The 55,426-nt window shown below is 73.0% G+C and carries 52 protein-coding genes and 1 pseudogene (1 of these 53 cut by a window edge); 26 read left to right on the forward strand and 27 right to left on the reverse strand.

Features of this window, described 5'->3' with window-relative positions; all coding sequences use genetic code 11:
* Positions 1-104 precede the first annotated feature (104 nt).
* On the reverse strand, positions 105-725 hold the full coding sequence (locus ABZ340_RS19925; RefSeq protein ID WP_358783102.1) for a nucleoside triphosphate pyrophosphatase: 621 nt from the start codon (positions 723-725) through the stop codon (positions 105-107).
* Between the two features lie 31 nt (positions 726-756).
* Positions 757-885: a hypothetical protein gene (locus tag ABZ340_RS19930; RefSeq protein WP_358783103.1), complete on the reverse strand. Its 129-nt coding sequence runs from the start codon at positions 883-885 to the stop codon at positions 757-759.
* A gap of 134 nt (positions 886-1,019) precedes the next feature.
* Between ABZ340_RS19930 and ABZ340_RS19935 the strand changes: the two genes are divergently transcribed.
* Positions 1,020-2,150, forward strand: coding sequence for an SGNH/GDSL hydrolase family protein (locus ABZ340_RS19935; protein WP_358783104.1), 1,131 nt, complete (start codon positions 1,020-1,022; stop codon positions 2,148-2,150).
* Between the two features lie 4 nt (positions 2,151-2,154).
* On the opposite strand, the gene ABZ340_RS19940 is transcribed toward ABZ340_RS19935, so the two are convergent.
* Entirely contained in the window at positions 2,155-2,376 is a 222-nt protein-coding gene (locus tag ABZ340_RS19940; protein ID WP_358783105.1) for an acyl-CoA carboxylase epsilon subunit, read from the reverse strand.
* A 24-nt stretch (positions 2,377-2,400) separates the two neighbouring features.
* Entirely contained in the window at positions 2,401-4,005 is a 1,605-nt protein-coding gene (locus ABZ340_RS19945) for an acyl-CoA carboxylase subunit beta (RefSeq protein ID WP_358783106.1), read from the reverse strand.
* 110 nt (positions 4,006-4,115) lie between these two features.
* Here ABZ340_RS19945 and ABZ340_RS19950 point away from each other — a divergent pair, with 110 nt between their 5' ends.
* Together ABZ340_RS19950 and ABZ340_RS19955 are read left to right on the forward strand one after the other, a co-directional pair.
* Positions 4,116-4,982 (forward strand): biotin--[acetyl-CoA-carboxylase] ligase, encoded by an 867-nt coding sequence (locus ABZ340_RS19950; protein ID WP_358783107.1) that lies wholly within the window; start codon positions 4,116-4,118, stop codon positions 4,980-4,982.
* 129 nt (positions 4,983-5,111) lie between these two features.
* Positions 5,112-6,236, forward strand: coding sequence for an adenylate/guanylate cyclase domain-containing protein (locus ABZ340_RS19955; protein WP_358783108.1), 1,125 nt, complete (start codon positions 5,112-5,114; stop codon positions 6,234-6,236).
* Between the two features lie 170 nt (positions 6,237-6,406).
* On the opposite strand, the gene ABZ340_RS19960 is transcribed toward ABZ340_RS19955, so the two are convergent.
* Positions 6,407-7,135, reverse strand: coding sequence for a hypothetical protein (locus ABZ340_RS19960; protein ID WP_358783109.1), 729 nt, complete (start codon positions 7,133-7,135; stop codon positions 6,407-6,409).
* Positions 7,136-7,348: 213 nt separating this feature from the next.
* On the opposite strand from ABZ340_RS19960, the gene ABZ340_RS19965 reads away from it, so the two are divergent.
* Positions 7,349-8,149 (forward strand): enoyl-CoA hydratase-related protein, encoded by an 801-nt coding sequence (locus ABZ340_RS19965; protein ID WP_358783110.1) that lies wholly within the window; start codon positions 7,349-7,351, stop codon positions 8,147-8,149.
* A 232-nt stretch (positions 8,150-8,381) separates the two neighbouring features.
* Positions 8,382-9,485 carry a diguanylate cyclase gene (locus ABZ340_RS19970; RefSeq protein WP_358783197.1) on the forward strand — a complete coding sequence of 368 codons (1,104 nt, stop codon included), beginning with the start codon at positions 8,382-8,384 and terminating at the stop codon, positions 9,483-9,485.
* 116 nt (positions 9,486-9,601) lie between these two features.
* On the opposite strand, the gene ABZ340_RS19975 is transcribed toward ABZ340_RS19970, so the two are convergent.
* A complete protein-coding gene (locus ABZ340_RS19975; RefSeq protein WP_358783111.1) occupies positions 9,602-9,919 on the reverse strand; it encodes a hypothetical protein in 318 nt (105 codons plus the stop codon).
* 109 nt (positions 9,920-10,028) lie between these two features.
* Here ABZ340_RS19975 and ABZ340_RS19980 point away from each other — a divergent pair, with 109 nt between their 5' ends.
* From ABZ340_RS19980 to ABZ340_RS19990, 3 genes are all read left to right on the forward strand, one after another.
* Complete coding sequence (locus ABZ340_RS19980) at positions 10,029-10,424, forward strand: hypothetical protein (RefSeq protein ID WP_358783112.1); 396 nt, start codon at positions 10,029-10,031, stop codon at positions 10,422-10,424.
* Positions 10,425-10,662: 238 nt separating this feature from the next.
* Positions 10,663-11,910 (forward strand): Ig-like domain-containing protein, encoded by a 1,248-nt coding sequence (locus ABZ340_RS19985; RefSeq protein WP_358783113.1) that lies wholly within the window; start codon positions 10,663-10,665, stop codon positions 11,908-11,910.
* Positions 11,911-12,231: 321 nt separating this feature from the next.
* Positions 12,232-15,531 carry a S8 family peptidase gene (locus ABZ340_RS19990; protein ID WP_358783114.1) on the forward strand — a complete coding sequence of 1,100 codons (3,300 nt, stop codon included), beginning with the start codon at positions 12,232-12,234 and terminating at the stop codon, positions 15,529-15,531.
* Between the two features lie 155 nt (positions 15,532-15,686).
* Here the strand turns inward: ABZ340_RS19990 and ABZ340_RS19995 are convergent, their stop codons facing one another.
* On the reverse strand, positions 15,687-16,583 hold the full coding sequence (locus ABZ340_RS19995; protein ID WP_358783115.1) for a helix-turn-helix transcriptional regulator: 897 nt from the start codon (positions 16,581-16,583) through the stop codon (positions 15,687-15,689).
* 354 nt (positions 16,584-16,937) lie between these two features.
* On the opposite strand from ABZ340_RS19995, the gene ABZ340_RS20000 reads away from it, so the two are divergent.
* The gene (locus ABZ340_RS20000; RefSeq protein WP_358783116.1) at positions 16,938-17,981 is read left to right on the forward strand and encodes an NAD(P)-dependent alcohol dehydrogenase; all 1,044 of its coding nucleotides are present in this window, start codon (positions 16,938-16,940) and stop codon (positions 17,979-17,981) included.
* Positions 17,982-18,173: 192 nt separating this feature from the next.
* Positions 18,174-18,557: a VOC family protein gene (locus tag ABZ340_RS20005; RefSeq protein ID WP_358783117.1), complete on the forward strand. Its 384-nt coding sequence runs from the start codon at positions 18,174-18,176 to the stop codon at positions 18,555-18,557.
* Positions 18,558-18,626: 69 nt separating this feature from the next.
* On the opposite strand, the gene ABZ340_RS20010 is transcribed toward ABZ340_RS20005, so the two are convergent.
* Positions 18,627-19,256, reverse strand: a complete 630-nt coding sequence (locus ABZ340_RS20010) for a flavin reductase family protein (protein ID WP_358783118.1) — start codon at positions 19,254-19,256, stop codon at positions 18,627-18,629.
* 74 nt (positions 19,257-19,330) lie between these two features.
* On the opposite strand from ABZ340_RS20010, the gene ABZ340_RS20015 reads away from it, so the two are divergent.
* Complete coding sequence (locus ABZ340_RS20015) at positions 19,331-20,053, forward strand: helix-turn-helix domain-containing protein (RefSeq protein ID WP_358783119.1); 723 nt, start codon at positions 19,331-19,333, stop codon at positions 20,051-20,053.
* An 89-nt stretch (positions 20,054-20,142) separates the two neighbouring features.
* Here ABZ340_RS20015 and msrA read toward each other — a convergent pair whose 3' ends face one another.
* Positions 20,143-20,811: a peptide-methionine (S)-S-oxide reductase MsrA gene (gene msrA / locus ABZ340_RS20020; RefSeq protein ID WP_358783120.1), complete on the reverse strand. Its 669-nt coding sequence runs from the start codon at positions 20,809-20,811 to the stop codon at positions 20,143-20,145.
* Between the two features lie 90 nt (positions 20,812-20,901).
* Complete coding sequence (locus ABZ340_RS20025; RefSeq protein WP_358783121.1) at positions 20,902-22,020, reverse strand: hypothetical protein; 1,119 nt, start codon at positions 22,018-22,020, stop codon at positions 20,902-20,904.
* 138 nt (positions 22,021-22,158) lie between these two features.
* Between ABZ340_RS20025 and ABZ340_RS20030 the strand changes: the two genes are divergently transcribed.
* Complete coding sequence (locus ABZ340_RS20030) at positions 22,159-23,313, forward strand: cystathionine gamma-synthase (RefSeq protein WP_358783122.1); 1,155 nt, start codon at positions 22,159-22,161, stop codon at positions 23,311-23,313.
* Between the two features lie 27 nt (positions 23,314-23,340).
* Here the strand turns inward: ABZ340_RS20030 and ABZ340_RS20035 are convergent, their stop codons facing one another.
* From ABZ340_RS20035 to ABZ340_RS20045, 3 genes are all read right to left on the reverse strand, one after another.
* Complete coding sequence (locus tag ABZ340_RS20035) at positions 23,341-23,589, reverse strand: hypothetical protein (RefSeq protein ID WP_358783123.1); 249 nt, start codon at positions 23,587-23,589, stop codon at positions 23,341-23,343.
* A gap of 145 nt (positions 23,590-23,734) precedes the next feature.
* On the reverse strand, positions 23,735-24,247 hold the full coding sequence (locus tag ABZ340_RS20040; RefSeq protein ID WP_358783124.1) for a sigma factor-like helix-turn-helix DNA-binding protein: 513 nt from the start codon (positions 24,245-24,247) through the stop codon (positions 23,735-23,737).
* Between the two features lie 172 nt (positions 24,248-24,419).
* Positions 24,420-24,944: a MarR family transcriptional regulator gene (locus ABZ340_RS20045; RefSeq protein ID WP_358783125.1), complete on the reverse strand. Its 525-nt coding sequence runs from the start codon at positions 24,942-24,944 to the stop codon at positions 24,420-24,422.
* A 144-nt stretch (positions 24,945-25,088) separates the two neighbouring features.
* Between ABZ340_RS20045 and ilvA the strand changes: the two genes are divergently transcribed.
* Positions 25,089-26,318, forward strand: coding sequence for a threonine ammonia-lyase (gene ilvA / locus ABZ340_RS20050; protein ID WP_358783126.1), 1,230 nt, complete (start codon positions 25,089-25,091; stop codon positions 26,316-26,318).
* 79 nt (positions 26,319-26,397) lie between these two features.
* Here the strand turns inward: ilvA and greA are convergent, their stop codons facing one another.
* Together greA and ABZ340_RS20060 are read right to left on the reverse strand one after the other, a co-directional pair.
* Positions 26,398-26,895 carry a transcription elongation factor GreA gene (gene greA / locus ABZ340_RS20055; protein WP_358783127.1) on the reverse strand — a complete coding sequence of 166 codons (498 nt, stop codon included), beginning with the start codon at positions 26,893-26,895 and terminating at the stop codon, positions 26,398-26,400.
* A 168-nt stretch (positions 26,896-27,063) separates the two neighbouring features.
* Positions 27,064-27,462: a DUF4307 domain-containing protein gene (locus ABZ340_RS20060; RefSeq protein WP_358783128.1), complete on the reverse strand. Its 399-nt coding sequence runs from the start codon at positions 27,460-27,462 to the stop codon at positions 27,064-27,066.
* Positions 27,463-27,684: 222 nt separating this feature from the next.
* On the opposite strand from ABZ340_RS20060, the gene mca reads away from it, so the two are divergent.
* Together mca and ABZ340_RS20070 are read left to right on the forward strand one after the other, a co-directional pair.
* A complete protein-coding gene (mca, locus tag ABZ340_RS20065) occupies positions 27,685-28,545 on the forward strand; it encodes a mycothiol conjugate amidase Mca (RefSeq protein WP_358783198.1) in 861 nt (286 codons plus the stop codon).
* Positions 28,538-28,780, forward strand: a complete 243-nt coding sequence (locus tag ABZ340_RS20070; protein WP_358783129.1) for a hypothetical protein — start codon at positions 28,538-28,540, stop codon at positions 28,778-28,780. The genes mca and ABZ340_RS20070 overlap by 8 nt, the downstream gene beginning before the upstream one ends.
* A gap of 88 nt (positions 28,781-28,868) precedes the next feature.
* On the opposite strand, the gene ABZ340_RS20075 is transcribed toward ABZ340_RS20070, so the two are convergent.
* Entirely contained in the window at positions 28,869-32,138 is a 3,270-nt protein-coding gene (locus tag ABZ340_RS20075) for a tetratricopeptide repeat protein (protein WP_358783130.1), read from the reverse strand.
* A 191-nt stretch (positions 32,139-32,329) separates the two neighbouring features.
* On the opposite strand from ABZ340_RS20075, the pseudogene ABZ340_RS20080 reads away from it, so the two are divergent.
* Positions 32,330-32,488, forward strand: a pseudogene (locus ABZ340_RS20080) (DUF255 domain-containing protein); the annotation flags it as partial.
* Positions 32,489-32,644: 156 nt separating this feature from the next.
* Here ABZ340_RS20080 and ABZ340_RS20085 read toward each other — a convergent pair.
* Entirely contained in the window at positions 32,645-33,211 is a 567-nt protein-coding gene (locus ABZ340_RS20085) for a Uma2 family endonuclease (RefSeq protein ID WP_358783131.1), read from the reverse strand.
* 231 nt (positions 33,212-33,442) lie between these two features.
* Between ABZ340_RS20085 and ABZ340_RS20090 the strand changes: the two genes are divergently transcribed.
* Positions 33,443-35,524: a thioredoxin domain-containing protein gene (locus tag ABZ340_RS20090; RefSeq protein WP_358783132.1), complete on the forward strand. Its 2,082-nt coding sequence runs from the start codon at positions 33,443-33,445 to the stop codon at positions 35,522-35,524.
* Positions 35,525-35,562: 38 nt separating this feature from the next.
* Here ABZ340_RS20090 and ABZ340_RS20095 read toward each other — a convergent pair whose 3' ends face one another.
* The 4 genes from ABZ340_RS20095 to ABZ340_RS20110 form a co-directional block, all read right to left on the reverse strand.
* Complete coding sequence (locus tag ABZ340_RS20095) at positions 35,563-35,883, reverse strand: hypothetical protein (RefSeq protein ID WP_358783133.1); 321 nt, start codon at positions 35,881-35,883, stop codon at positions 35,563-35,565.
* A 71-nt stretch (positions 35,884-35,954) separates the two neighbouring features.
* On the reverse strand, positions 35,955-36,686 hold the full coding sequence (locus ABZ340_RS20100) for a Mut7-C RNAse domain-containing protein (RefSeq protein WP_358783134.1): 732 nt from the start codon (positions 36,684-36,686) through the stop codon (positions 35,955-35,957).
* 33 nt (positions 36,687-36,719) lie between these two features.
* Entirely contained in the window at positions 36,720-37,358 is a 639-nt protein-coding gene (locus ABZ340_RS20105; RefSeq protein ID WP_358783135.1) for a TetR family transcriptional regulator, read from the reverse strand.
* A 142-nt stretch (positions 37,359-37,500) separates the two neighbouring features.
* On the reverse strand, positions 37,501-38,214 hold the full coding sequence (locus tag ABZ340_RS20110; protein ID WP_358783136.1) for a hemolysin III family protein: 714 nt from the start codon (positions 38,212-38,214) through the stop codon (positions 37,501-37,503).
* 383 nt (positions 38,215-38,597) lie between these two features.
* Between ABZ340_RS20110 and ABZ340_RS20115 the strand changes: the two genes are divergently transcribed.
* Positions 38,598-40,430, forward strand: coding sequence for a phosphoenolpyruvate carboxykinase (GTP) (locus ABZ340_RS20115; RefSeq protein WP_358783137.1), 1,833 nt, complete (start codon positions 38,598-38,600; stop codon positions 40,428-40,430).
* A 211-nt stretch (positions 40,431-40,641) separates the two neighbouring features.
* Here ABZ340_RS20115 and ABZ340_RS20120 read toward each other — a convergent pair whose 3' ends face one another.
* Positions 40,642-41,883 (reverse strand): MFS transporter, encoded by a 1,242-nt coding sequence (locus ABZ340_RS20120; protein ID WP_358783138.1) that lies wholly within the window; start codon positions 41,881-41,883, stop codon positions 40,642-40,644.
* 116 nt (positions 41,884-41,999) lie between these two features.
* On the opposite strand from ABZ340_RS20120, the gene ABZ340_RS20125 reads away from it, so the two are divergent.
* Positions 42,000-42,374: an ArsR family transcriptional regulator gene (locus ABZ340_RS20125; protein ID WP_358783139.1), complete on the forward strand. Its 375-nt coding sequence runs from the start codon at positions 42,000-42,002 to the stop codon at positions 42,372-42,374.
* Between the two features lie 180 nt (positions 42,375-42,554).
* Here the strand turns inward: ABZ340_RS20125 and ABZ340_RS20130 are convergent, their stop codons facing one another.
* Positions 42,555-42,977 carry a hypothetical protein gene (locus ABZ340_RS20130; protein ID WP_358783140.1) on the reverse strand — a complete coding sequence of 141 codons (423 nt, stop codon included), beginning with the start codon at positions 42,975-42,977 and terminating at the stop codon, positions 42,555-42,557.
* Between the two features lie 119 nt (positions 42,978-43,096).
* The gene (locus ABZ340_RS20135; protein ID WP_358783141.1) at positions 43,097-44,308 is read right to left on the reverse strand and encodes a pyridoxal phosphate-dependent aminotransferase; all 1,212 of its coding nucleotides are present in this window, start codon (positions 44,306-44,308) and stop codon (positions 43,097-43,099) included.
* 255 nt (positions 44,309-44,563) lie between these two features.
* On the opposite strand from ABZ340_RS20135, the gene ABZ340_RS20140 reads away from it, so the two are divergent.
* Positions 44,564-45,409 carry a serine protease gene (locus ABZ340_RS20140; protein ID WP_358783142.1) on the forward strand — a complete coding sequence of 282 codons (846 nt, stop codon included), beginning with the start codon at positions 44,564-44,566 and terminating at the stop codon, positions 45,407-45,409.
* Positions 45,410-45,445: 36 nt separating this feature from the next.
* On the opposite strand, the gene ABZ340_RS20145 is transcribed toward ABZ340_RS20140, so the two are convergent.
* Entirely contained in the window at positions 45,446-47,059 is a 1,614-nt protein-coding gene (locus tag ABZ340_RS20145; protein WP_358783143.1) for a D-aminoacylase, read from the reverse strand.
* A gap of 16 nt (positions 47,060-47,075) precedes the next feature.
* A complete protein-coding gene (locus tag ABZ340_RS20150) occupies positions 47,076-48,416 on the reverse strand; it encodes an amino acid deaminase (protein ID WP_358783144.1) in 1,341 nt (446 codons plus the stop codon).
* Positions 48,417-48,624: 208 nt separating this feature from the next.
* Here ABZ340_RS20150 and ABZ340_RS20155 point away from each other — a divergent pair, with 208 nt between their 5' ends.
* The 6 genes from ABZ340_RS20155 to ABZ340_RS20180 all read left to right on the forward strand — a co-directional run bounded on the left by ABZ340_RS20155 (position 48,625) and on the right by ABZ340_RS20180 (position 54,777).
* Positions 48,625-49,839: a sugar kinase gene (locus ABZ340_RS20155; protein ID WP_358783199.1), complete on the forward strand. Its 1,215-nt coding sequence runs from the start codon at positions 48,625-48,627 to the stop codon at positions 49,837-49,839.
* The gene (locus tag ABZ340_RS20160; RefSeq protein ID WP_358783145.1) at positions 49,836-50,600 is read left to right on the forward strand and encodes an IclR family transcriptional regulator; all 765 of its coding nucleotides are present in this window, start codon (positions 49,836-49,838) and stop codon (positions 50,598-50,600) included. Before ABZ340_RS20155 ends, ABZ340_RS20160 begins: the two co-directional genes overlap by 4 nt.
* Positions 50,597-51,007, forward strand: a complete 411-nt coding sequence (locus tag ABZ340_RS20165) for a RidA family protein (RefSeq protein WP_358783146.1) — start codon at positions 50,597-50,599, stop codon at positions 51,005-51,007. The genes ABZ340_RS20160 and ABZ340_RS20165 overlap by 4 nt, the downstream gene beginning before the upstream one ends.
* A gap of 115 nt (positions 51,008-51,122) precedes the next feature.
* The gene (locus tag ABZ340_RS20170) at positions 51,123-52,631 is read left to right on the forward strand and encodes a gluconate:H+ symporter (RefSeq protein WP_358783147.1); all 1,509 of its coding nucleotides are present in this window, start codon (positions 51,123-51,125) and stop codon (positions 52,629-52,631) included.
* A 93-nt stretch (positions 52,632-52,724) separates the two neighbouring features.
* On the forward strand, positions 52,725-53,312 hold the full coding sequence (locus ABZ340_RS20175) for a hypothetical protein (protein ID WP_358783148.1): 588 nt from the start codon (positions 52,725-52,727) through the stop codon (positions 53,310-53,312).
* Positions 53,313-53,454: 142 nt separating this feature from the next.
* Positions 53,455-54,777 (forward strand): Nramp family divalent metal transporter, encoded by a 1,323-nt coding sequence (locus ABZ340_RS20180; protein WP_358783149.1) that lies wholly within the window; start codon positions 53,455-53,457, stop codon positions 54,775-54,777.
* Between the two features lie 18 nt (positions 54,778-54,795).
* On the opposite strand, the gene ABZ340_RS20185 is transcribed toward ABZ340_RS20180, so the two are convergent.
* Positions 54,796-55,426: the 3' portion of a hypothetical protein gene (locus ABZ340_RS20185; protein WP_358783150.1), read on the reverse strand. Its footprint extends 620 nt past the window's final position; only the last 631 of its 1,251 coding nucleotides appear in the window; its start codon lies off the right edge, out of view — the gene reads right to left on this strand; the stop codon is at positions 54,796-54,798.

Raw genomic sequence — 55,426 nt, forward strand, 5'->3', positions numbered from 1 at the left:
CCCGACCGAATCAGCCGAAACAGCCTACTCAGCCGAATCAGCCCAACCGGCCGGGCCGGCCGCCGCCGGGCCCGGCGGCGGCGGGGGCGACGGCGGCGCGTCCCTCAGTTCCCCGCCGGCGCCCACAGGTCCGTGATCGGCACGCCGAGCTCCGCGAGCAGCCGCCGGACCAGCGGCAGGCTGATGCCGATGACGTTGCCGTGGTCGCCGTCGATGCCGTCGATGAAGGGGGCCGAGCGGCCGTCGAGCGTGAACGCCCCGGCGACGTGGAGGGGTTCGCCCGAGGCGACGTAGGCGGCGATCTCCTCGTCGCTGGGCTCGCCGAAGCGGACGACGGTGGAGGCGGTGGCCGAGGCGTAGCGGCCGCTGGCGGTGTCGTGGATGCAGTGGCCGGTCTGCAGGGTGCCGACCCGGCCGCGCATCGCCTTCCAGCGGGCGGTGGCCTCCTCGGCGTCGGCGGGCTTGCCGAGCGCCCGGCCGTCCAGGTCGAGCACGGAGTCGCAGCCGATCACCAGCGCGCCCTGCACCTCGGGTCTGGCGGCCACGACGGACGCCTTGGCCTCGGCGAGGGCGAGGGCGAGCTCGGCGGGGGTGGGGGCGGTGACGGCGTCCTCGTCGACGCCGCTCACGATCACCTCGGGGGCGAGTCCGGCCTGGCGGAGCAGGCCGAGCCGGGCGGGTGACTGGGAGGCGAGAACGAGTCGGCGGCGCGGCTGATCTGTCATGCGGTCAGCGTATCGGCGTCGCCCGGACGCCTCACCTCACTCCGATCACGATCATCGCGAGCACCATGGCCAGCGCCAGGAGAACGCCCATCCGCCGCACCATCCCCTGCGCCTCGCGCAGTTCTTCGGGCGGTTCGTTCTCGGGGTCGGACCACAGCATGCCTGCCATCGTCCGGCGGCCGTCCGGGGCGGCGCCTGAGTACGCGTACTCAACTTGCGGACACGGGAGTAAAAGGGTCTTCGGTTCCGTTAAGCTAAAGGAACTCCAATCCCGTTTGGAAAGGGTGGGTCGTCATGTTCACCACTGCCTGGACCGCGTCACCCCAGCTCCCCAGCGAAGGCTTCACCCCCAACCGGTCCCGCGAGGGCTTCTGGCGCCAGTCGCTGCGCCAGGTCGTCCGCCTGACGGCCGGCGGCGGACGGGTCCGCGTCCGGCTCTCGAACGCGTACGGCACCTCCCCGGTGCGGATCGCGGGCGCCACCGTCGGCCGCACCGCCACCGGGGCCGCGGTGGCGGCCGGCTCGCTCACGCCCCTCACCTTCGGTGGCGAGCGCGGCGCGGAACTGCCCGCGCGCGGCGACCTGGTCAGCGATCCGGCCGCACTCGCCGTCGCCGCCGGGGACCCGGTCACCGTCACCCTGTTCTTCGACGCGGCGACCGGACCCGCCACCTTCCACGCCCAGGCCTTCACCACCGCCTACCGGGGCGCCGGGGACCTGCTGGCGGACGAGCACGGCACGGGCTTCGTCGAGACCACCGAGTCCTGGTACTTCCTCACCGCCGTCGAGACCGACGCCGGGCGCACCGACGGCATCGCCCTGTTCGGCGACTCCCTCACCGACGGCTTCGGCTCCACCCCGAACGCCGGCCGCCGCTGGTCCGACGCGCTCGCCGACCGCACCGGACGGCCCGTCCTCAACGCCGGGATCGGCGGCAACCTGCTGCTCCACGACTCCGCCTGGTACGGGGAGAAGGCGCTCCACCGCCTCCACCGGGACGTCCTCGCCCACCCCGGCGTGGACACCCTGGCCGTCCTGATCGGCGTCAACGACATCGGCTTCGGCGAGACGGACGAGCAGCCGACGTACAAGCCGGCACCCGTCGTGGAGGCGGACGAACTGATCGCCGGTCATCAGGGATTGATACGGCAGGCCGGGGAGCGGGGCCTGCGGGTGATCGGCGCGACGCTGGTGCCCTTCGGCGGCTCCGACCACTGGGGCGAGCACGCCGCCAAGGTGAGCCACGAGGTGAACGAGTGGATCCGCACCGCGGGCGCCTACGACGCGGTCGTGGACTTCGCCCGCTTGCTGGCCGACCCGGCGGACACGGACCGGCTGCGGCCGGCGTACGACTTCGGCGACCACCTGCACCCCAACGACGCCGGGTACGCGGTGATGGCCGAAGCCGTCGCGGCCGTGCTCTAGCGGATCACGCCCCCGGCCAGTAGGTGCGCGCCCACGCGGCCGGCCCCGGCTGCGGCAGGCGGCGGGCGGCCAGGCGGGCCGGGTCGGACCAGGAGGCGCGGGGGGCGCGGGGGGCGGGCGCGCCGGGCGGCGTGGCGTCCGCCGCCGCGGCGCGGGCCCGGACCACCGCCAGGGCGGCGGCCAGCTCCTCCGGGGTCGGGTTGCCCCGTACGACTTTGATGTTCATGACGGCTCCCAGGGGTCCGCGGGCCTACAGGGGGATGTTGCCGTGCTTCTTCGGAGGGAGGGATTCCCGCTTGGTGCGCAGCTGACGCAGGCCGCGCACGATGTGGCGGCGGGTGTCCGAGGGCATGATCACCGCGTCGACGTAGCCGCGTTCGGCGGCGACGTAGGGGCTGAGGAGGGTGTCCTCGTACTCCCGCACCAGCCGGGCGCGGACCGCCTCGACGTCCTCGCCGGCCGCCTCGGCCTCGGCGAGGGTGCGGCGGTGCAGGATGTTGACCGCGCCCTGCGCGCCCATGACCGCGATCTGCGCGGTGGGCCAGGCCAGGTTCAGGTCGGCCCCCAGGTGCTTGGAGCCCATGACGTCGTAGGCGCCGCCGAACGCCTTGCGGGTGATGACCGTGATGAGGGGGACGGTCGCCTCGGCGTAGGCGTAGATCAGCTTGGCGCCGCGGCGGATGATGCCGTCGTGCTCCTGGCCGACGCCCGGCAGGAAGCCGGGGACGTCCACGAAGGTCAGCACCGGGATGTTGAAGGCGTCGCAGGTGCGCACGAAGCGGGCCGCCTTCTCGCTGGCCTTGATGTCCAGGCACCCGGCGAACTGCATCGGCTGGTTGGCGACGATCCCGACCGGGTGGCCCTCCACCCGCCCGAAGCCGGTGACGATGTTCGGCGCGTACAGCGGCTGCGTCTCGAAGAACTCGGCGTCGTCCAGGACGTGCTCGATCACCGCGTGCATGTCGTACGGCTGGTTGGCGCTGTCCGGGACGATCACGTCCAGCTCGCGGTCCTCGTCGGTGACGGAGAGGTCCGCCTCCTCCGGGAACGCCGGGGGCTCGGAGAGGTTGTTGGACGGCAGGTACGACAGCAGCTGCTTGACGTACTCGATCGCGTCCTTCTCGTCGCCGGCCATGTGGTGGGCCACGCCCGAGGCCGTGTTGTGGGTGCGGGCGCCGCCCAGCTCCTCGAAGCCGACGTCCTCGCCGGTGACGGTCTTGATGACGTCGGGGCCGGTGATGAACATGTGCGAGGTCTGGTCGACCATGACCGTGAAGTCGGTGATCGCGGGCGAGTACACCGCGCCGCCCGCGCACGGGCCGACCACCAGGCTGATCTGCGGGATCACCCCGGAGGCGTGCGTGTTGCGGCGGAAGATCTCCCCGTACGCGCCGAGGGAGGCCACGCCCTCCTGGATGCGGGCGCCGCCGGAGTCGTTGATGCCGATGACCGGGCAGCCGGTCTTCAGCGCGAAGTCCATCACCTTGACGATCTTCTGGCCGTAGACCTCGCCCAGCGCCCCGCCGAAGACGGTGAAGTCCTGCGAGAACACGGCGACCGGGCGCCCGTCGACCGTCCCGTAGCCGGTGACGACCCCGTCGCCGTACGGGCGGTTCTTCTCCAGGCCGAAGTGGGTGGAGCGGTGCCGGGCGAACTCGTCCAGTTCGACGAAGGACCCCTCGTCGAGCAGCAGGCCGATCCGCTCACGGGCCGTCAGCTTGCCCTTGGCGTGCTGCTTTTCGACGGCGCGTTCCGAACCGGCGTGCGTGGCTTCCTCGATACGGCGCTGGAGGTCCGCGAGCTTGCCCGCGGTCGTGTGGGTGTCAGGCTGCTGCAGCTCTTCCGGCTCGGACATCGGGACGCGGCTCCCTGCCTGCTCAAAAGTGGGTTCGGTTACTCATCCGCAGCGTAGTGGGGTGCCTACCGATCGGCAGTGCGGCGTTTACCACACCTAGGGTGGCTTGCATGACGCCGCGAGATGCATCAGACGGAAACAGCAGCCGGTGGTCCGACCTGGACCGCCCGCCCCTCAACGCCGCCGCGCTGCGGCGCGGGCTGCTACGGGAGGGCGGGCTGTGGACGGAGGTGGAGGTGGTGCAGCGCACCGGCTCCACCAACTCCGACCTGACCGCCCGCGCCGCCGCCGGGAAGGCCGCCGAGGGCGCCGTCCTCGTCGCCGAGGAGCAGACCGCCGCCCGGGGCCGCCTGGACCGGCAGTGGACGGCACCGCCCCGCTCCGGCCTCTTCTTCTCCGTCCTGCTCGCCCCCGCCGAGATCCCGCCGGCCCGCTGGGGCTGGCTGCCGCTGCTCACCGGCGTCGCCGTGGCGACCGGCCTGTCCCGGGCGGCGGGCGTCGACACCGCGCTCAAGTGGCCCAACGACCTGCTGGTCACCGTCGGCGGCGAGGAGCGCAAGGCCGGCGGCATCCTCGCCGAGCGGGCCGGCGCCGACGGCGTCGTCATCGGCGTCGGCCTCAACGTCACCCTGCGCGCCCACGAGCTGCCGGTGCCGCACGCCGGGTCGCTGGCGCTGGCCGGGGCGGTGAACACCGACCGGGACCCGCTGCTGCGGGGCGTGCTGCGGTCGCTGGAGGACTGGTACGGGCGGTGGCGGGCCGCGGACGGCGACCCCGCCGCGTGCGGCCTCCAGGAGACGTACGCCGCCGGCTGCGCGACGCTGGGCCGCAGGGTGCGGGCCGAGCTGCCCGGCGACCGGGCGGTCGTCGGGGAGGCCGTCGCCGTCGACGGGGACGGCAGGCTGGTGCTGGCCACGGAGGACGGCGTCCAGGAGCCGGTGGGCGCGGGGGACATCGTCCATCTGCGGCCCGCCTGAGATCCCCTTCCGTCCGGGGCTCCGAGGGGTGCGCGGGCCGCCCGGGCTGCGGGAGTGAGCTGGCGCACACCTGACGTAAAGTTGGGGCCGGTCGGTACCTGACCGCGGCAGATCGGAAGGGCAGCAGGCGTGACCGTCGACGACACGGGCTCCGGCACGGCCGGGGACGGCCGGGGGGAACCCCGCCCCGCCGACCCCGGAGAGGACCCGCTCGCGCTCCGCCTCGAACAGCTCATCCTGGGCGCGGAGCGCCGCTACACCCCCTTCCAGGCGGCCCGCAGCGCGGGCGTCTCCATGGAGCTGGCCTCCCGCTTCTGGCGGGCCATGGGCTTCGCCGACATCGGGCAGGCCAAGGCGCTCACCGAGGCCGACGTGCTGGCCCTGCGGCGCCTGGCCGGTCTGGTGGAGGCGGGCCTGCTCAGCGAGGCGATGGCCGTGCAGGTGGCCCGCTCCACCGGGCAGACCACCGCCCGGTTGGCCGAATGGCAGATCGACTCCTTCCTGGAGGGCCTGACCGAGCCGCCCGAGCCCGGCATGACCCGCACCGAGGTCACGTATCCCCTGATCGAGCTGCTCCTGCCGGAGCTGGAGGAGTTCCTCGTCTACGTCTGGCGGCGCCAGCTCGCCGCCGCCACCGGCCGCGTCGTGCAGGCCGCCGACGACGAGGAGATGGTCGACCGGCGCCTGGCCGTCGCCTTCGCCGACCTGGTCGGCTTCACCCGGCTGACCCGCCGCATGGAGGAGGAGGAACTCGGCGAGCTCGTCGAGGCCTTCGAGACCACCGCCGCCGACCTGGTGGCGGCACGCGGCGGCCGGCTCATCAAGACCCTCGGCGACGAGGTGCTGTACGCCGCCGACGACGCGGGCACGGCCGCCGAGATCGCCCTGCGCCTCATCGAGACCCTGGCGAACGACGAGACGATGCCGGAGCTGCGCGTCGGCATGGCCTTCGGCACGGTCACCACCCGCATGGGCGACGTCTTCGGCACCACCGTGAACCTGGCCTCCCGGCTCACCTCCATAGCCCCCCGCGACGCCGTCCTCGTCGACAGCGCCTTCGCCCAGGAGCTCATCCGCACCGGGGACGCCCCGGCCTCCGAGGCGCAGGCGGCCGAGGAAGCCGCCGCCGCGGAGAAGGAGGGCACGGAGCCGCCGGCGTACCGCTTCGCCCTCCAGCCGATGTGGCAGCGGCCGGTGCGCGGGCTCGGCGTGGTCGAGCCGTGGCTGCTGAACCGGCGCGGCGGGGAGTCCTAGCGCCGTCCCTGCCGTTCCTGCCGTCCCTTCCCTGGCCGTCGCACGCTCCGGGGGCTGCGGAGGCTACGGGTCCGGGGCTGCGGAGGCTACGGGTCCGGGGGCTATGGGCGCTATGGATCCGGGGGCTATGGGGGCTATGAGGCCGGGGGCCATGGGGGCCACGGGGCCCGTCAGTCGTCGCCGCCCCGGAAGTCCAGGCACAGGTCGATGACCGGTACGCACAGACCGGGCCGGTCCGGCTCCGGGGACGGCGTGGGGCGGGGCGGGGCCGGTGCCGGAGCGGACGGGGGACGCGGCGAGGGGAGCTCCGAGTGCGGCGGGCGAGGGGCCGGGGGCCGCGCGCCGTCCGGTTCACCCGGTGCCGCGGAGGGGCCCCGGGCGCTCGGCCCGTCCGGTCCGTCCGGTCCGTCCGGTCCGTTCGGGGTGTTCGGAAGGTGGGGGATGGTCGTCCCCTTCCCGGTGTCCCCGGTGTCCCCGGTGTTCCCGGCGTCCGGCGTGGTGCCGTCTGGGGCGGGGGCCGGTGTGCGGCCGGGGGCCGTGGACGCCCGCAAGCCGCCCATGGCGGAGGTCGCCGAGGGGCTCGGCCGGCCCGCGCCCGGCGCGGTTCCCCCGCCCGGCACCGGGGCCGTGACCGGAGCCGGGTCCGTGACCGGGTGCGAGGGCGCGGCCTGCGCGGTATCGGAGCCGCCCGTGCCCGGGTCCGGGACGATGCGTACGAGGCTCAGGGCGCCGGCCGCCAGCGCGAGGCCGCCCGCGCCGAGCAGCAGCCTGCGGGGGCGGGGCGGCCGGCGGTGACGGCCGCGTGGCCCCCACGGGCGGGGCACCGCGGCGTCCGGCGGGGGCGGTGCCGTCCCGGAACCGGGGCAGTGGTGCGGTGTGGCCGGTGTGTCCGTCGTCATCGTGTTCCCTCCCCGGAGCGCACACCCCCCGGTGCGCCGTGGCGAGCGCACGCTATGCGCTCCCCGGGCGCGGGCGAGCGGAAGTCGGCGGACTGTCACTCGAACGGGTACGCGGGCGGTGGGGCGGGAACCGGGCGTCCCGCCTTCCCCCGCGCGGCCGGCCCTGCGATGATCGGAAGCGGTCTTGTTAACTGGCGTTAACCGGAGGGTGTCATGAGCGAGGAGCGGTTCGGGGAGTTCGTCCTGGTGCGGCGGCATGCGGACGGGCATGTCGCGGAGCTCGCGCTCGACCGGCCGAAGGCCATGAACGCCGTCTCGACCGAGATGGCCCGGTCCCTCACCGCCGCCTGCGCGGCGCTGGGCGGCGACCGGAACGTACGGGCCGTGGTGCTGACCTCGACGCACGAGCGGGCGTTCTGCGTCGGGGCCGACCTGAAGGAGCGGAACTCCTTCAGCGACGCCGACCTGCTGCGGCAGCGGCCCGTGGCGCGGGCGGCGTACACCGGTGTGCTGGAGCTGCCGGTGCCGGCGATCGCGGCCGTGCACGGGTTCGCGCTGGGCGGCGGGTTCGAGCTGGCGCTGTCGTGCGACCTGATCGTCGCCGACCGTACGGCCGTGGTGGGGCTGCCCGAGGTGTCCGTCGGGGTGATCCCCGGCGGTGGCGGGACGCAGCTGCTGCCGCGGCGGGTGGGGGCGGCCCGGGCGGCCGAGCTGGTCTTCACGGCACGCCGGGTCCAGGCCGCGGAGGCGGCGGAGCTGGGGCTCGTCGACCAGCTGGTGGACGAGGGACGGGACCGGGAGGAGGCGCTGGCGCTGGCGTCCCGGATCGCCGCGAACTCGCCCGTCGGGCTGCGGGCGGCCAAGAAGGCGCTGCGGCTCGGACACGGGCTGGACCTGCGGGCCGGGCTGGAGATCGAGGACGCGGCGTGGCGGACGGTGGCGTTCTCGGGGGACCGGGCGGAGGGGGTCGCGGCGTTCAACGAGAAGCGCGCGCCGCGGTGGCCGGGGGAGTGACGGAAAGGGCAGGAGGGACAGGAGGGACAGGAGGGGGAGGAGGAACCGGAGGAACGGGAGGAACCGGAGGAACGGGAGGAGAGGGGCGTAGTGAGTGGCCGGGGAGGGGGAAAGGGGGCGGGTGATCCCCGTTCGCCGCATCAATGTCCCGGTTTGTCTCGATCCTCCCTAGCCTGGAGTGATGGGTGGTGAGGACAGCCGACTCGCGGCCGTGGTGGCGCTGGCACAGGGCATGGCGGCGGCGCGCAGCTCCCGTGAGACGTGGCGCGCGGCGGCCACCGGGGCGTGCCGGGCGCTGGGCGGGAGCTTCGCCGCGCTGTCGGTGTGGGAGCGGGAGCTGGGCCGGCTGCGCGTCCTGGTGAACGTCGGGGAGCGGGTGGACGGCGAGGAGGAGTTCCCGGACGACGAGTCCTACCCGGTGCACCAGTTCGCGGAGATCACCGAGTTTCTGCACGAACGCTGGGCCGGGGGCGGCGAGCCCGGCGCCTGGGTGGAGACCGCCGAAGGCCCGGCCGCCGGACGCCCCGGCTACGTCCACCAGCGCGTCGCCGCCCTGCGCCGCCGCGGACGCGGCTGCTGCGTGGTCGCGCCGATCGTGCTGCACGGGCGGGCCTGGGGCGAGCTGTACGTCGCCCGCCCGGCCGGCGCCCCCCTCTTCGCCCGGGCCGACGCCGACTTCGCCACCGTCCTGGCCTCCGTCGCCGCCGCCGGCATCGCCCAGACCGAGCGGCTGGAGGAGGTGAAGCGGCTGGCGTTCACCGACGCGCTCACCGGGCTCGCCAACCGCCGCGCCGTCGACGCCCGCCTGGACGAGGCGATCGAGCGGCACCGCCGGGAGGGGGTCGTCGTCAGCCTCGTCGTCTGCGACCTCAACGGGCTCAAGCGGGTCAACGACACCTGCGGGCACGCGACCGGCGACCGGCTCCTGGAGCGTTTCGGGACGGTGCTGTCGCTGTGCGGCGCCATGGTGCCGGGCGCGCTCGCGGCCCGCCTCGGCGGCGACGAGTTCTGCCTGCTCGCGGTCGGGCCGCCCGCCGACGCGGTGGTCAAGGCGGCCGACGAACTGTGCCGCCGTGCCGCCGAGATGGAGCTCGGTGACGGTGTGGCCTGCGGGGTCGCCTCCACCGAGGACCCGATCGGGCCCGTGGTCTCCGCCCGCCGGCTGTTCCGGCTCGCCGACGCCGCCCAGTACCGCGCCAAGGCCGAGCGGGCGACCCGGCCGGTCGTCGCCGGCCGCGAGGGGCCCGAGGACCCCGTCGTACGGCTCGCGGACGAGCCGTCCCGGGGGGCGGACGGGGAGCGCCGCCGGTTCCGGGGGCGGCACTCGCCGGAGTGACACCGGGCGGTGACTCCGGACGGTGACTCCGGAGGGACGACTCCGGAGGGACGACTCCGGAGAAAAGGGCCGCCGGTTCCGGGCCGGCGGGGTGAGTCAAAGGTCCGTCAAGTCGCTCACGTGCCCAGGCGTTCGCGGCGCACCGAGTAGACGACGAACCCGGCGCCGAGTGTGAGGAAGAGCGTGCCGCCGACGACGTACGGCGTGCTGTCGAAGCTGCCGGTGTCGGCCAGCCGGGCCTCCTCGCCGGTGGTCGTCGCATGTGCCACGGTGGTGACCCGAGCCTGCTCTGTGACCTGCGAAGACGGGGTCGCCGAGGACGCCTGCAGCGCCGGGTCGTCCGGTGTCGCGTTCGCGGACGGGACGAACCACAGGGCGCACAGCAGGCTGCCCGCGGCGGTGGCGGTCAGCAACGAACGGCGAGCGGATGACACGGAATATCGATCCCCTTGTGGCGCTGGCGAATTGGCCGTGTGGGGCGATGTTAGTGAAAGGCGCGGGTCACGGGAAAGTCACGGGAGCCGACGGCCGTACGCTCCGCACATGAGCACTCCAGAGACATCACGTTTTCTGCGCCTTCGCGTGGAACTCGTCCTCGCGGTGGACGACGAGGAGGCGGTCACCGGCGCCGCGCTGCAGCGGATCGCCGGCGACCCCGACATGCCCGGCGAGGAGCAGACGCATGCGCAGAACGCAGTGACGGAAGACACCGCGGAGGCCCTGGCCTATCTCGTGGACCCGTTCGACCTGGTCAGCGAGGTGCCGGGGATCGAACTCCAGCAGGCCTCGTGGAGCAGTGAGCGAATCGACTACGACCCCGACTCGCCCGAGTGGGACCTCGACGAGGATGATGGCGGGCAGGACGACGCGGAAGACGCGGAAGACGCGGACGTAGAGGACGCGGAAGACGCGGACGGCGTGCGGAGGACGGCCGGCTGACGCGGCGGGGGGAGGACGCGGCCCCCGGGCGGCAACCGCCGTCCGGGGGCCCGTCGTCTCCGGGGATGTACGGGCCGCGCCCGCACCGTCCCGGGGGGTGCGGCGGACGCGACAGGGGACGTGGTGTGTCCCACACATACCAGGGATGTGGAACCGGGCGAACCGGTCGTAACGTTGGACGTTTGTGACGGGGTATCCCGGGGTTTTCCGGGAATCGGCAACGATGGAGAAGCGTGTGATGACCAACAGTAGGCGGCGCAAGGGCCTGGCGGCCGCGTCCGCACTGCTCGGCGGTGTGCTGGTGCTCTCGGCCTGTTCCGGCGGCGACGACGGCGCCTCCGGTGGGAGCGACGGCTCCTCGCAGGCCACGGTCGACAAGGCGGCGGCCGAGAAGACGTCCGAGGCCCAGATCGAGATCACCCCCAAGGACGGCTCGTCCAACGCCTCCATCAACAACTCCGCCACGGTGACCGTGCGCAAGGGCACGCTCACGCAGGTCAAGATGGTCACGACCGACGGCACCGAGGTCAGCGGCCAGATATCCGCCGACAAGAAGAGCTGGAAGCCCACCGGCCAGCTGGAGCGGGCCACCACCTACAAGGTGAGCGCCACCGCGACGGACTCCGAGGGCCGCGCCGCGCACGAGAACGCGTCCTTCACCACGGTCTCCCCGGCCAACAGCTTCATCGGCACCTTCACCCCGGACGACGGCACCACGGTCGGCGTCGGCATGCCCGTGTCGATCAACTTCGACAAGGCGATCACCAACAAGGCCGCCGTCCAGAAGGGCATCACGGTCAGCACGACCAGCGGCCAGGAGGTCGCCTGCCACTGGTTCAACGCCAACCGCATGGACTGCCGCCCCGAGAACTACTGGCAGGAGGGCTCGACCGTCACCCTGAAGCTGGCGCTCGACGGAGTCGAGGGCGCCGACGGCGTCTACGGCGTCCAGCAGAAGACGGTCACCTTCAAGATCGGCCGCAACCAGGTCTCCTACGTCGACGCGCAGACCAAGCAGATGAAGGTCACGCAGGACGGCAAGGTCGTCCGGACCATCCCCATCTCCGCCGGCTCGCCCGAGAACAAGACGTACGAGGGCCAGATGGTGATCTCCGAGAAGTTCAAGGAGACCCGGATGAACGGCGCGACGGTCGGCTTCACCGACGACGACGGCGAGGGCGAGTACGACATCAAGGACGTGCCGCACGCCATGCGTCTGAGCACCTCCGGCACCTTCATCCACGGCAACTACTGGGGTGCCAAGTCCATCTTCGGCAGCGCCAACACCAGCCACGGCTGCGTGGGCCTGTCCGACACCAAGGGCGCCAACGACCCGAACACGCCGGGTGCCTGGTTCTACAACAACTCCCTCATCGGTGACGTGGTCGTCGTCCAGAACACCGGCGACAAGACCATCGCCCCGGACAACGGCCTCAACGGCTGGAACATGAGCTGGGAGCAGTGGAAGGCGGGCTCGGCGATCTGACGCCCTCGCACCGCCCGGCCCCATCGCGTGGTGGGCCGCACGTCCTGATCATGTGGTGGGCCGCACGGCCCGATCGCGTGGTGGGCCGTGCGGCCCAATCCGGCGGCGATGTAACGAAGTTCGCGGTGATGTAACGCCGCCCGTCGATTGCGTAACAGTTGGCAGGCGATTGCCCTGCCGCGCCTCGTATCGGCCCCTTTTCCCTTGAGTGCCTGATCACCCCTCGGCATACTGCCCCTTCCGGGGGGTGCACGTGTGTGCGAGACCACCCCCGGCCGGGTGAACGGGGATATCCGCCCGGTACTTCTGCAAGGGGGAAACTTGCGCAGACAAGTGAAGAGAGCATGCGGGGCGACCGTCGCCACGGCGGTGGCCGTGGCCCTCGCGGCGGGCATGACCGGCCCGGCCGCGGCACAGGGGGAGGGGACGACGGCCGGTGCCGCCGCCCGGGCCTCGGTCACCGGACAGCAGCGCGTCACGCTGATCACCGGCGACCGGGTCGTCGTGGACGCCAAGGGCCGGGTCACCGGCCTGGAGCGGGCGAAGGGCCGTGAGCACATACCCGTCCAGATACGCAGGACCGACGGGCACACGCTCGTCGTCCCGGCCGACGCCGCCCGCCTGGTCGCCGACGGCAAGCTGGACCAGCGTCTGTTCGACGTCACCGAACTCACCGAGTCCGCCACCCGCAAGGCCCAGAAGAAGGGCCTGAAGGTCATCGTCGGCTACCGGGGGGCCGCCGCCGGCGCCAAGGCCGACGTCCGCGACGCGGGCACCGTGCGCCGCACCCTGAAGTCCCTCAACGCGGACGCGGTGCAGACCCCGCACGAGGACGCCCCCGAGCTGTGGGACGCGGTCACCGACGGCGACAGCACCGCCTCCGGCATCGCGCACGTCTGGCTCGACGGCGTCCGCAAGGCCAGCCTCGACACGTCGGTGCCGCAGATCGGCGCGCCCAAGGCGTGGGCCGCCGGCTACGACGGCAAGGGCATCAAGATCGCCGTCCTGGACACCGGCGTCGACACCACCCACGCCGACCTGAAGAACCAGGTCGTCGCCTCGAAGAACTTCTCCGTCTCGCCCGACGCGACCGACAAGTACGGCCACGGCACGCACGTCGCCTCCATCGCGGCCGGCGCCGGCCCGAAGTACAAGGGTGTCGCCCCCGGCGCCAAGCTGCTCAACGCCAAGGTGCTCAGCGACGACGGCTTCGGCGACGACTCCGGCATCCTCGCCGGCATGGAGTGGGCGGCCGAGCAGGGCGCCGACATCGTCAACCTCAGCCTGGGCGGCATGGACACCCCCGAGATCGACCCGCTGGAAGCGCAGGTGAACAAGCTCTCCGAGCAGAAGGGCATCCTGTTCGCCATCGCCGCCGGCAACGAGGGCGAGTTCGGCGACCAGACCGTCGGCTCGCCGGGCAGCGCCGCCTCCGCCCTGACCGTCGGCGCGGTCGACGACAAGGACCGGCTCGCGGACTTCTCCAGCCGCGGCCCCGGCATGGACGGCGCCCTCAAGCCGGACGTGACCGCGCCCGGCGTCGACATCACCGCCGCCTCCGCGAAGAACAGCGTCATCGCCCAGGAGGTCGGCGAGAAGCCGGCCGGGTACGTCACCATCTCCGGTACGTCGATGGCGACCCCGCACGTCGCGGGCGCCGCCGCGCTCCTCAAGCAGCAGCATCCGGACTGGACGTACGCCGAGCTGAAGGGCGCGCTGACGGGCTCGGCCAAGAGCGGGAAGTACACCCCGTTCGAGCAGGGCTCCGGCCGCATCCAGGTCGACAAGGCAGCCGCGCAGACCGTGGTCGCCGACCCGGTGTCGGTCGGCTTCGGCGTGCAGCAGTGGCCGCACACCGACGACAAGCCGGTCACCAAGCAGCTGACGTACCGCAACCTCGGCACCGAGGACGTCACGCTCACCCTCTCCATGACCGCCCTCGACCCCAAGGGACGCCCGGCGCCCGCCGGCTTCTTCAAGGCGGACGCGGACAAGGTCACCGTCCCCGCGGGCGGCACGGCCTCCGTCGGCCTCACCGCCGACACCCGGCTGGGCGGCACGCTCGACGGCGCCTACTCGGCGTACGTCACGGCGACCGGCGGCGGGCAGACCGTCCGCACGGCGGCGGCGGTGCAGCGCGAGGTGGAGTCCTACGACGTCACCGTCAAGCACATCGGCCGGGACGGCCGGCCCACGGACCGGCACAACACCATGCTCGGCGGCTACGGCGGCCTGGGCGACGGCCGCTTCTACCAGGTCCCGGCCGCCGGCACCGCCACGGTGCGGGTGGTCAAGGGCACGTACCTGCTGGACGCCTGGATCACCAAGGACGTCGAGTCGTTCGCGGGCGGCGTCGACTGGCTGGTGCAGCCCAAGCTGAACGTCACCAGGAACACCACGGTGACGCTCGACGCGCGCACCGCCAAGCCGGCCCGCATCACGATCCCGGACGCCAAGGCCAAGCAGTTGTCCGCGATGGTCAGCTACTACTACGACCCGGCGGGCGGCGCCGGCCTGGGCCTCGGCTCCTTCGCCGACCTGCGCATCGCCCACGTCGGCCCCGAGGTCGCCGACGGTCTCCAGCAGACCTGGTACGGCCAGTGGACCAAGGGCGAGGACACCGAGTACGACGTGGCCACCACGGCCACGGTCAGGAAGCTCCAGGGCGACAAGGTCCGGCACTTCAAGGCGAGCGAGCTCGCCCGGGTGAAGAACAACCTCGGCGCCACCGCCCCCGGCAAGACCGGCGGCCTCACCCCCCTGGGCGAGTTCCCCGAGGACATCGTCTTCGGCAACGCCGTCGAGCAGAAGCTGCCCGGCGCGCGCACGCTGTACCTGTCGACGTCCGACAAGATCAAGTGGTCGTTCGACTTCGAGCAGTACAACGGCCGGGACGCCGAGGGCTGGCCGGTCGTCGAGGCCGTCTACACGCTGGGCGCCCCGCAGACCTTCCGGGCGGGCCGGTCGTACACGAAGACCTTCAACACGGCGGTCTTCGGCCCGCACCTGAGCGCGGACTACGGCATCTTCCGCGAGGAGAACCACCTCTACGGCGAGCTGCCGCTGTTCGCCGACGGCCAGACCCACGCCGGCTCGTCGGACTTCACCTCGGCCGTCACCACCCTCTACCGCAACGGCACCAAGATCGGCTCGAACGAGGACCCGCTCTTCGGCGAGGAGGCCTTCGAGGTCCCGGCGGGCGACGCCGAGTACCGGCTGACGACGTCCGTCCAGCGCAGCGCCCGCGTCGCGGCGGCCTCCACCCGCATCGACGCGAGCTGGACCTTCCGCTCCAAGCGCACCGCCGACACCACCCAGCTGCCCGCCTCCACGGTCCGCTTCGACGCGGCCACCGGCCTGGACGGCAAGGCCCCGGCCGGCAAGACGGCCGTCGTCCCGGTCACCGTCGAGGGCGCGGCCAAGGGCGGCAACCTCAAGTCGCTGCTGGTGTACGTGTCGTACGACCACGGCAAGAACTGGAAGAGGGTCACCGTCAAGGGCGGCAAGATCACCGTCAAGAACCCGGCGAAGGGGAAGGCGATCTCCTTCCACGCCAAGATCGCCGACAAGAAGGGCAACAAGTCGACCCTGTCGATCTACAACGCGTACTACGGCAAGTAGGCACGCACCCAGGCCCGTACGTCCGTAAGCCCGTAGGTCCGTAGGTACGCGGGCCGCGGCGGACGGACCGTGAGCGCACGGCCTGTCCGGGCCCCGGGACTCCCGGGGTTCCGGACAGGCCGTCCGCGTGTCATCGACGTCCCGGGACGGCACACCTAGGGCGCCGGCGCCGCGGTCCCCGCCCCCGAGCGCGTCGCGTCCGCCCCCCAGCTCGCCAGCAGGCGCAGCGCCTCGGCCGACGGGGAGCCCGGTTCGGCGTGGTACGTGATCAGGGACTGCTCGCTGTCGTCGACGAGCTGGAACGTCTCGAACGACAGGGTCAGCTCACCGGCCAGCGGATGCCGCAGCCGCTTCACCCCGTAGCTCTTCTCCTTCACGTCGTGCGTGGCCCACAGCCGCCGGAACTCCTCGCTCTTCACGGACAGCTCGCCCACCAGGGCCGCCAGCCGCGGGTCGTCCGGATGGCAGCCCGCGTCCATGCGCAGATAGCTGACCACGTCGGACGCCTTCTGCTCCCAGTCCACGAACAGCTCGCGGTAGGCGGGCCGCAGGAACACCAGCCGCGCCCAGTTCCGCTCCTGCGCCGGCAGCTCGTCCCAGTCGCCGAAGAGGGCCGCCGCCGCCCGGTTCCAGGCCAGGACGTCGGTGCGCCGACCCGTGATGTACGCGGGCACACCGTCGAGGGAGTCCAGCAGGTGCCGCAGCGCGGGCCGCACCTGCCGCGTGCGCGCCGCCGCCTTCCTCTTGTGCTGCTTCGGCTTGGCCAGATGCGTCAGGTGCGCGTGCTCGGCGTCGCTCAGCCGCAGCGCGCGGGCGATGGAGTCCAGCACCTCCGCCGACACGTTCTGCCCGTTGCCCTGCTCCAGGCGTGTGTAGTACGCCACCGACACCCCGGCCAGCTGCGCCAGCTCCTCCCGGCGCAGCCCCGGCACCCGGCGGCGGTGCCCGTACGCCGGCAGCCCCACGTCCTGGGGCTTCAGCCGGGCCCGCCGGGAGCGCAGGAACTCGCTGAGCTCGGCACGCCGGTCCAGGCCCCCACCGGCCTCGCGCACGGAAGCGGCCGGATCTGATGCCTCAGATGCATCAAGTGCATCAGGTGCATCAGGTGCATCGGATGCATCAGGTGCATCGGATGCATCAGGTGGAACGGATGCATCAGGTGGAACGGATGCATCAGGTGGAGCGGATGGAACGGGTGGAGCGGATGGAACGGGTGGATCGGGCTGTGCGTCCATATATCCAGTATTCACGGTCGCACACACGGCAGTCTGACCCCGCCAGTGGTACGCACGGCGAACGTAGGCAAAGCCGTGGTCTGGGTGGGTCCCGGCCGTTTTGGCAGGCTGGACGCCATGCCCGGCGGAAAGGCAGCCGGGCACGCACCACCTCTGCTAGGAGACCCCGGCATGACCACCCCTGTTGCCGCGTACGCCGCCCCCGCCGCCAAGGCTCCGCTGGAGCGCACCACCATCGAGCGGCGCGAGGTCGGTGCGTACGACGTCCTGATCGACATCAAGTTCGCCGGTATCTGCCACTCCGACATCCACCAGGTCCGCGAGGGCTGGGGCGAGGCGATCTTCCCGATGGTCCCCGGTCACGAGATCGCGGGCGTGGTCTCCCAGGTCGGTTCCGGCGTGACCGGGTTCGCCGTCGGCGACCGGGTGGGCGTCGGCTGCATGGTCGACTCCTGTCGCACGTGCGAATACTGCAAGGCGGGCCTGGAGCAGTACTGCGTCGAGGGCGCCGTGATGACGTACAACGCCATCGGCAAGGACGGGCAGCCCACCCACGGCGGCTACGCGCAGAAGATCGTCGTCGACGAGAACTACGTCGTCCGCATCCCCGACGGGCTGGCCCTGGACGAGGCCGCGCCCCTGCTGTGCGCCGGCATCACCACGTACTCCCCGCTGAAGCACTGGAACGCCGGCCCCGGCAAGAAGGTCGCCGTCGTCGGCATGGGCGGCCTCGGCCACCTCGGCGTCAAGATCGCCCACGCTCTCGGTGCCGAGGTGACCGTCCTGTCGCAGTCCCTGCGCAAGAAGGACGACGGCCTGAAGCTGGGCGCCGACCACTACCACGCCACCAGCGACCCGGCCACCTTCGAGCAGCTCGCGGGCACCTTCGACCTGATCCTCTCCACGGTCTCGGCCCCGCTCGACTTCGGCGCGTACCTGGGGCTGCTGAAGACGGACGGCGCCCTGGTGAACGTCGGCGCCCCGGAGGAGCCGGTCTCCCTCAACCTCTTCTCGCTGATCGGCGGCCGCAAGACCCTCGCCGGCTCCAGCATCGGCGGCATCCGCGAGACCCAGGAGATGCTGGACTTCTGCGCCGCGCACGGCATCGGTGCCGAGATCGAGCTGATCGCCGCGTCGGAGATCAACGAGGCGTACGAGCGGGTGCTCGCCAGCGACGTCCGCTACCGGTTCGTGATCGACACGGCGACGATCTGACGCGGGACCGCCCGCAGGCCCGCCCGCCGTCGGCGTGACCGGAGACCGAGGACGGAAGGCGGAGTCCGGTCACGCCGGAGGACGGATGGTGGGGCGGGGACGGGCCGCCTGGCGTGGGCAGGGCCGCACCCAGCCGTGCGGCCGGCGGCCGTGAGCCGACGGCCGCGCGCCGGAAGCAGGGAGGCCCGCACGATGACCGTCCAGCTGAACCACACCATCGTCGCCGCACGCGACAAGAAGGCGTCGGCGCGGTTCCTCGCCGGCCTCCTCGGCCTGGAGGTGGGGCCGCCCTACGGCCCCTTCCTCCCGGTCGGGATCCCCAACGGCGTGACCCTCGACTACCTGGACACCGACGGCGAGATCACGCCCCAGCACTACGCCTTCCTGGTCTCGGAGGACGAGTTCGACGCGATCTTCGCCCGGGTCCGGGAGGCGGGGCCGGCGTACTGGGCGGACCCGTTCCACCGCCGGCCCGGCGAGATCAACCACAACGACGGCGGCCGGGGGGTCTACTTCGACGACCCCGACGGCCACCGCCTGGAACTCCTCACCAGGCCGTACGGCAGCGGCGGCTGACGCCCGTGCCCCGGAGCGCCACGTCCGGGACCCGCTCGGAGACGGGCGCCGGCCGCCGCGGGGCGGCCGTCAGGCGGCGCCCGCCGTGACCCTCGCCGTCTCCGAGCGGAAACCGTGGCCGACCTCCGGGGCGAGGCCGTGGTAATGGCGGAAGTTGTAGATGAGCGGGCTCCACACGGCGGGGTCGATGTGCTGCGTGCCCGGCACGACGATGCGCTCGTCGGCGTGGACGCGCAGCACCTCGCACTCGACACTGAAGAACAGGCCCGCCCCGCCCGGTGTCAGCGCCTGGGCACGCGCCTCCAGCTGCAGGGCGCACTCGGCGACGCGCGGCGGCCTCACCAGGTCCGAGGCGACCGGGGTGAATCCGGCCGCGGCGAACTTGTCCCGCTCGTACCGGTAGACCGCCCGCTTGCTCTCCGGCACGGGGTGGGCGCCGGTGAGCGGTGCGAGGCGCTCCACCCGCTCCCACAGCTCCGGCGACGCCACGCTGATCACCAGTTCCGGACGCGCCGCGAGGTTGTGCGCGGTCTGGCTCTCCCGGCCCAGGCCCAGCACGACGTGCTGCCCCAGCGCCCACGCGGAGGAGATCGGGGCGAGGTTGGCGGAGCCGTCGTCGTTCTCGGTGGTCAGCAGGACCACGGGCGTGCCGAAGTACAGGATGCTCGGCCGGACCACTCGGTGGGTGTCAGTCGTCATGCGCACGACGCTAGGAGCGGAACGTTTCGGCACACGCCGAAACGTCGGCGGCGGCCGTCGGCGACACTGACGGCGTGACCGGTTCCGAGGACGTCCGTGAGGCCGCCCACGCCGAGGAACCCGACATCGCCTCCCTGGGCGCGCTGCCGGCCGACCGCACGCGCGCCGCCTTCTGCCTGGCGCTGCTCGACGGCCGCGCCTGGACGGCGACGGAACTGGCACGGCTGGCCGGCGTCGCGCCCTCGACGGCCACCGGCCACCTGAACCGGCTGGTGACCGGAGGGCTGCTGACCGAGGAGCGCAGGGGGCGGCACCGGTACGTGCGGCTGGCGGACTCCGGCGCCGCCGAGATGATCGAGGCCCTGGCGGCACGGGCACCGCACCGGCTCGTCCCGGTCCGTTCGCTCACCGCCGCCCGCAGGCACCGCGCCATGGGCTTCGCCCGCGTCTGCTACGACCACCTGGGAGGCTCCCTGGCCGTGGCGATCACCGACGCCATGACCGCGCGGGCGCTGCTGAGCCGGGAGTCCGGCCCGGCCCTCACGCCGTCCAGCCGCGCGTGGCTGCGGGTCCTGGGCATCGCCCAGGACCCGGCACCGCACGTGCGCACGTGCCTGGACTGGACCGAACGGCGCCCGCACCTGGCGGGCGCGGTGGCGGCGGCCGTGTTCCGTCACGCCCTGCGGGAGACCTGGCTCGCACCCGCCGATGGCTCCCGCGTCGTACGGCTGACGGACGAGGGACGCGAGGCGTTCCGCCACCACCTGGGCCTCGGGGACGGGGCGCTCACCGGCTGACGGGTGGACGGCAATCCCGAGGACCCCGGGAAGACCGGCGCCCGTCCTGCGAATTCCCGAGCCCGCGCTCAGCCGTCAGCCGCCGGCCGTCACCCGTCCGCTTTGGCCACGCCGACCGGGCAGGACACGCCCGTGCCGCCGATTCCGCAGTACCCCGCCGGGTTCTTGTCCAGGTACTGCTGGTGGTACGCCTCGGCCGGGTAGAACGGGCGGCCCTGGGCCGGGAGGATCTCCGTGGTGATCGTGCCGTGGCCGGAGGCCGTCAGGACCCGCTGGTAGGCCGCCCGGGAGGCTTCGGCGGCCTCGGCCTGGGCGGGGGTGTGGGTGTAGATCGCCGAGCGGTACTGGGTGCCGACGTCGTTGCCCTGGCGGAAGCCCTGCGTGGGGTCGTGGGACTCCCAGAAGGTCTTCAGGAGCTCCTCATAGGAGATCGTCTTCGGGTCGTAGACGACGCGGACGGCCTCCGTGTGGCCGGTCAGGCCCGAGCAGACCTCTTCGTAGGTGGGGTTCTCCGTGTAGCCGCCCTGGTAGCCGGCCAGGGTCGTCCAGACCCCCGCCGGGAGCTGCCAGAACTTGCGCTCGGCGCCCCAGAAGCAGCCCAGGCCGAAGTCGGCGGTCTCCAGGCCCTCGGGGTAGGGGCCCAGGAGCGGGTTGCCGAGGACGGTGTGACGGTCGGGGACCGTGAACGCCGGCTCCGGGCGGCCGGGCAGCGCCTGCTCGGGGGTCGGCATCTGGGGGGTGCGGTGGGACAGGAACATGCGGTCTCGTCTCCAATCGGGGCGACGACCGGATCAACGTACGGGGAAGGGCCGGAATTCCGGCCCCCGCCACCCGGACCGGCGCGCGGGTCAGTGGGGCAGGTTCGCCGGGCTGCCGCCGTTGGCCTCGAAACCCGCCACCGCCAGCGCCCGGTAGACCGCGAACTCCGCCGCCGGGTCCGGGGACAGCGTCCAGGGCAGGGCGCCGACGTGGCCGTCGATGTGTATGAGCTGGTTCATGGCCTCCGCCCAGCGCTCGCCGCGGACCAGGAAGAAGACCAGCATGTGGCGGACGTGCGCGAGCATCGGGTCGTCGGGGCGGGCCGAGTGGACCGCGTGCAGCGCGCCGTGGATCGCCTTCGTGACGACCTCGCTCCGGTAGAAGCCGCTGACCAGGTTCACCTCGGGAAGGTGCTCGAACACTGCGAACAGCGGCATCGCGGCCAGCAGCGAGCCCCGGGGCGCGCGGGCCGCGGCGGCCTCGGCGAAGGAGTACGCCAGCTCCCGCGAGCCGTGCCACTTCTCGCACCAGTAGTGCAGCGCGGCCAGGTGGGCGCCCATGTGCGCCGGGGCACGGTCCAGGATCTTCAGCCAGAGCTGTTCGAACTCCTGGCGCGGGTAGCCCAGGCCGCGGGCCACCGACAGCTCGACGATGTACGGGACCGGGTCGCCGGGGGCCAGCAGCGCCGCGTCGCCGCACGCCGCCCTCGCCTCCTCCATGATGATCCGGAACTCGTCCGTGCCGGGCGCCGACGTCCGCCACGCCTGCTGCACCAGGAACTCGGCGTGCACCGCCGCGCCCCCGGCGTCCTTGGGCGCCTCGGTCCGCCACACCCGCAGCCACTGCCCGCCCGGGGGCTCGCTCACCCCGCCGGGCCGCTGGGCCAGCTCCAGCGACGCCGCGCCCGCGAAGGCCTGCACGCGCTGCCAGCGCAGCTCGCCCTCCGCCTCCGTACCGGCCAGGAGCTGCTGCGCCGCCCGGTAGTCCCCGGTCCGCTGGACGAGGTCCAGGACGTCCAGCAGGTCCTGGTCGGGGCCGGGCAGGCGGACGTCGAGCTCCTCCTCCCGCACGAACCCGTAGTGCGCGGGGTCGGCCGCGTCCGGGTGGCCCGGCGGCACCTGCTCGATCATGCCGCGCCGGCGTCGCAGGACGGGCAGCAGCACGAAGCCGAGCAGGACCAGTGCCATCAGGACCCAGAGAATTTCCATGCCTCAAGCGAACCAGACCCCGCCGACACTTGGCCAACCCGTGCGGCGGCCTTGTGGAAAACCCGCCGCGGCCGTTCGCGAACCCGCCGGGACCGTTCACCAACCCGCCGGGACCGCTCGCGCACTACGCTCGGGCCCATGAGCGACAGGCACATCAGTCAGCACTTCGAGACGCTCGCGATCCACGCGGGCAACACCGCCGACCCCCTGACGGGCGCGGTCGTCCCGCCGATCTACCAGGTGTCGACCTACAAGCAGGACGGCGTCGGCGGTCTGCGCGGAGGCTACGAGTACAGCCGCAGCGCCAACCCGACGCGCACCGCGCTGGAGGAGAACCTGGCCGCCCTGGAGGGCGGATGCCGCGGTCTGGCGTTCGCGTCCGGACTGGCGGCCGAGGACTGCCTGTTGCGCACGCTGCTGCGCCCCGGCGACCACGTGGTGATCCCCAACGACGCCTACGGCGGCACCTTCCGCCTCTTCGCCAAGGTCGCCGCCCGCTGGGGCGTGGAGTGGTCGGTGGCCGACAGCGGCGACCCCGCCGCCGTACGGGCCGCCCTCACCCCGCGGACCAAGGCCGTGTGGGTGGAGACGCCCTCCAACCCGCTGCTCGGCATCACCGACATCGCCGCCGTCGCCCAGGTCACCCGGGACGCGGGCGTGAAGCTGGTCGTCGACAACACCTTCGCCACGCCGTACCTCCAGCAGCCGCTCGCGCTCGGCGCGGACGTCGTCGTGCACTCCCTGACCAAGTACATGGGCGGGCACTCCGACGTCGTCGGCGGCGCGCTGATCGTCTCCGACCCGGAGCTCGGCGAGGAACTGGCGTTCCACCAGAACGCGATGGGCGCGGTCGCCGGCCCCTTCGACTCCTGGCTGGTGCTGCGCGGCACCAAGACCCTCGCCGTGCGGATGGACCGGCACAGCGAGAACGCCGCCAAGGTCGCCGAGATGCTCACCCGGCACGCGCGCGTGACGAGCGTCCTGTACCCGGGGCTGCCCGAGCACCCCGGGCACGAGATCGCCGCCAAGCAGATGAGGGCGTTCGGCGGCATGGTGTCGTTCCGCGTCGAGGGCGGCGAGGAGGCGGCCGTCGAGGTCTGCAACCGCGCGAAGGTGTTCACGCTCGGCGAGTCCCTGGGCGGCGTCGAGTCGCTCATCGAGCACCCCGGCCGGATGACCCACGCCTCCGCGGCCGGCTCCGCCCTGGAGGTCCCCGCCGACCTGGTGCGCCTGTCCGTCGGCATCGAGAACGCCGACGACCTGCTGGAGGACCTCCAGCAGGCGCTCGGCTAGGGACCGGACAGGGGTCGGCCGCCAGGGTCACCAGTCCGGCAGCGGCGGGGTCGTCTCCGACGGCGGCGGAGCCCAGGGGCGGGCGGTCAGCGCCCACACGGTGAACGCCACCGCCGCCGCGAGCAGCAGCAGCCACAGCAGGCGCCGGGCCGCCGTCCGGCGCCGCAGCATGCGCTCGCCGCGGCGCACGGCGTCCGCGTACAGCTCCGGCGGCACCCGCGGCGGCGACTCCTGCAGGAGCCGCCGTACGGCCGCCTCCCGCGCCGTCCGGTTCACGGCCGCCGCCCGGCGGCGGGCCGTCCCGGGACAGGCCCTCCTGGGACGAGTCCTCCTGGGACGGGTCCTCCTGGGACGGGTCGTCCTGGGGCGAGCCCTCCGGGGACGGGCTGTCCCGGGGTGGCGGCGCACGCGCGCGTGTGCCTCATGACGCCGCCGCCCCGGGGGCCGGCTCCCGCTCCACCGCCGGCGCCGGCTCCCGGGGCGGGCGGAGCACTGTCGTCGTCGCCCGTTCGCACAGCGTGTGGACGCGCTCCCCGGTCAGCCCCAGCAGGGCGGCCGTCTGCTCCTCGGCGACACCCTCGTACAGCCTGAGGACGAGGACCAGGCGTTCCAGCGGAGTCAGCCGGGCCAGCGCGCCGGCGGGGTGCGGCCGGGCCCGGCCCGGGGCGCCGTACCGGTGCCGGGCCTCGTGGGCGAAGCGGGTCGCCAGGTACTGGCGGGCGCGGTCGTAGGGGTCCTCGCCGCGCAGGCCGTCCCAGCGCGCGTACGTGTGCGCCAGGGCCAGGGTCAGCAGGTGCCGCGCGCGCGGGTTGTCGCCGGGCGCCTCGGCCGTCAGCAAGGTGGCGGCGTGCAGCAGCCGCCCCGCCGCGCCCGCGGCGAACGCCTGGAACTCCTCGGCCCGGCGGGCGTCCCGAAACGCATGCCGTTCTCGCACCGCGCCTCCCGCCTGAGGGCGACCCTGGGGAATCTGATGAACCTGGGGAACCTGGAGAAACAGACCCGGCCGGGTACGGGCGTGTGCCCGGCCGCGACGAGGGGTCCCGGTCTCATATGAGGCCAGAGGCGGTCCGCCGGTCAAGAGCCGGGCGAGGAACGGAAGACGGGATCTAGGAGGCCGGCGGTGCCTCGCCGCCCGGCATCCCCTGCGCCGACATCCGCGCGGACAGCGCGCCGTTGAAGCGGGTGAGCAGCGTGCAGAACGCCTCCCGCTCCTCGGGCGCCCAGTCCCGGGTCAGCTCGGCCATCAGCCGGCGCCGGGAGTCCCGTACCTCCTCCAGGCGCGCCGCCCCGCGCGGGGAGAGCTGGAGCACCACCGCGCGCCCGTCCTCGGGGTGCGAGGTGCGTTTGACCAGGCCGCTGTCGACGAGCGGGGCCACCTGCCGGGTGACGGTCGAGGAGTCGATCCCCATGCTCGCGGCGAGCGCCTTGACGCCCATCGGGCCTTCTTTGTCGAGCCGGTTGAGCAGGAGGTACGCGGCGCGGTCCATCGAGTTGCGCACCTGGCCGACTCCGCCGAGACGGGTCTGTTCGGCACGGCGGGCGAACACCGCCACCTCGTGCTGCAGCGTGTCCAGGAGACCGCTGTCACCGACGGTCGTCAGGTCCGTCGACATCTCAGGTGTTGTGGGCATGGCCGGAGGCTCACTTCGTGGAGGGCTGCTGGTTGGGGGACAGGGTACGCGGCCGGGCGGCGGGGCGTACCGGCGCTGCGCGAAGCCGGTCCCGCCCTGTGGTCACGGCCCGCCCCGGCGCCGGTGAACTGCGATGCTGGAACCATGAGCTACGGCACGGTCCCCTCCCTGCGCTCCGTCACCCTCGACGACGTGCGCGGCGCCCGGAAGATGCTCTCGGGCGTGGCGCGGGTGACGGCGATGGAGGGCAGCAGGCACCTGTCCCGGATGATCGGCGCGCCGGTGCACCTCAAGTGCGAGAACCTCCAGCGGACGGGGTCGTTCAAGCTGCGCGGTGCCTACGTCCGGATCTCCGGGCTGCTGCCCGAGGAGCGGGCCGCCGGCGTGGTCGCCGCGAGCGCCGGCAACCACGCGCAGGGGGTGGCCCTGGCGTCGACGCTGCTCGGGGTGGGGTCGACGGTGTTCATGCCGAAGGGCGCCCCGCTGCCGAAGATCAGCGCGACCCGGGAGTACGGCGCCGAGGTGCGCCTGCACGGCCAGGTCGTCGACGAGACGCTGGCCGCCGCGCAGGAGTACGCGGCCGAGACCGGCGCGGTCTTCATCCACCCCTTCGACCACCCCGACGTCATCGCGGGCCAGGGCACGGTCGGGCTGGAGATCCTGGAGCAGTGCCCCGAGGTGCGCACGATCGTCGTCGGCATCGGCGGGGGCGGGCTGGCGGCCGGGATCGCCGTGGCGGTGAAGGCGCTCAGGCCGGACGTGCGGATCGTGGGCGTGCAGGCCCAGGGCGCGGCGGCCTACCCGCCCTCGCTGGCCGCCGGGCGCCCGGTGGCGGTGGAGAACCCCGCGACGATGGCCGACGGCATCCGGGTCGGGCGGCCCGGCGACGTGCCGTTCGGGATCGTCGGCGACCTGGTCGACGAGGTCCGCACGGTCACCGAGGACGAGCTGTCCACCGCGCTGCTGCTGTGCCTGGAGCGGGCGAAGCTGGTCGTCGAGCCGGCCGGGGCGAGCCCGGTCGCGGCGCTGCTGAGCGAGCCCGGCGCCTTCGAGGGCCCGGTCGTCGCGGTGCTGTCCGGCGGCAACGTCGACCCGGTGCTGATGCAGCGGGTGCTGCGCCACGGCATGGCCGCGCAGGGCCGCTACCTGGCCGTCCGGCTGCGCCTGACGGACCGGCCGGGCGCCCTCGCCACGCTGCTCGGGGTGCTGTCGGCGGCCGACGCCAACGTCCTCGACGTCAGCCACGTACGGACCGACCCGCGGCTCGGGCTCACGGAGGCGGAGGTCGAGCTGCACCTGGAGACCATGGGCCCGGAGCACTGCGCCGAGGTGCGGCGGGCCCTGCGGGAGGCGGGGTACACGGTCAAGGCCTGAGCGGTGAGCGGAGGCGGCGGCACGGCACGGCCCCCCGGCGTCACGGGACGCCGGGAGGCCGTGGTGGTGAAGGGGCGGGTCAGCCGTTGTACGGCTCGGCCTTGAGGATCTTCACCGAGGCCGTCTTGCCGTTCGGCAGCTCGTACTCCGCGTCCTCGCCGACCTTGTGGCCGATGACGCCGGAGCCCAGCGGGGACTGCGGCGAGTAGGTCTCGATCTCGGAGCTGGCGTACTCGCGGGAGGCGAGCAGGAAGGTCAGCGTGTCGTCCTCGTCACCGTCGAAGGCGATCGTGACCACCATGCCGGGCGCCACCGCGCCGTTCGCCGCCGGCGGCTCGCCGACCTTGGCGGTCTCGAGCAGCTGGGTCAGCTGGCGCACACGGAGCTCCTGCTTGCCCTGCTCCTCCTTGGCCGCGTGGTACCCGCCGTTCTCACGCAGGTCGCCCTCCTCGCGCGCGGCGGCGATCTTCGCGGCGATCTCCGTGCGCGCGGGACCAGTAAGGTACTCAAGCTCGTCCTTGAGCTTGTTGTACGCCTCCTGGGTCAGCCAGGTGACGTTCTCGCTGGTCTGGGTCACAGGTGCTCCTCGTAGGTACTGGGAATACAAAGCATCGCCCTACCCAGAAGAATGTTCCTCCACAGGTGGGCGAAACCACGAGCCTAACAATTCAGGGGCGAAAGGGGGAGGACATAACTCCCAAGATTCACGTCAACGCAGGTCGGCGCGGACGTATTCCGGTCGATGTCAGTCGGCGTGGCAGCCGAGGAGCTCGGCCGTGGTGCCCCGGGCCTTGGTGCGGAGCGTGACGACCTGGTCGACGCGGGTGTCGTCCCGGTCGAAGCGGAAGTCGGCCCGGCCGACCTCGTCGCCGTCCTCCGCCTGGGACCGCAGGGTGCAGTAGCCCTCGGCGCCGGCGTCCTTGTGGACCTCCAGGTGGACCTCGACCGCGTCCTCGGAGGTGTCGAAGGTGATCACCTCGGCGCTGATCTTGTTCTGGCCGACGTAGTGGTAGCCGAAGTAGCCGACCAGGGCGAGCAGGAGCACCGCCAGGACGGCGCCGACGGTCTTGAGCGTGCGGTCGGCCCGTTCGTCCGAGGAGCGGCCGTAGCGGCCCTCGGGCGGTCGTGTGCTCGCCGTACTCATGATCGTCCTCTCGGCAGGGGCGGGACGGGATGTCCCGAAAGGGGCCCCGGAGCCCGGCTCCGGAATTATTCGCCCTCCGATTCGGTCACTATAGAAGCCCCCGCCTGCCACCCGACCGCCGCCCCGCGCGGACGCCCCTCGGGGCGGCACCTATTGGACTGCGCCGACACACAGGGCGCCGACTTGACCGAGGATTGAGTCTTGACTGACCAGCTGCGACTGATGGCCGTCCACGCCCACCCCGACGACGAGTCGAGCAAGGGCGCGGCCACCATGGCGAAGTACGTGTCCGAGGGGGTGGACGTGCTGGTGGTGACCTGCACGGGCGGAGAACGCGGCTCCATCCTCAACCCCAAGCTCCAGGGCGACACGTACATCGAGGAGCACATCCACGAGGTGCGCAAGAAGGAGATGGACGAGGCCCGGGAGATCCTGGGCGTCAAGCAGGAGTGGCTCGGCTTCGTCGACTCCGGCCTGCCCGAGGGCGACCCGCTGCCGCCGCTGCCCGAGGGCTGCTTCGCTCTGGAGGACGTCGACAAGGCGGCCGGCGAGCTGGTGCGCAAGATCCGCTCCTTCCGCCCCCAGGTGATCACCACCTACGACGAGAACGGCGGCTACCCGCACCCCGACCACATCATGACCCACAAGATCACGATGGTGGCGTTCGAGGGCGCGACGGACACCGAGAAGTACCCGGAGAGCGAGTACGGCCCGGCGTGGCAGCCGCTGAAGCTGTACTACAACCAGGGCTTCAACCGGCCCCGCACCGAGGCGCTGCACAAGGCGATGACCGACCGCGGCCTGGAGTCCCCCTACGGCGAGTGGCTCAAGCGCTGGGACGAGTCCGGCCACGCCGATCGCACGCTGACCACGCACATCCCCTGCGCCGACTTCTTCGAGACCCGCGACAAGGCGCTGATCGCGCACGCCACGCAGATCGACCCGGACGGCGGCTGGTTCAAGGTCCCGATGGAGATCCAGAAGGAGGTCTGGCCCACCGAGGAGTACGAGCTCGCCAAGTCCCTCGTGCCCACCTCCCTCCCCGAGGACGACCTCTTCGCGGGCATCCGGGACAATGCCTGACATGAGCGCAAGCGCAAGCCTGGCAATGACGCACCTCGTCACTCTCGCCGAGTTCGACAAGGACAAGGTCACCCCCGGTGTCCTCGGCTTCATCGTCTTCGCGGTGATGGCCCTGGCGGTGTGGGGTCTGATGAAGTCGATGAACAGGCACATGGGCAAGGTCGACTTCAAGGAGGCCGCCGACCCGGACGCGGAGCCGGGCACCGGGGCCGGGAGCGCCCCCGCCAAGGGCTGACCCGGCCCGGACGGGCACGGCGGCGGCAGGCGGGGCTCCGGCGGTACGGCGCCCGGCCCGCCGCCCCGCGCCGGACGGCCGCCGCGGCTCACTTCCGCGCCGCGGCGACCTCCACCCCCATCACCTCCCGGGCGTGGCGGCCGGGCACCATGCCGAGCCGCCACGCCTGCCAGCCCTCCTCCAGGCGCACGCCCCGCTCCAGCAGCAGCCGGTACGCCTCCACGCAGTCGTCCAGCTTCTCGTCGCGCGCGGGATGCCCGGCGCGGGCCAGCCGGCCCAGCTCCTCCTGGGCGACGGCCGTGCCGACCTCCACGCCGCCCGGCGCGGCGTAGGGCAGCAGGGTGCACCTGAGGAAGCGCGCCCAGTCCTCGCCCCGCCGGTCGCCGTACGACGTGAACAGCGCCGCCGCCTCGTCGCACAGCGCCAGCGCCTGCGCCGTCCGGGCGTTGCCCGCGTCCACCACCGCCAGCTCCAGGCAGGTCCACGCCTCGCCGTGGGCGACGCCGATGCGCTGGAAGTCGGCGCGGGCGTCGACCAGCAGCTGGCGGGCGAAACCGGAGTTGCGCAGCGACCCGGTCTGGGCGGCGCGCTGGTCGCGGGTGACGCGGGCCGAGTGGTGGCGGGCGCAGGCCAGGCCGTACACGTCCCGCATCCGGGAGAACATCGTGCGGGAGCGTTCCAGCTCCCGCACCGCCCGGCCGAGGTCGCCGGTCTCCTCCAGCGCCTGGCCCAGGTAGTACAGCGTCCACGCCTCGCCGCGCGCGTCCTCGTTGTCCCGGTGCCGGTCCGCCGCCCGGCGCAGCTCCTCCACCGCCGGCGAGGCGTCCCGGGCCACCAGCCGCGCCCGCGCCAGCTGGGTCAGCGCCCACGCCTGGCCGCGCGCGTCCTGCGTACGGCCGTACAGGCCCAGGGCCGTGCGCAGGTCGGTCTCCGCCCGCGCCACATCGCCCCGGCGCAGGTGGAGCTGCCCGAGCTGGAAGTGGGCCCACGCCTGGCCGTGCACGGACTCGCTCGCGCGGTGCAGCACCAGGGACTCGGTGAGCAGGTCCAGCGCCTCGGACAGGTGGGCGCGGTCGCGTTCCACCGCCGCCAGCGCGTGCAGGGTCCACGCCCGGTCCGCGGCCAGCTCGGGGGCGGCGGCCAGGTCCAGCGCCTCCCGCAGCCTCGCCGCCGCCTCCGTCAGGTTGCCCTGGTGGTGCAGGGTGATGCCGAGCGAGGTCAGGGCGCGGGCGGCGCCCGCGTCGTGGTGGGCCTCCCGGTACAGGTCCACCACGGACGTGAGGGTGGTGCGGGCCTTGTCGAGCTCGCCGAGCTGCCGGGCCGCGATGCCGGTGCGCCACTGCACCGAACGGATCAGCAGCCCCTCGTCGACGGCCTGCGCCAGTTCGCTGATCTCGCCGAGGCGGTACAGGTCGCCGCGGAGCAGGCAGTAGTCGCACAGCGCGCCCAGCAGGTTCAGCACGGCGCGCCGGTCGACGCCCTCGGTGTTCTTGAGCGCGGCCGTGAGGAAGCCGGACTCGTCGTCCAGCCAGCGCAGCGCCTCGGCCGGCGAGGCGAACCCGTGCGGCCCGAAACGGTCGGAGCGGGTCGACACATTGCCGTCGACCAGCCGCAGCACCGTGTCGGCGAGCTCGGCGTGGTGGGTGATCAGCCGCTCCTGGGCCGCCGCGCGGTCGGCCGGGTCCTCCTCGTCGAGGAGGCGGGCGCGGGCGAAGGCGCGCACCGCGTCGTGCAGCCGGTAGCGGCTGCCGCGGACGTGGTCGACCAGGCCCGCCCGGGACAGCGCCGCCAGGTGCCGGGTGGCCTCCCGCTCGTCGGTCGCCAGCAGCGCCGCCGCCGCGGCGGCGCCCAGCGAGGTGCGGCCGGCCAGCGCCAGGCGGCGCAGCAGCCGCCGCGCCGTCTCCGGCTGGTCGGTGTAGCGCAGCCACAGCGCGCGCTCGACCGGCTCCACGGGGCCGTAGGCCGCCAGGTCGCCGGCCAGGGTGCGCGGGGAGCGCGGGCCGAGCGCGGAGCCCGCGACGCGCAGGGCCAGCGGCAGCCCGCCGCACAGCTCCCGGATGCGGTCGGCGGCCTCGGCGTCGTACGGGCCCGTGGCGTCCTGCGCGGCGGCCGTCAGCAGCTCCTCCGCGCCCGCCGCGTCCAGCGGCTCGACCGGCAGGTGGTGCACCCGCGCGGGCAGGCCGGCCGGCAGGTCCAGCGGCTCGCGGGCGGTGACCAGGACCAGGCTGTCGGACCGCTCGGGGATCAGGGCGCGGATCTGCCCGGCGTCGGCGGCGTCGTCGAGGACGATCGTGACCGGTACGCCCGCCAGGTGCTGGTGGTACAGCTCGCCGAGCCGCTTGACCTGCTGGTCCGCGGACGACCGCTCCCGGAACAGCAGCTGCTCGCGGGGCGCGCCGAGCCGGTCGAGCAGGTGCAGCAGGGCGTCCCGGGTGGACAGCGGCGGCTCCTCCCGCCCGGCGCCGCGGCCGTCACCGCCGTTGCCGCGGCCGTCACCGCCGTCGCCGGGGCCGGTGGTCCGGCCGTCGCCGCGCAGGTCGACGACGCAGGCGCCGCGGAAGTGGTCCCGCAGGTCGTGGGTGGCGCGCACGGCGAGCGCCGTACGGCCGCTGCCGGGCGCCCCGTGCAGCACGACCACCGTCGGCCGGGTCTCCGTGTCGGCCCGGGCCGCCTGCACCCACTGCCGGATCCGCGCCAGTTCCCGCCGACGGCCCGCGAGGACGTCCGCGGGCTCCGGGAGCTGCCCGAACGACTGCTCCAGCACACTGCGCCCGCGGGCCGCCGCGCTCTTGTCGGCGCCGCGCAGCTTCGGCACCGGCTTCTTCGGCCCGGTGGAGGCGGCCAGCACCCGCTGCTGGTCCAGGAACGGCCGGATGCCCCGCACCTCCAGCGCCGTCAGCCACTGCAGGCGCAGCTGTTCCGGCCCGCCCGGCTGGCTCACCGCACCGGCCCGGTGGTGGGCGGCGGGCAGATGCGAGCCCATCACCTTCACCACCGTCGCCGCCGCGCCGGCGACGCCCACGGCGGCGCCCGCGCCCAGGGCCACACCGGCGCCGGTCCCGAGTGCCATGTCGGCCACCACGGCGGCGGCCGCGGCGACGGCGGCCACCAGCAAGGGGGTGCCGCCGCCGTCGCGGACGTAGCGCTGCCGGAAGGTGAGCTGCCCGGCCTCCGCCTCGTCCAGGGCGCGGGTGTAGGCGTCGTACTCCTCGGCGGCCGTGCGCGCCATCGTCTCCAGCGCGCCCCGCGCCCGCGACAGCAGCACGTTGCCGTCGACGCGCCCGCCCGAGCGGCGGACCTCCTCCTCGACGGCCCGCACCAGCAGCCGCTCGGCGTCCGCCCGATGACGCTCCCGCATGGCGTCTCCCCCCTCGTGTCCCCCTCCGGCGGCCGAGGCCCCGTCGGCTCCCCCGGCCCGTCCCCGGCTCTTTCCCCGGTTGCCCGTGGGTCAAGTGTGCGGCGCGCGCGCCGCTGTGGGGAGGGGACGGACGGCAGGTGACGGCGGTGTGCCGTCCGGCGTGGGACGGGTACTGGGGCAGGATGGACACCATGCCGAACCGACTGGCGCACGAGACGTCCCCGTACCTCCTCCAGCACGCCGACAACCCCGTCGACTGGTGGCCCTGGTCGCGGGAGGCGTTCGCGGAGGCGCGGCGGCGGGACGTGCCCGTGCTGCTGTCGGTCGGTCATTCCGCCTGCCACTGGTGCCAGCGCACTTTTACGACCAGGTGACTGCGGCCGGCGCGGTCATGAGAGACGGGGTGGACACGCTCGGTGAGGACTGTTGTCTGCTTCGCTATGCAGAGATCGATGAGGCAGAGGCTTTCAGCGAAGAGTCCTCGGTAGCGCCGACTCGGTCGCTCCCTACACGACCCCAAGATCGACAGTGACGGAGAAGGGGGCGGCAGCCTTGATCGTGCCGGTGAACATCTCGCCATCCCTGTAGGCCTGGGTGGCGGAGTCGAGAACGTAGGTGTAGATGATCGGGACACCAGTGGCGGCCTGCTCGACCCGCCAGTAGAAGGGGATGCCGGCCTTGGCGTACTGGTCCACCTTCACGATCCGGTCAGTGGTCTCCGAGCCGGGCGAGACCACCTCGACGACCAGCAGTACGTGCTCCGGGCGGGTAGGCGTGACGTCGATGGTCTCCGCCCGGTAGACGATGACGTCCGGACGGCGGTTGGTGAGGGGAACGTCCTGCAGGCGGACGTCGAAGTCCGTGTCCGCGTTCCAGTCAGGGCCTGCAGCTGCGTCCAGGGCATTGGCCAGGACCCGAGCCAGCCGGTTGTGCCGCTTGGAGGCGCTCGGACTCACGACGACCATCCCGTCCACGATCTCGATGCCGGCGCACTGCTCCTCGGACCAGGAGTCGTACTGCTCCGCGCTGATCTGCGTATGCATCCACGCGGGCGGCACCATCTCGGCGGTCATCGTGTACCTCCTTCGAGGAGCCTCGGCAGGTCCAGCGCTGCTGGGCCCAGCCTACTGTTCCGAGGTGCCGGGCCGCCCGACTCGGACGAACGCCGGGAAAAGTTCGACACACCGGCCCCGCGGGCGAGGAGCCGCCCGCCACGTGAGGGCTCACACGTGCAATTCGGCCAAGCGAGGCGGGCGCGTGAGGGTTTCCCCGGTCGCGCCAGGCACTGTGAGAGGCTGGATCGTATGAACCGGTTGGCTGGTGTGACCTCGCCTTATCTGCTGCAGCATGCCGACAATCCCGTCGACTGGTGGCCCTGGACACCGGAGGCGTTCGAGGAAGCGCGACGGCGCGATGTCCCCGTTCTGCTGTCAGTCGGATACTCGGCGTGCCACTGGTGTCATGTGATGGCGCACGAGTCGTTCGAGGACGAGGCGACGGCCGACTACCTCAACGCGCACTTCGTCAGCGTCAAGGTCGACCGGGAGGAACGCCCCGACGTCGACGCCGTCTACATGGAGGCCGTGCAGGCGGCGACCGGGCAGGGCGGCTGGCCCATGACGGTGTTCCTCACCCCGGACGCCGAGCCGTTCTACTTCGGCACCTACTTCCCGCCCGAGCCCCGGCACGGCATGCCGTCCTTCCGGCAGGTCCTCCAGGGCGTCCACCAGGCGTGGGCGGAGCGGCGCGGGGAGGTCACCGACGTCGCGGGCAAGATCGTCCGGGAGCTCGCCGGGCGGGAGATCTCCTACGGCGACGCCCGGCCGCCCGGCGAGGCGGAGCTCGCGCAGGCGCTGCTCGGGCTGACCCGGGAGTACGACCCGCAGCGCGGCGGGTTCGGCGGGGCGCCCAAGTTCCCGCCGTCCATGGTGATCGAGTTCCTGCTGCGCCACCACGCCCGCACCGGCGCCGAGGGCGCCCTCCAGATGGCGCAGGACACCTGCGAGCGCATGGCGCGCGGCGGCATCTACGACCAGCTCGGCGGCGGCTTCGCCCGCTACTCCGTCGACCGCGACTGGGTGGTGCCCCACTTCGAGAAGATGCTGTACGACAACGCGCTGCTGTGCCGGGTCTACACCCACCTGTGGCGCTCCACCGGCTCCGGGCTCGCCCGCCGCGTCGCCCTGGAGACCGCCGACTTCATGGTGCGGGAGCTGCGCACGAACGAGGGCGGGTTCGCCTCCGCGCTCGACGCCGACAGCGAAGAGGCGGTGCCGCGCGAAGCGCGTCCGCAGAGGGGTGGTGGCGGGCGACGGGAGGGCGGCACGGGCCGGCACGTCGAGGGCGCGTACTACGTGTGGACACCCGCCCAGCTGCGGGAGGTGCTCGGCGAGGCGGACGCCGACCTGGCCGCGCAGTACTTCGGGGTGACCGAGGAGGGCACCTTCGAGCACGGTTCCTCGGTGCTCCGGCTCCCGCAGGACGAAGGCGTGTTCGACGCCGGGCGGATCGGTTCCCTCCGGGAGCGGCTGCTGGCCGCCCGGTCCGAGCGTCCCGCGCCCGGCCGGGACGACAAGGTGGTCGCCGCCTGGAACGGCCTGGCGATCGCCGCGCTCGCCGAGACCGGCGCCTGCTTCGACCGCCCCGACCTGGTGGAGGCCGCCGTCGCCGCGGCCGACCTCCTGGTCCGGCTCCACCTGGACGACCACGCCCGCCTCACCCGCACCAGCAAGGACGGGCAGGCCGGGACCAACGCCGGGGTGCTGGAGGACTACGCCGACGTCGCCGAGGGCTTCCTGGCGCTGGCGTCCGTCACCGGCGAGGGCGTCTGGCTGGACTTCGCCGGGCTGCTGCTCGACCACGTCCTGACCCGGTTCACCGACGAGGCGGGCTCGCTGTACGACACCGCCGCCGACGCCGAGCGGCTGATCCGCCGCCCGCAGGACCCCACCGACAACGCCACCCCGTCCGGCTGGACCGCCGCCGCGGGCGCCCTGCTCTCCTACGCCGCCCACACCGGCTCCGAGCCGCACCGCACCGCCGCCGAGCACGCCCTCGGCGTGGTGAAGGCGCTCGGGCCGCGCGTGCCCCGCTTCATCGGCTGGGGGCTGGCCGTCGCCGAGGCCCTGCTCGACGGGCCCCGCGAGGTCGCCGTGGTGGGCCCCGCCCTCGACGACGAGGCGACCCGGACCCTGCACCGCACGGCCCTGCGGGGCACCGCGCCCGGCGCGGTCGTCGCCGTCGGTACCGAGGGCGGCGACGAGTTCCCGCTGCTGGCCGGGCGGCCCCTGGTGGACGGGGCACCGGCCGCGTACGTCTGCCGCCGCTTCACCTGCGACGCGCCGGTCACCGACGCCGAACGGCTGCGCGCCGCGCTGGGCGGCTGACCCTCGGGGGGACGGGGAGCGGGGAGCGGGCGGACGCGTCAGGCGCCGGTGAGGATCAGGGCGCCGAGCGTGAGCTGCGCGGCCCACTGGAGCAGCACGGCCCCGCCCCGGGCGGGTGTCCACCGGCCCCGGGGCCAGGCCAGGACCAGCACGCCGAGGGCGAGCGCGGCCCAGAAGCAGCCGTACAGCGCCGCGCCGGGGATCTGTGAGCACTGCTCGCCGTACATCAGGCAGCGGCTGCCGCGCTCGGAGGCGAGGACGAGGAGCCACGCGACGGCGACGGTCGGCAGGAGCAGGAGGAGCCCGGCCACCGACCAGCCGGTCAGGTGGCGGCCGGCGGACTGCTGAGCGGTGTTCATGGCGCCCATCCCACCGCGCCGCCCGGCCGCCGGGAACCGTCCGGCGTACTCGGCCGCACGCCCGGTCGTGCTCAGTCGCGCTGAGTATCCCCGCTCAGGGCCCGCTCCACGATCGCCTCCAGCTGGTCGTGGTGGGCGCCCTTCCAGTACGCGCGCCCGCACCGGCGGCACTGCGCGAACACGTCGTACGTCCGCTGGGTGCCGCCCTTGAGCTGGTCCGCGACCTCTTCCTTGGTGGCCTGCCTCAGCAGGCCGTTGCAGGCGGTGCACCGCGTCCACGGGCGCAGTTCGGGCCGGAACCGGTCCAGGACGTCGTGGAGCTGGTCGTCGGGGCGGGTGCTGTAGACGAACGCGCCCGCCCACAGCTCGCGGCGGCGCAGCAGGCCCCGGTCGCGGCTGAGCATGACCCGCTTCTCGGCGGCCGACCGGGCGGCGAGCGCCGGGTCGCCGATGTCGGTCGACTCGTAGGCCGTGTCCACGCCGAGCAGCCGCAGGCGGCGGGCGAGCGTGCCGAGGTGCACGTCGAGCAGGAAGCGCAGGGGAGCGCCGGGCACCCGCTGCGGGCGCTCGACGGTCCGTACGGTCACCGACTCGCCGGCCGCGGGGACGTGCGCGGGCGGCACCTCGCGGCCGTCCACGACGAGCGCCCCGACCTCGGTCAGCGGCACCCCGAGGGACTCGACGACATGGCCGAGGGTGGAGACGCCGTCGGTGGCGACGCGGGTGGCGGTGCCACGGCGGGCCTGCGGGACGAACACGTGCAGCTCGGGGGCGAAGGCGACGTGGATCTCGGGACCGTTCATCCGGTCAGGATGTCATGCGGGCGGGCGCCGGCCTCAGGGTTTTCCGGTGGGCAGGCCGTGCTCCAGGACGTCCAGGGCGCGGTCGACCAGGCCGGCCAGGTCGTCCTCGTGGCCGTGTTCGGCCCAGTACCGCGAGACCTCCATCAGTCCGCCGACCAGGGACATGGACACGACCCTGACCTCCAGCCCGTCGGGGTCCAGGCCGGTGCGCTCGGCGATGGCCCGGCCCAGCAGGCGGCCGGTGGCCGACATGCCCTCCGCCATCCGCGAGCGCACCGCCGGAACCTCGGCCATCAGGCGGGTCCGCAGCCGCGTCACCTCGGGACTCTCCCCGGCGCCGGTCCCGATGGCCTTGCGCATCACGTGCCGCAGGGAGACCGTCCACGGCTCGTCGGCGGGCCGGGCGGCGAACTCCTCCGCCATCACCGGGTCGTACTCGTCCGTGAGGACGATGTCCTCCTTGGTGGGGAAGTAGCGGAAGACGGTCGACGGCGACACCTCCGCCCGCTCGGCGATCTGCTCGACCGTCGTGGCGTCGTACCCCTGTTCCCGCACCAGCGCGTAGGCCGCGGAGCGGATCGCCTCCCGGGTCTTGATCTTCTTGCGCTCGCGAAGCCCCGGCGGGGGGCGGTCGGCGGGGTGGGGGGTACGTGCGGCCGTCATGGGGGTCATTCTCGGGCATGGTCTCCGGGGTGGCCATGTCCCCGGCACCGCTCGCGGCCCGCGCGGCCCGCCCCGGCGTGCGCCGGGCTCCGGGCGCACGAAGACGGCCACGGCTCGGGAGCCGTGGCCGCAGAGGGAGGGGTGCGCGGGGTCACGCGTGCTGGTACGCCACCAGCGAGATCCCCACGTAGTGCGCGATGAACGCCGCCAGGGTGAAGGAGTGGAACACCTCGTGGAAGCCGAACCAGCGCGGTGACGGGTTCGGCCGCTTGATGCCGTAGACCACCCCGCCCGCGCTGTAGAGCAGACCGCCGACGACCACCAGGACCAGGACGGCGATGCCGCCGGTGCGCAGGAAGTCGGGGAGGAAGAAGACGGCCGCCCAGCCCATCGCGATGTAGCAGGGGGTGTAGAGCCAGCGCGGGGCGCCGACCCAGAAGACGCGGAAGACGATGCCGGCCGCCGCGGCGGCCCAGATCCCCCACAGCAGCCACTGCCCCTTGGCACCCGGCAGGAGCAGCATCGTCAGCGGGGTGTAGGTGCCGGCGATGATCAGGAAGATGTTGGAGTGGTCGAGCCGGCGCAGGACGCCGTCCATGCGCGGGCTCCAGTTGCCCCGGTGGTACAGGGCGCTGACCCCGAACAGCAGACAGGCCGTCAGGGCGTAGATTCCGCAGGCGATCCGGCCTCTGGTCGAGTCGGCGAGCGCGGTGAGCACCAGGCCCGCGACGAGGGCGGCCGGGAACATGCCGAGGTGCAGCCAGCCGCGGAGCTTCGGCTTGACCGGATGCGGCAGGGGAAGCGCGACGGGACCGCGGCCGGCGGCCTGCGTGTCCGTGGGCGCGTCGAATGCGGACGCAGTCATGTGCGGCATCGTACCTACGGGACCGTAAGTTACATATCAGTCAGGCCACATGAGGGGTGGCGCGTGGCCATCGTCTCACGGGGTACCCGGGGCCGCACCCCTTCTCACCTCGACCCTCCCGCCGGGCGCACCCGGGCCTGCGGAGGTAAAAGAAGTTTCAGGTGAACCCAACGTATACGCAAAGAAAAGGAGAGATTCCCCGTGGTACGTGGCGATCCTCACGCCGCTCAGGCGTGAGGCCCTCTGGACAGATGGGCGCTCGCGTCGGATGATCAAATGAGTGCGGTCGGCACCGGATGAGCGCCGAAGGGTTCACCGTGAAGCATCCGGGTCGCAGCCCCCACGGGGCCTCCCACCACAAAATCCCTCATTTAGGAGCAATCGTGGCGCGCGACATCGCGGCTCCCCCCGTCGTCCCCACCCAGCACCGGGAACTGGTCTCGTGGGTGAACGAGATCGCGGAACTGACCCAGCCGGACAACGTGGTCTGGTGCGACGGGTCCGAGGCCGAGTACGAGCGACTGTGCGAGGAGCTCGTCCAGAAGGGCACCTTCCGGAAACTCGACCCCGTCAAGCGCCCCCACTCCTACTACGCCGCCTCCGACCCCACCGACGTCGCGCGCGTCGAGGACCGGACCTTCATCTGCTCCGAGAAGGAGGAGGACGCCGGTCCCACCAACCACTGGAAGGCGCCCGCCGAGATGCGGGAGATCTTCCAGGGCTCCGGCGGCGAAGGCGGCCTGTTCCGCGGCTCGATGCGCGGCCGCACCATGTACGTCGTGCCCTTCTGCATGGGGCCGCTGGGCTCGCCGCTGTCCGCGATCGGCGTCGAGATCACCGACTCGGCGTACGTCGCCGTCTCCATGCGGACGATGACCCGCATGGGCCAGGCGGTCCTGGACGAACTCGGCGACGAGGGCTTCTTCGTCAAGGCCGTCCACACCCTCGGCGCCCCGCTGGAGCCGGGCCAGGAGGACGTCCCCTGGCCCTGCAACCGGACCAAGTACATCTCGCACTTCCCCGAGACCCGCGAGATCTGGTCCTACGGCTCCGGCTACGGCGGCAACGCCCTGCTCGGCAAGAAGTGCTACGCCCTGCGCATCGCCTCCGTCATGGCCCGCGACGAGGGCTGGCTCGCCGAGCACATGCTCGTGCTGAAGCTGACCCCGCCCACCGGCGAGCCCAGGTACGTCGCCGCCGCCTTCCCGTCGGCCTGCGGCAAGACCAACCTCGCCATGCTGGAGCCGACCATCCCCGGCTGGACGGTCGAGACCATCGGCGACGACATCGCCTGGATGCGCTTCGGCGAGGACGGCCGCCTGTACGCCATCAACCCCGAGGCCGGCTTCTTCGGCGTCGCGCCCGGCACGGGCGAGCACACCAACGCCAACGCGATGAAGACGCTGTGGGGCAACGCCGTCTTCACCAACGTCGCCCTCACCGACGACAACGACGTGTGGTGGGAGGGCATGACCGAGGAGCCGCCCGCCCACCTGACGGACTGGAAGGGCAACGACTGGACGCCCGCGTCGGACACCCCGGCCGCGCACCCCAACGCCCGCTTCACCGTCCCGGCCGCCCAGTGCCCGATCATCGCGCCGGAGTGGGAGGACCCCAAGGGCGTGCCGATCTCGGCGATCCTCTTCGGCGGGCGCCGCGCCACCGCCGTCCCCCTGGTCACCGAGTCCTTCGACTGGAACCACGGCGTCTTCCTCGGCGCCAACGTGGCCAGCGAGAAGACGGCGGCGGCCGAGGGCAAGGTCGGCGAACTGCGCCGCGACCCGTTCGCGATGCTGCCGTTCTGCGGCTACAACATGGGCGACTACATGGCCCACTGGATCGACGTGGCCAAGGACAAGGACCAGTCCAAGCTGCCGAAGATCTACTACGTCAACTGGTTCCGCAAGGACGACGAGGGCCGGTTCGTCTGGCCCGGCTTCGGTGAGAACAGCCGCGTCCTGAAGTGGATCGTGGAGCGCCTGGAGGGCAAGGCCGAGGGCGTCGAGACCCCCATCGGCATCCTGCCGGCCAAGGGCGCCCTCGACACCGACGGGCTCGACCTGTCCGAGGAGCGGCTGGAGTTCCTGCTCACCGTCGACAAGGACGTGTGGCGCGAGGAGGCCGCGCTCGTCCCCGACCACCTGAACACCTTCGGCGACCACACCCCGAAGGAGCTGTGGGACGAGTACCACGCCCTGGTGAAGCGCCTGGGCTGAGAGCCCCGAACGGCGCACCCCTGCTCCGCGGCCGGTCCGACTAGCCCTGACCTGCGATGTCGTCACGAAGGCCGGCCGCGAGGGGGTCCCTTCCCGCTCCGGTAGCCGGGAGCGTGGGGAGGCACCCCGCACGGGCCGGGTCCCCGCACAACGGCGTGCGGAGACCCGGCCCGTCAGCCGTCCGCGGGCACCGCCCGGACGCTTCCGGGGCTCACACGCGCTCCGCCCGCCCCCGGTCGGCCAGGACCACGAGCCCCCCGGCGACGGCGAGGGTGAGCAGCACGCCGCCGAACACGGTCGTCCCGGCCGTGAGGCCGATCGCGTCGCCGAGGTGGCCGGCGGCCACCGGCAGCAGCCCCGCGGGCAGGTAACCGCCCACGTTGAGCGCGGCGTTGGCCTCGGCCAGCCGCCCCGCCGGGACACCGGCGCCGAGCAGCGACAGCCCGCCGAGCTGGCCCAGGCCCTGTCCGGCGCCGGCCAGCAGCGCGGCGGCGGCGAGGGCGGGCACGGACGAGGCGCGCACCGCGACGACGAGCGCGGCCATGCCCGCGGCGGTGGCGGCGGCGCCCGCGAGCAGGACCGTGTGACGGTCCAGCCGCCGGACCGCGAACTGCACGCCGGCCGCCGTCAGGAACATCGCGAAGGCCAGGGAGCCCGCCACGATCCGGCTGGTGGTGCCGAGGAGCCCGGCCAGCAGCGAGGGGCCGAGCGACAGCACGAACGACGTCGCGGTGATGCCCGGCGCGAAGACCGCGATGCCCAGGGCGAGCCGCCGCCCGTTGCCGCGCGGGACGCCGGGCAGCCGCACCCAGGCCCCGCCGGCGGGCGCGGCCGGGCGGTGCAGGGGCATCCTCAGGACCACGGCGACGGCCGTGACCAGCAGCACCGCCTCGACGGCGAAGACGGTGACGGCCGGCGCGGGCAGCGTCTCGGACAGGACGCCCGCGAGCAGCGGGCCCAGGCCGGCGCCGAAGACCATGGCGCAGGAGGCGAGCAGCGCCCCGAGCCGCTTGCGGCCGGGCCCCGCGACATCGGTGACGGCGGCCATGCCCGCGGAGACCACGGCGCCGACCGCCACGCCGGTGAACAGCCTGGCCACGACCAGGGCGGCCACACTGCCCGCAGTGGCGAAGACCAGGCAGGCGGCCAGGGCCAGGCCCAGGGCGGGCAGCAGGACGGGCTTGCGCCCCAGCCGGTCGGAGACCACGCCGCTGACGAGCAGGGAGCCGAGCAGCCCGGCGATGTAGCAGGCGAAGACCGCGGTCAGCGTGGCTTGGGAGAAACCGATCTCCCGCTGCCACAGCACGTACAGCGGGGTGGCCGCGTTCGACAGCACGAAGACCGCGGCCACCGGCCAGGCGGCCAGCCACACCCACCGCGCGGGCGCCTCCGCCGCCGCGCCGGGCCGATGGCGGCCCACGTCCCTCACGAGCGTCGTCCTGTTCTGCGGCATGGCTGTCCCTCCCGGCACGTCCAGTACGAGTCGAGTCGAACTTAGCATGCAGTACGATTGGAGTCGTACAAGGAGTCCGGCGATGTCCGGCGGCGTACGGCGAGGGAGAGGCGCGCATGTCTGTGACGGTGGGTGAGGGGTTCGCGGTCGTCCCGGAACCGGACGGCCTGCCCGAGCCACTGCCCGAGCCGGCGGTGGACGAACTGCGGCTGGAGACGGTGCTGGGCGCGCTGAGCGACCCGCTGCGCCTGTTCATCGTGCGCAAGCTGCTGCTGGAGCGGGAGCGGTTCGACCACCCCTGCGGCTGGTTCGGCATCGACCGCCCCAAGTCGTCCCTCACCCACCACTTCAAGGCGCTGCGCGCGGCGGGCGTCATCCGGCAGCGGCAGTACGGGCTGGAGCGCCGCAGCCACGTCCGCGTCGACGACCTCGACGCGCGCTTTCCCGGCCTGCTGGCCCTGGTGGCCGCCTGGGAGTCGGCGGACGGGTGAGCGCCGCCGGCGCGGTGTCGCGCGTACGCGGGAAAAGGCCGGGTCCTGCGGCGCCGTACGTCACGGCGCCGCAGAACCCGGCCTCTTCGGGGTGGGCGGGCGGTGGTGAGTGGCGCCCGGTCCGCGCGTCGCTGCGGGTGCACGCGGACCGGGGCCGTCGGGGGGCCCGGTGAGGAGGGCTCAGCGGGACGCGAGTTCGCGCGGCTCCAGGGCCGCGGTGTGCGCGTCCATCCGCTCGGCGGCGAGGATGGCGGCCGCCGTGTCGGCGCGGGAGGCGGCCACCACCAGGGCGCGGCCCGCCAGGGTGTGCGCCTTGCGGTGCAGGGCCGCCGGGCGGTGCTCGCCCGGGGCGGCGGTCAGCGGCACGCGGGCCGGCGCACGGCCTCCCCGCAGCCGGGCCACCTGCTCGGCGAGCCGGTCGGCCGCGGTGTCCAGGTCGGTGGACGGTGCCAGCGCGCGGAGCTCGTCCGTGACGGCGAGCAGTGCCGCGAGATGGCCCGCGAGCTGGATGTCCAGCTCTTCCTCACGTGACCGGTGGGGGAAGTCCGGGGTGTTGCCGGCCATCGTGCTGTGGACCGATTTGGTACGGATCGGTTCGTACATGGATGGCCTCCTGACTGCTTGCAGGAAGCCATCCTAGCTTAGATTCCGTCTAAAGTTGAGTCGCTCACAAAACGGGACACCGTGTACACGCGGCGTGAGGCCGGGTCCGGGCGCGGCCGTCAGGGCTGGCTGTAACCGTCCAGGAAGTGCGCGATCCGGCCCACCGCGTCCCGCAGGTCCCCGACCGTCGGCAGGGTCACCACCCGGAAGTGGTCCGGCTCGGGCCAGTTGAAGCCCGTGCCGTGGACGACCATGATCTTCTCGCGGCGCAGCAGGTCCAGGACCATCTGCCGGTCGTCCTTGATCTTGAAGACCGCGGGGTCGAGGCGGGGGAAGAGGTAGAGCGCCCCCTTCGGGCGGACGCAGCTCACGCCCGGGATCTGCGTCAGCAGCTCGTAGGCGACGTCCATCTGCTCCTTCAGCCGCCCGCCCGGCAGCACCAGGTCGTTGATCGTCTGCCGTCCGCTGAGCGCCGCGACCACCCCGTGCTGGCCCGGCATGTTGGCGCACAGCCGCATGTTGGCCAGGATCGTCAGGCCCTCGATGTAGGAGTCGGCGTGGGCGCGCGGGCCGGAGACCGCCATCCAGCCGACCCGGTAGCCGGCCACCCGGTACGCCTTCGACATGCCGTTGAAGGTGAGGGTGAGCAGATCGGGGGCGACCGCGGCGGTCGGCGTGTGCGTGGCGCCGTCGTAGAGGATCTTGTCGTAGATCTCGTCGGAGCAGACCAGCAGGTTGTGGCGGCGGGCGATGTCGGTCAGCCCGCGCAGCACCGCCTCGTCGTACACCGCGCCCGTGGGGTTGTTGGGGTTGATGACGACGAGGGCCTTGGTGCGGTCGGTGACCTTGGCCTCGACGTCCGCCAGGTCGGGCATCCAGTCGGACTGCTCGTCGCAGCGGTAGTGGACCGCGGTGCCGCCGGACAGGGTGACGGCGGCCGTCCACAGCGGGTAGTCCGGGGCCGGTACGAGGACCTCGTCGCCGTCGTCGAGCAGGCCCTGCATCGCCATCACGATCAGCTCGGAGACGCCGTTGCCGATGAAGACGTGCTCGACGTCCGTCTCGATGCCGAGGGTCTGGTTGTGCATGACGACCGCGCGGCGGGCGGCCAGCAGGCCCTTGGCGTCGCCGTAGCCGTGGGCCGTCGAGACGTTGCGGAGGATGTCCTCCAGGATCTCGGGCGGGCACTCGAAGCCGAACGCCGCCGGGTTGCCGGTGTTGAGCTTGAGGATGCGGTGACCGGCCGCTTCCAGCCGCATCGCCTCCTCGAGCACCGGGCCCCGGATCTCGTAACCGACGTTGGCGAGCTTGGTCGACTGGATCACCTGCATGCCCGTGAGCTTACGGGCCGCCCGCTCGCCCCGGGCCGTGTTTTCCGCCACGCGGGACGGCCGGTTTGTCCGGTGTGCCGCCCCCGTGCGCCCCGTTCGGCCTGGTTGTCCCCGTGATGGCGCCGCCCGGCCGTGCGGCGTCCCTGCCGGAAACGGGTTCTTGTCCCCTCACCCGCACGCATTCACAATGCGCATGACAAGACAGCGGGCGGCCGGAAGATCTCCGGTCGCCGACGTCTGCAGAGGGGACCCCACATGAACAAGCCTCTCCTTGCCGCGCTCGCCGGTCTGGTGATCACCGGAGCGGGCGTGGCACCGGCGGCGGCAGCCGCGCCCGCCGGGAACACCGGCGCCGCCCCCGCCGCCCGGGCCGTCACCTTCGCCGGCACCGTCGCGCTCAGCAACTGCTCGGGCTCGGTGGTCCGCTTCCCCGGCTCCGAGGACGACGACCCGGCGCTGGTGATGTCCAACGGCCACTGCCTGGAGACCGGCTTCCCGGCGCCCGGCGAGGTCGTCGTCGACCGGGCCTCCAGCCGCACCTTCGGTCTCCTCAACGCCTCCGGCACCCGCGTCGCCACCCTGCGCGCCAGCAAGATCGCCTACGCGACGATGACCGACACGGACGTCGCCCTCTACCAGCTCACCACCACCTACGCGCAGATCAGGAGCGCGTACGGCATCGGCGCGCTGACCCTGAACGACACCCGCCCGGCCGCCGGCAGTGCCATCACCGTCGTCTCCGGTTACTGGAAACGCACCTACGCCTGCAGCATCGACGGGTTCGCGTACCTCCTGAAGGAGGGCGACTGGACCTGGAAGGACTCCGTCCGCTACACCCCCGCCTGCGACACCGTCGGCGGCACCTCCGGCTCGCCCGTGGTCGACAACGCCACCGGCAGGGTCGTGGCCGTCAACAACACCGGCAACGAGGACGGGCAGCGCTGCACGGTGAACAACCCCTGCGAGGTGGACGCGAGCGGCACCGTCACCGTCCGTCCCGGCATCAACTACGCCCAGCAGACCTATCGGATACCGGCCTGCTTCGGCCTGGACAACAAGCTGGACCTGAGCCGCGCCGGGTGTGTCCTGCCCAAGCCGTAGCCGTAGCCGTAGCCGTAGCCGTACCGGGGCGGGCGGTCACCGCGAGGGTGTGCGGCGCACCGCCCGCCCCGCCAGGACGTCCGTGCGCCGCCCGTCCTCGATCACGAACCGCCCGTCGACCAGGACGTGCGGGATGCCCGTCGGCAGCGTGCGCGGCTCGGCGAAGGTGGACCCCGCCGCGACCGTCACCGGGTCGAACAGGACCAGGTCGGCCCGGTACCCCTCGCGGACCACGCCCCGGTCCGGCAGCCGCAGCCGGGCCGCCGGACGGGAGGTGAGATGGGCGACGCACTCCTCCAGCGACAGCACGCCCAGCTCCCGCACGTACCGGCCGAGGTAGTGCGGGAACGTGCCGTAGGCGCGCGGGTGCGGCTTGCTGCCCTGGAGGATGCCGTCCGAGCCGCCCGTGTGGACCCGGTGGCGCATGATCGCCCGGACGTTCTCCTCATGGCCGACGTGCTGGAGGATGGTCGGCGCCAGCCGGTCGGCCAGCAGCAGCCGGCGGGCGACCGTCCAGGGGGCCTCGCCCCGCAGCCGCGCCGACTCCAGCACCGTACGGCCCACGTACTCCGTCAGCGCCGGGTCGGTCACGCCGGAGATCTCGATGGTCTCCCACTCCACGGGCACGCCGTGGCAGCCGTCGGAGCCGGTCTCCTCCAGGTGGTGCCGGATCCGCTCGGCGGTGCCGTCGTCGGCCAGCCGCCGGAGGATCTCCTGTGGCCCGCCCTCGCTCGCCCAGCTCGGCAGCAGCGCGGCGAGGGTGGTGCAGCCGGGGGTGTAGGGGTAGGTGTCGAGGGTGATGTCGGCACCGGCCGCCAGCGCCTCGTCCAGCAGGGCCAGCAGCTCGGGCGCGCGGCCCTTGTTCACGCCGAAGTTCATGGTGGCGTGGGCCAGGTGGAGGGGGCAGCCGGCCGCGCGGGTCAGCTCCACCATCTCCCGGTACGCCTCCAGCGCCCCGGCGCCGTAACTGCGGTGGTGGGGGCAGTAGTAGCCGCCGTACCGCGCCACCACCCGGCACAGCTCGGTCAGTTCGGCGTCCTCGGCGTACATGCCGGGGGTGTAGGTCAGCCCGGACGACAGGCCGACCGCGCCCTGCTCCAGCCCTTCCGCCACCAGCTGCCGCATCCGGTCCAGTTCCGCCTCGGTGGCCGGGCGGTCCTCCCAGCCGACGGCGAGGGCGCGGACCGTGCCCTGGGGGATCAGGTAGGCCGCGTTCACGGCGATCCCGCGGTCCAGCCGGTCCAGGTACTCGCCCACCGACCGCCAGTCGAAGTCGACGTCGTCGCCGGGGCCGTTCCACCCGGCGATCGCGCGGCGCACCTCGGCCAGCGTGCGGTCGTCGACCGGCGCGTACGACAGCCCGTCCTGGCCGATGACCTCGAGGGTGACGCCCTGCGCGGCCTTGGCGCTGTGGTCGGGGTCGCGCAGCAGCGCCAGGTCGCTGTGGGCGTGCATGTCGATGAAGCCGGGGGAGAGGACCAGCCCCTCGGCGTCCAGCTCGCGCCGGGCCGTCGGGCGCTGGCAGCCCGCCGCCGCGGCCTCCTTGACGACCGACACGATCCGGCCGCCGTCGATCACGACGTCGGCGCGGTAGGAGGGGGCGCCGGTGCCGTCGACGACGTCCGCGTCCCGGATGACGAGGTCTTCCATGACCGACCGGCTCCTTCTAGAAGTACGTGCGGACGTAGTCGACGACCGTGCCGTCCGCCTCGGCGACCGGGATCAGCTGCCACTTGTCGAAGGACGTGCACGGGTGGGACAGGCCCAGGCCGATCCAGTCGCCGACCCGCAGGTCCGCCCCGGGCTCCGTGCGCAGCCAGGTGTGCTGGTCGGACAGGCCGGTGACCTCGATGCCGTCGGCCGGGCGCTCGGCGCCGCCCCGGCGGACCGCCTGGGCGAAGGGGAGGTGGAGGTCGTAGGCCGCGTCCCGCTTGCCCGCGTTGGCGAACGCCTGCCCGGCGCTCGGGCGGGAGACGACCTGCGTCCACAGGCGGAACGCGGGCTGGAGGGCGCCCTCCTCGGGGACCCGGTTGAAGGGGGTCCGCTCGCGGTAGTGGCCGTCGTCGTGCGAGACGTACGCGCCCGAGCGCAGCAGCTTCAGCACGGGGGCGGACAGGGCGGGGATCCCGGCGAAGACGTCGGCCACCGCGTCGAACCAGGAGCTGCCGCCCGCGCTCACCACGATCTCGTCCCGTCCGGCGAACCGCCCCGCCCCGTCGAAGTCCGCGGCGAGCGCGACCAGCCGCCGCAGCCACGCGCGCACCTTCTCCGGCGTCGCCTGCGGCACCTCGCCCTCGTACCCGGCGACACCCACCAGCCGCAGGGTGCTCGTCGCCGCCACCGCGTCGGCGACCGCCGCGCACTCGGCCTCCGTGCGGGCGCCGGTACGGGCCTCCTCGCCGGCGGCGAGCTCCACCACGACCTCCAGCGGACGGGAGACCCCCGCCAGGGCCGCGTCCATCAGCTCCACCCCGCGCACCGAGTCGACGTAGACGACCAGGCGGAAGTCCGGGTCGGCGTCGAGCCGGGCGGCCACCCAGCGCAGGGCGGCGGCGTCGACCAGCTCGTTGGCGAGGAAGAGCCGGCGGAATCCGAAGCCGTACGCCACCCGCACCTGGTGCGGCACGGCCAGGGTGATGCCCCAGGCGCCGTGCTCGATCTGGCGGCGGAAGAGCTGCGGGGCCATGGAGGTCTTGCCGTGCGGCGCGAAGGCGAGGCCGTGCCGGGCGGCGTACGTCTCCATCAGCTTCAGGTTGTGCTCCAGGCGCTCGGCGGACAGGGTCAGCACGGGCGTGGTGAAACCGCCGGTGAACAGGTTGCGGCGCTGGGCGGCCAGCTCGCCGACGGTCAGCCCGTCGGCGTCCGGCGGGAGGCCCTTGAAACGGTGGTCGACGCGCTCCCCGGCCAGGGCGGCGAGGGGATCGGCGCCGGGGGCCGGGGTTTCGGTGCCGGGGCCCGGGGCTTCGGTGCTGGTGTCCAGGGCTTCGGTGCCGGGGTCGCGGGCCATGGAGCCTCCCTGATCTGGTGCGTTGCATCATCTGCAACGTCCGTTGCGTATATCGCTTACCGCTGTCTAACATCTCGGCCAACGCGGGGTCAACGGATCCGCCCCTCCGGGACTCCCCCCCCCGGCGGCCCCGCCACCCCGATGCCGAGGAGCTACGACGATCGTGACCGCCACGGGACCCAGCACCGCCCCCGACGCCGTGAGCGCCATGGATGCCGTGGGCGCCGTGGGCGCCGTGGACGCCGTGGACGTCGTCACGCTCGGCGAGTCCATGGTCACGTTCCTGCCCACCCGGCCGGGCCGCCTCGCCGACGTGCCCTCCTTCGACCGGGGCATCGGCGGCGCCGAGTCCAACGTGGCCTGCACGCTGGCCGCCGCCGGGCACTCCGCGCGCTGGGTGAGCCGGGTCGGCGCCGACGGGTTCGGCGACCACCTCGTCGAGGCGATCGGCGCGTACGGCGTCGACACCGCGTCCGTGCGACGGGACCCGGCCCGCCCGACCGGCGTGTACTTCCGCACCGCCGGGGACCGGGCCACCGACGCCCACGAGGTGGCGTACTACCGGGCCGGCTCGGCCGCCTCGGCCATGTCGGCCGCCAACCTGGACCTGGACGCCGTGCGCGCCGGGCGCATCCTCCACCTGTCCGGCATCACCGCCGCGCTCTCCGCCGACTGCCGGGAGCTGATGCGCGAGCTCACCGCCCGCCGCCCCGGCCGCCCTCTCGTCTCCTTCGACGTCAACTACCGGCCGGGACTGTGGCGGGACTCCGGCGACGCCTCCCGCGTCCTGCGGGAGCTGGCGCGCGGCGCGGACATCGTCTTCGTCGGCGACGACGAGGCGCGGGACGTGTGGGGGCTGCACGGGGCGCGGGCGGTGCGGGAGGCGCTGCCCGAGCCGGAGATCCTGGTCGTCAAGCAGGGCGCGGACGGAGCGACCGTCTTCACCCACGGCACCGGCGGCACCCACGGCACCGGCGGCGCTCACGGCACCGGCGGCGCTCACGGCACCCACGGCACCGGCGGCACCCACGGCCCCCGTGGCACCGGTGCCCACGGCACCGGCGGACCGGCCGGGGGTGCCGACGAGGTGACCGAGGGCGCCGGCGGACCGTCCGGCGGCACCGCCGTCCACGTCCCCGCCCCGCGCGTCGACGTCGTCGCCGCCGTCGGCGCCGGGGACGCCTTCGCCGCCGGGTTCCTCTCCGCCACCCTGCGCGGACTGCCCGTACGGGACCGGCTCCGCCACGGCCACCTCATGGCCGCCGCCGCCCTCACCGTCCCCGGCGACCTCGCCGCGCCCCCCGCCCGCGGCCACGCCGACCGGCTGGCCGCCCTCGACGACGCCGCGTGGGGGAGACTGCGACTCGGCCCCGGCTGGACACAGGCCGCCGAAGGGGCCGAGGAGGAGGTACGCACGCCATGAGCCAGACCGTCGACCGCGCCCTGAGCATCCTGCCGCTGCTCGCCGAGGGCCCCGCCGACCTCGGGCAGGTCGCCGACCGCCTCGGCGTGCACAAGTCCACCGCCCTGCGCCTGCTGCGCACCCTCCACGACCACGGCTTCGTCTACCGCCAGTCCGACCAGCGCTACCGCCTCGGCGCCCGGCTCATCGCCCTCGCCCAGGAGGCGATGGAGAACCTCGACGTCCGGGAGATCGCCCACCCCCACCTCGTCCGCCTCAACGAGACCTGCGGCCACACCGTGCACCTCGCCGTGTACGAGGAGAACGAGGTCCTCTACATCGACAAGGTGGAGAGCCGCTACCCGGTCCGCATGTACTCCCGGATCGGCAAGCCCGTCGCCATCACCGTCGCGGCCGTCGCCAAGCTGCTCCTGGCCGACCTGCCCGAACCCGAGCGCCGCGCCCTCGCGGAGAAGCTCGACTACCCCCTGTACACGTCCCGTTCGACACCCAACGCCGCCGCGTTCCTGCGCGAGCTGGAGAAGGTGCGCGAACAGGGCTGGGCCACCGACCTCGGTGGCCACGAGGAGTCCATCAACTGCGTCGCGGCACCCGTCCGGGGCCCCGACGGCAGAGTGGTGGCCGCGATGTCGGTCTCCGCGCCGAACGTCGTCGTCACCGCCGACGAACTCCTCACCCTGCTCCCGCTGGTCCGCCGTACCGCGGACGCCATCAGCGGCGAGTACTCCGGCAGGACCCCAGTCAAGGAAGTCACCGCATGACCGAGAAGACCGCGCTCACCCCCAAGACCCACACCATCCCGCCCGCGAAGTTCTCGCACGGCGTGAAGAAGGGCAACATCCTCCAGGTCGCCGGCCAGGTCGGCTTCCTGCCCCACGAGGAGGGCAAGGCCCCCACCCCGGCCGGCCCGACCCTGCGCGAGCAGACCCTCCAGACCCTCGCCAACGTCAAGGCGATCCTCGAAGAGGGCGGCGCGAGCTGGGACGACGTGATGATGATCCGCGTCTACCTCACCGACGTGGACCACTTCGCCGAGATGAACGAGATCTACAACGCCTACTTCGAGGAGCAGGGCCTCACCCAGCCGCCCGCCGCGCGCACCACCGTCTACGTGGGCCTGCCCGCCGGCCTCCTCATCGAGATCGACGCCCTGGCCGTCCTGGGCTGACGCCCTCTCACCCCTCCCGCACACCGTGAACGGCACGGCGCCCACCCCCTTCCGGGCGCCGTGCCGCGATCCCCCCTGCCCGAAAGCCGCATGTTTTTACGCAGAGGACCCCCGCATGTCCCCTTTGTCCCCTATATCCCCTCTGGCTGCCCTCCCGCTCGCCGCCTCGGCTCCCGCCGAGACCCCCTCCCACACCGGCGGCCTCCTCCTCCTGATCGACGGCACCGCCGGTCTGCTGACCGTCGCCGCCCTCGGCATCGCGCTCCTCCTCTTCCTGATCATCAAGGTCCGGCTCCAGCCGTTCGTCGCGCTGCTCGCCGTCTCCATAGCCGTCGGCCTGCTCGCCGGCCTGTCGGTCACCGAACTCTTCGGCACCGTCCAGAAGTCCGACGCCGTCTCCACCATCGAGTCCGGCATGGGCGGCATCCTCGGCCACGTCGCCATCATCATCGGCCTGGGCACCATGCTCGGCGCGATCCTCGAAGTCAGCGGCGGCGCGGAAGTGCTGGCGTCCAGGCTGCTGGGCCTCTTCGGCGAGAAGCGGGCGCCCCTCGCCATGGGCCTGACCGGCCTCATCTTCGGCATCCCGGTCTTCTTCGACGTCGGCATCTTCGTCCTCGCGCCGATCGTCTACGCCGCCGCCAAGCGCTCCGGCAAGTCCGTCCTGCTCTACTGCCTGCCCCTGCTGGCCGGCCTGTCCATGACCCACGCCTTCCTGCCGCCGCACCCCGGCCCGGTGGCCGCCGCCGGCCTGCTCCACGTGGACCTCGGCTGGGTGATCCTCATGGGCATCGTCTGCGGCGTCCCCGCCGTGCTCGCCGCCTGGGCCTACTCCGCCTGGATCGGCCGCCGCGTCTTCGTCGCCGTACCCCAGGACATGGTGGAGGCGGCCGAGGAGGCCAAGCGCGCCGTCATCGAGGAGCAGCGCGCCTCCGGCGTCGAGCCGCGCGAGACGCCGGTCCCGCTCGGCACGGTCCTCGGCATCATCGGCACCCCGCTGGTCCTGATCCTCGCGGCGACCTTCTCCTCCATCGCCCTGGACCCCTCCACCACCCGCTCGGTCATCGAGTTCTTCGGCAGCCCCTTCGTCGCCCTGACCATCGCCCTGCTCCTCGCATACTTCCTGCTGGGCATCCGGCGCGGCTGGTCCCGCAAGTCCCTGGAGACCGTCTCCACGGCCTCGCTCAAGCCCGTCGGCAACATCCTGCTCGTCGTCGGCGCGGGCGGCGTCTTCGGCGCGGTCCTCAAGGCCAGCGGCGTCGCCCAGGCCCTGTCCGACACCTTCAACGACGTCGGCCTGCCGGTGATCGCCCTGTCCTACCTGATCTCCCTCGTCCTGCGGGTGGCCCAGGGCTCGGCGACGGTCGCCATCGTCACCACGGCGGGCATCGTCACCCCGCTGCTGGCCGAGGGCGGCCACTCCCAGGCCTTCCTCGCCCTCGTCATCATGGCGATCTCGGCGGGCTCCATCTTCGCCAGCCACGTCAACGACGGCGGCTTCTGGATGGTGGCCAAGTACTTCGGCATCAGCGAGCGCGACACCCTGAAGTCGTGGACCGTGCTGGAGAGCGTGCTGTCGCTGGGCGGATTCGTGGTCGCGGCGGTGCTGAGCGTCTTCGTGTGAGCGACGCCGGGCCCGTACAACGAAGTTGGGTTCGTATAACGAAGTCGGGGCTGGCTGTGTCCGGCACAGGTTCGTCGACCATACTGCTCCGCTGTGGAGCAGCGCATAGGTTCGAGCAGCCAGCCCCTGGAGGGCGAGACCCTGAAGGGCGCCGGATTCGACCCGGCCTTCATCCCCGGGCTCACGGCCCCGTCCCCCGGCGAACCGGAGGACGGGAAGCCGTCGGTGCCGCCCGGGGACGCCCGGCCGGCGGAACCGGAGGACGCCGCCGCCGAAGAGCCCGGCGAGATCTCCGGGCCCGACCCCGCCGGGGCACCGGACGAAGCGCCGGACGAGCCCGCCGACGGCCCTGTCTTCGAGGCGTCCGACCGCCGCGCCCGCGTCATCGCCGACCACAAGGGCGTACGGCTGCGCCTGGACGACCAGGAGTGCGAGTTCCGCTGGGACGAGATCGCGGCGGTCGAGACGGAGACGGCCCGCTTCGGCAAGCGGTTCACCGTCACCGTGCACACCCCCGACCGCCGCTGGTACCCCCTCGAGATCGACGCCGCCTCCCGGAGCCTGTTCCAGGAGTGGGACGCGAAGCTGGACGAGGTCCTGGACGCGTACTTCGAGGACGCGGCGGAGGACGGCGAAGCGGCCGACGCGCCCGCCGAGGAGGCCGCCAAGCCCGCCGAGTAGACGTACGCGGCGGAGAGCCGAACAGAGATACGCGGCGGAGAGCCGAACAGACGCACGCGCCGGAGAGCCGAACAGACGCATGCGGTGAAGATCCACGCACGCCCTCTTGTCCCACGGGCGCCGATGGGCTTACTTGACCTGCATGGCGGACACCACGGGAAACACCAAGGACATCGGCGCACCCCGCGACCCTGACGCGGCGCCCCGCAAGTCGAGCTGGCGGTACATCGGCCCCGGCATCGTCGTCGCCGCGACCGGCGTCGGGGCCGGCGACCTCGTGGCCACGCTCATCGCGGGCAGCAACTTCGGCTACACCCTCCTGTGGGCCGCGGTCCTCGGCTGCCTGGTGAAGATCTCCCTCGCCGAGGCGGCCGGCCGCTGGCACCTGTCCACCGGCCGCACCCTGTTCGACGGCTGGGCGAGCCTCGGCCGCTGGACGACGTGGTTCTTCGCCGTCTACGTCGTGGTCTGGGGCTTCGTCTACGGCGCGGCGGCGATGTCGTCCAGCGCGCTGCCGCTGCAGGCCCTGTTCCCGGGCGTGATGGACCTCAAGTGGTGGGGCGCGGCCAGCGGCGTGGTGGGCCTGGTCTTCGTCTGGTTCAACAAGTACGCCGTCTTCGAGAAGGTCATGACGGTCCTGGTGGGCGTCATGTTCGTGGTGACGGTCTACCTGGCGATCCGGGTCACGCCCAACCTGGGTGACGCCTTCGCCGGTCTCCTGCCCGTCCTCCCCGACGAGAAGGACTCCATCCTCAACACCCTCGGCCTGATCGGCGGCGTCGGCGGCACCATCACGCTGGCCGCGTACGGCTACTGGGTCAACGCCAAGGGCTGGACCGACACCGGCTGGATGAAGGTGATGCGGCTGGACAACCGCGTCGCCTACGCCACCACCGGCGTCTTCGTCATCGCCATGCTGTTCGTCGGCGCGGAGCTGCTGCACGCCGCGAACATCGCCATCGCCTCCGGCGACAAGGGCCTGATCCAGCTGGGCGACATCCTGGAGGACGAGTACGGCACGGCCACGGCGAAGTTCTTCCTCATCGGCTTCTTCGCCACGTCGTTCACCTCGCTGATCGGCGTGTGGCACGGCGTGAGCCTGATGTTCGCCGACTTCGTGGCCCGGTACCGCACGCGCGGCGAGCTGAAGGGCGAGGAGGTCGCCACCGGCGAACGCGAGCGCTCCTGGCCCTTCCGCGCCTACCTGCTGTGGATGACCTTCCCGCCCATCGTCCTGCTCTTCCAGGGCCAGCCCTTCCGCCTGGTCGTCCTCTACGGCGTCCTGGGCGCGGCGTTCATGCCGTTCCTCGCCCTGACCCTGGTCTGGCTCCTCAACTCCTCCCGCACCCCCCGCGAGTGGCGCAACGGCCCGCTGAGCAACGCGATGCTCGCCGTCGCCGGGCTGCTGTTCCTGGTGCTGTGCGTGAAGCAGATCTGGGACCAGCCGTGGTCGGAGTTCTTCTAGAACGCCCTGCCGCAACGCCTACCGCAGCTTGTCCCACTCCGGGCTGAGCGCGATCTCCCTCAGCTGCTCCAGGGTCAGCGCCGGGGTGTCGCGGGTGGGCTCGCCGTGCGCGGACGCGTTGTTGAAGGCGCCGATCACGACGCGGAAGCCGTCGGTGCCGGGCCGCAGGGTGTCGGCGGTCCACATCACGACCCCGGGGACGCGGTCGTCACCGGTGCCCTGGCGAGTGGTGACGCGGGTGCCGTCGGGGAGGGTCTCCGCGGAGCCGTACAGCTGGTCGGCGGCGTCGGCCATACCGTGCTGCACGTTGACCTGGACCATGCTCGCGCCCTTGCCGTCGTCGACGACGAGGTAGGCGTACTCGCTCTCCTGGCCGCCCCGCGAGACCACCTTCACGCCGTCGGGCAGCAGCCCGGCGAGCGTCTCGCCGACGGCCTGTCCCGACACCTGCCGCGGAACGCCCGGCACCGGCCCGTCCTTCGGCCGCTTCGGGATCGCGTCCACGACCTGGCGCCACACCCCGGCCGTGGCGATCCCCTTCAACTGCTCCGGCGTCAGCGGCGGCGTCTCCCGGCTGATCTCGGCGTCCTTCTGCGCCGGGGCGTTCCACTCGCTGACGGAGACGTGCTGCCCCTGGGGCGTGACCAGC

The sequence above is a fragment of the Streptomyces sp. NPDC006134 genome (assembly GCF_040628835.1).
GTDB lineage: Bacteria > Actinomycetota > Actinomycetes > Streptomycetales > Streptomycetaceae > Streptomyces.

Bases quoted from the DNA above. Each gene is read 5' to 3' on its own strand.
- mca (WP_358783198.1), top strand. From the start codon at position 27,685: ATGGCCGTCCACGCCCACCCCGACGACGAGTCGAGCAAGGGCGCGGCC.
- ABZ340_RS19940 (WP_358783105.1), bottom strand. From the start codon at position 2,376: ATGAACATCAAAGTCGTACGGGGCAACCCGACCCCGGAGGAGCTGGCC.
- ABZ340_RS20085 (WP_358783131.1), bottom strand. From the start codon at position 33,211: ATGACCGCCGAGATGGTGCCGCCCGCGTGGATGCATACGCAGATCAGC.
- ABZ340_RS19925 (WP_358783102.1), bottom strand. From the start codon at position 725: ATGACAGATCAGCCGCGCCGCCGACTCGTTCTCGCCTCCCAGTCACCC.
- ABZ340_RS20120 (WP_358783138.1), bottom strand. From the start codon at position 41,883: ATGCCGCAGAACAGGACGACGCTCGTGAGGGACGTGGGCCGCCATCGG.
- ABZ340_RS20125 (WP_358783139.1), top strand. From the start codon at position 42,000: ATGTCTGTGACGGTGGGTGAGGGGTTCGCGGTCGTCCCGGAACCGGAC.
- ABZ340_RS20135 (WP_358783141.1), bottom strand. From the start codon at position 44,308: ATGCAGGTGATCCAGTCGACCAAGCTCGCCAACGTCGGTTACGAGATC.
- ABZ340_RS20000 (WP_358783116.1), top strand. From the start codon at position 16,938: ATGACCACCCCTGTTGCCGCGTACGCCGCCCCCGCCGCCAAGGCTCCG.
- ABZ340_RS20155 (WP_358783199.1), top strand. From the start codon at position 48,625: ATGGATGCCGTGGGCGCCGTGGGCGCCGTGGACGCCGTGGACGTCGTC.
- ABZ340_RS20070 (WP_358783129.1), top strand. From the start codon at position 28,538: ATGCCTGACATGAGCGCAAGCGCAAGCCTGGCAATGACGCACCTCGTC.
- ABZ340_RS20005 (WP_358783117.1), top strand. From the start codon at position 18,174: ATGACCGTCCAGCTGAACCACACCATCGTCGCCGCACGCGACAAGAAG.
- ABZ340_RS19970 (WP_358783197.1), top strand. From the start codon at position 8,382: ATGGCGGCGGCGCGCAGCTCCCGTGAGACGTGGCGCGCGGCGGCCACC.
- ABZ340_RS20160 (WP_358783145.1), top strand. From the start codon at position 49,836: ATGAGCCAGACCGTCGACCGCGCCCTGAGCATCCTGCCGCTGCTCGCC.
- ABZ340_RS20105 (WP_358783135.1), bottom strand. From the start codon at position 37,358: ATGACCCCCATGACGGCCGCACGTACCCCCCACCCCGCCGACCGCCCC.
- ABZ340_RS19930 (WP_358783103.1), bottom strand. From the start codon at position 885: ATGCTGTGGTCCGACCCCGAGAACGAACCGCCCGAAGAACTGCGCGAG.
- ABZ340_RS19960 (WP_358783109.1), bottom strand. From the start codon at position 7,135: ATGACGACGGACACACCGGCCACACCGCACCACTGCCCCGGTTCCGGG.
- ABZ340_RS20165 (WP_358783146.1), top strand. From the start codon at position 50,597: ATGACCGAGAAGACCGCGCTCACCCCCAAGACCCACACCATCCCGCCC.
- ABZ340_RS20030 (WP_358783122.1), top strand. From the start codon at position 22,159: ATGAGCGACAGGCACATCAGTCAGCACTTCGAGACGCTCGCGATCCAC.
- ABZ340_RS20045 (WP_358783125.1), bottom strand. From the start codon at position 24,944: ATGCCCACAACACCTGAGATGTCGACGGACCTGACGACCGTCGGTGAC.
- ABZ340_RS20025 (WP_358783121.1), bottom strand. From the start codon at position 22,020: ATGGAAATTCTCTGGGTCCTGATGGCACTGGTCCTGCTCGGCTTCGTG.
- ABZ340_RS19985 (WP_358783113.1), top strand. From the start codon at position 10,663: ATGACCAACAGTAGGCGGCGCAAGGGCCTGGCGGCCGCGTCCGCACTG.
- ABZ340_RS19945 (WP_358783106.1), bottom strand. From the start codon at position 4,005: ATGTCCGAGCCGGAAGAGCTGCAGCAGCCTGACACCCACACGACCGCG.
- ABZ340_RS19965 (WP_358783110.1), top strand. From the start codon at position 7,349: ATGAGCGAGGAGCGGTTCGGGGAGTTCGTCCTGGTGCGGCGGCATGCG.
- ABZ340_RS20150 (WP_358783144.1), bottom strand. From the start codon at position 48,416: ATGGCCCGCGACCCCGGCACCGAAGCCCTGGACACCAGCACCGAAGCC.
- ABZ340_RS20060 (WP_358783128.1), bottom strand. From the start codon at position 27,462: ATGAGTACGGCGAGCACACGACCGCCCGAGGGCCGCTACGGCCGCTCC.
- ABZ340_RS20090 (WP_358783132.1), top strand. From the start codon at position 33,443: ATGAACCGGTTGGCTGGTGTGACCTCGCCTTATCTGCTGCAGCATGCC.
- ABZ340_RS20095 (WP_358783133.1), bottom strand. From the start codon at position 35,883: ATGAACACCGCTCAGCAGTCCGCCGGCCGCCACCTGACCGGCTGGTCG.
- ABZ340_RS19950 (WP_358783107.1), top strand. From the start codon at position 4,116: ATGACGCCGCGAGATGCATCAGACGGAAACAGCAGCCGGTGGTCCGAC.
- ABZ340_RS20140 (WP_358783142.1), top strand. From the start codon at position 44,564: ATGAACAAGCCTCTCCTTGCCGCGCTCGCCGGTCTGGTGATCACCGGA.
- ABZ340_RS20145 (WP_358783143.1), bottom strand. From the start codon at position 47,059: ATGGAAGACCTCGTCATCCGGGACGCGGACGTCGTCGACGGCACCGGC.
- ABZ340_RS20100 (WP_358783134.1), bottom strand. From the start codon at position 36,686: ATGAACGGTCCCGAGATCCACGTCGCCTTCGCCCCCGAGCTGCACGTG.
- ABZ340_RS20130 (WP_358783140.1), bottom strand. From the start codon at position 42,977: ATGTACGAACCGATCCGTACCAAATCGGTCCACAGCACGATGGCCGGC.
- ABZ340_RS20170 (WP_358783147.1), top strand. From the start codon at position 51,123: ATGTCCCCTTTGTCCCCTATATCCCCTCTGGCTGCCCTCCCGCTCGCC.
- ABZ340_RS20180 (WP_358783149.1), top strand. From the start codon at position 53,455: ATGGCGGACACCACGGGAAACACCAAGGACATCGGCGCACCCCGCGAC.
- ABZ340_RS20110 (WP_358783136.1), bottom strand. From the start codon at position 38,214: ATGACTGCGTCCGCATTCGACGCGCCCACGGACACGCAGGCCGCCGGC.
- msrA (WP_358783120.1), bottom strand. From the start codon at position 20,811: ATGTTCCTGTCCCACCGCACCCCCCAGATGCCGACCCCCGAGCAGGCG.
- ilvA (WP_358783126.1), top strand. From the start codon at position 25,089: ATGAGCTACGGCACGGTCCCCTCCCTGCGCTCCGTCACCCTCGACGAC.
- ABZ340_RS19935 (WP_358783104.1), top strand. From the start codon at position 1,020: ATGTTCACCACTGCCTGGACCGCGTCACCCCAGCTCCCCAGCGAAGGC.
- ABZ340_RS20075 (WP_358783130.1), bottom strand. From the start codon at position 32,138: ATGCGGGAGCGTCATCGGGCGGACGCCGAGCGGCTGCTGGTGCGGGCC.
- ABZ340_RS19980 (WP_358783112.1), top strand. From the start codon at position 10,029: ATGAGCACTCCAGAGACATCACGTTTTCTGCGCCTTCGCGTGGAACTC.
- ABZ340_RS20010 (WP_358783118.1), bottom strand. From the start codon at position 19,256: ATGACGACTGACACCCACCGAGTGGTCCGGCCGAGCATCCTGTACTTC.